At 61.5% G+C, this 57,671-nt stretch carries 44 protein-coding genes (1 of these 44 running past the window's edge); 32 read left to right on the top strand and 12 right to left on the bottom strand.

Features of this window, described 5'->3' with window-relative positions:
* The 8 genes from HK401_RS19520 to HK401_RS19485 form a co-directional block, all read left to right on the top strand.
* On the top strand, positions 1–322 hold the final stretch of the coding sequence (locus HK401_RS19520; RefSeq protein WP_181276326.1) for a glycosyltransferase family 4 protein. Its footprint begins 1,040 nt before the window's first position; only the last 322 of its 1,362 coding nucleotides appear in the window; the start codon falls outside the window, past its left edge; its stop codon occupies positions 320–322.
* Positions 319–2,055, top strand: coding sequence for a glycosyltransferase family 4 protein (locus tag HK401_RS19515; RefSeq protein ID WP_181276325.1), 1,737 nt, complete (start codon positions 319–321; stop codon positions 2,053–2,055). The genes HK401_RS19520 and HK401_RS19515 overlap by 4 nt, the downstream gene beginning before the upstream one ends.
* A complete protein-coding gene (locus HK401_RS19510) occupies positions 2,052–2,951 on the top strand; it encodes an ABC transporter permease (RefSeq protein WP_181276324.1) in 900 nt (299 codons plus the stop codon). The genes HK401_RS19515 and HK401_RS19510 overlap by 4 nt, the downstream gene beginning before the upstream one ends.
* The gene (locus HK401_RS19505) at positions 2,938–4,245 is read left to right on the top strand and encodes an ABC transporter ATP-binding protein (protein ID WP_181276323.1); all 1,308 of its coding nucleotides are present in this window, start codon (positions 2,938–2,940) and stop codon (positions 4,243–4,245) included. Before HK401_RS19510 ends, HK401_RS19505 begins: the two co-directional genes overlap by 14 nt.
* A complete protein-coding gene (locus HK401_RS19500) occupies positions 4,242–5,123 on the top strand; it encodes a DUF6270 domain-containing protein (RefSeq protein ID WP_258234352.1) in 882 nt (293 codons plus the stop codon). Before HK401_RS19505 ends, HK401_RS19500 begins: the two co-directional genes overlap by 4 nt.
* Complete coding sequence (locus HK401_RS19495) at positions 5,120–8,659, top strand: bifunctional glycosyltransferase/CDP-glycerol:glycerophosphate glycerophosphotransferase (RefSeq protein WP_181276321.1); 3,540 nt, start codon at positions 5,120–5,122, stop codon at positions 8,657–8,659. Before HK401_RS19500 ends, HK401_RS19495 begins: the two co-directional genes overlap by 4 nt.
* 190 nt (positions 8,660–8,849) lie before the next feature.
* Complete coding sequence (locus tag HK401_RS19490; protein ID WP_181276320.1) at positions 8,850–12,398, top strand: bifunctional glycosyltransferase/CDP-glycerol:glycerophosphate glycerophosphotransferase; 3,549 nt, start codon at positions 8,850–8,852, stop codon at positions 12,396–12,398.
* 851 nt (positions 12,399–13,249) lie between these two features.
* A complete protein-coding gene (locus HK401_RS19485) occupies positions 13,250–13,897 on the top strand; it encodes a LicD family protein (protein ID WP_181276319.1) in 648 nt (215 codons plus the stop codon).
* A gap of 133 nt (positions 13,898–14,030) precedes the next feature.
* On the opposite strand, the gene HK401_RS19480 is transcribed toward HK401_RS19485, so the two are convergent.
* The 7 genes from HK401_RS19480 to HK401_RS19450 form a co-directional block, all read right to left on the bottom strand.
* Entirely contained in the window at positions 14,031–14,801 is a 771-nt protein-coding gene (locus tag HK401_RS19480) for a polysaccharide pyruvyl transferase family protein (protein WP_181276318.1), read from the bottom strand.
* A 242-nt stretch (positions 14,802–15,043) separates the two neighbouring features.
* Positions 15,044–15,973: an LCP family protein gene (locus HK401_RS19475; protein ID WP_181276317.1), complete on the bottom strand. Its 930-nt coding sequence runs from the start codon at positions 15,971–15,973 to the stop codon at positions 15,044–15,046.
* 118 nt (positions 15,974–16,091) lie between these two features.
* Entirely contained in the window at positions 16,092–17,048 is a 957-nt protein-coding gene (locus tag HK401_RS21120) for a YceI family protein (RefSeq protein ID WP_181276316.1), read from the bottom strand.
* A 190-nt stretch (positions 17,049–17,238) separates the two neighbouring features.
* Positions 17,239–19,005, bottom strand: coding sequence for a sodium:solute symporter family protein (locus tag HK401_RS19465; protein ID WP_181276315.1), 1,767 nt, complete (start codon positions 19,003–19,005; stop codon positions 17,239–17,241).
* Positions 19,006–19,280: 275 nt separating this feature from the next.
* On the bottom strand, positions 19,281–19,931 hold the full coding sequence (locus tag HK401_RS19460; protein WP_181276314.1) for a TetR/AcrR family transcriptional regulator: 651 nt from the start codon (positions 19,929–19,931) through the stop codon (positions 19,281–19,283).
* Positions 19,931–21,919: an oxidoreductase gene (locus tag HK401_RS19455; protein WP_181276313.1), complete on the bottom strand. Its 1,989-nt coding sequence runs from the start codon at positions 21,917–21,919 to the stop codon at positions 19,931–19,933. The genes HK401_RS19460 and HK401_RS19455 overlap by 1 nt, the downstream gene beginning before the upstream one ends.
* A 102-nt stretch (positions 21,920–22,021) precedes the next feature.
* Positions 22,022–22,984 (bottom strand): YbfB/YjiJ family MFS transporter, encoded by a 963-nt coding sequence (locus HK401_RS19450; RefSeq protein ID WP_309136052.1) that lies wholly within the window; start codon positions 22,982–22,984, stop codon positions 22,022–22,024.
* A gap of 905 nt (positions 22,985–23,889) precedes the next feature.
* Here HK401_RS19450 and HK401_RS19445 point away from each other — a divergent pair.
* From HK401_RS19445 to HK401_RS19415, 7 genes are all read left to right on the top strand, one after another.
* A complete protein-coding gene (locus tag HK401_RS19445) occupies positions 23,890–26,499 on the top strand; it encodes a hypothetical protein (protein WP_181276312.1) in 2,610 nt (869 codons plus the stop codon).
* Positions 26,500–26,503: 4 nt separating this feature from the next.
* A complete protein-coding gene (locus HK401_RS19440) occupies positions 26,504–27,535 on the top strand; it encodes a dipeptidase (RefSeq protein WP_219922096.1) in 1,032 nt (343 codons plus the stop codon).
* Positions 27,536–27,547: 12 nt separating this feature from the next.
* Complete coding sequence (locus tag HK401_RS19435; RefSeq protein WP_309136051.1) at positions 27,548–28,360, top strand: amino acid ABC transporter ATP-binding protein; 813 nt, start codon at positions 27,548–27,550, stop codon at positions 28,358–28,360.
* Between the two features lies 1 nt (position 28,361).
* On the top strand, positions 28,362–29,006 hold the full coding sequence (locus tag HK401_RS19430; protein ID WP_181276311.1) for an amino acid ABC transporter permease: 645 nt from the start codon (positions 28,362–28,364) through the stop codon (positions 29,004–29,006).
* Complete coding sequence (locus HK401_RS19425; RefSeq protein ID WP_181276310.1) at positions 29,003–29,731, top strand: amino acid ABC transporter permease; 729 nt, start codon at positions 29,003–29,005, stop codon at positions 29,729–29,731. Before HK401_RS19430 ends, HK401_RS19425 begins: the two co-directional genes overlap by 4 nt.
* 48 nt (positions 29,732–29,779) lie before the next feature.
* Positions 29,780–30,634 (top strand): substrate-binding periplasmic protein, encoded by an 855-nt coding sequence (locus HK401_RS19420; RefSeq protein ID WP_181276309.1) that lies wholly within the window; start codon positions 29,780–29,782, stop codon positions 30,632–30,634.
* Positions 30,635–30,707: 73 nt separating this feature from the next.
* On the top strand, positions 30,708–31,409 hold the full coding sequence (locus HK401_RS19415; RefSeq protein WP_181276308.1) for an IclR family transcriptional regulator: 702 nt from the start codon (positions 30,708–30,710) through the stop codon (positions 31,407–31,409).
* Positions 31,410–31,632: 223 nt separating this feature from the next.
* Here the strand turns inward: HK401_RS19415 and HK401_RS19410 are convergent, their stop codons facing one another.
* The gene (locus HK401_RS19410) at positions 31,633–32,889 is read right to left on the bottom strand and encodes a DUF3500 domain-containing protein (RefSeq protein ID WP_181276307.1); all 1,257 of its coding nucleotides are present in this window, start codon (positions 32,887–32,889) and stop codon (positions 31,633–31,635) included.
* A 20-nt stretch (positions 32,890–32,909) separates the two neighbouring features.
* Positions 32,910–33,641 (bottom strand): FadR/GntR family transcriptional regulator, encoded by a 732-nt coding sequence (locus HK401_RS19405; RefSeq protein WP_181276306.1) that lies wholly within the window; start codon positions 33,639–33,641, stop codon positions 32,910–32,912.
* A gap of 62 nt (positions 33,642–33,703) precedes the next feature.
* Between HK401_RS19405 and HK401_RS19400 the strand changes: the two genes are divergently transcribed.
* From HK401_RS19400 to HK401_RS19375, 6 genes are all read left to right on the top strand, one after another.
* Positions 33,704–34,558 carry a fumarylacetoacetate hydrolase family protein gene (locus tag HK401_RS19400; RefSeq protein ID WP_181276305.1) on the top strand — a complete coding sequence of 285 codons (855 nt, stop codon included), beginning with the start codon at positions 33,704–33,706 and terminating at the stop codon, positions 34,556–34,558.
* 57 nt (positions 34,559–34,615) lie between these two features.
* Complete coding sequence (locus HK401_RS19395; RefSeq protein WP_181276304.1) at positions 34,616–35,863, top strand: MFS transporter; 1,248 nt, start codon at positions 34,616–34,618, stop codon at positions 35,861–35,863.
* On the top strand, positions 35,860–37,659 hold the full coding sequence (locus tag HK401_RS19390) for an FAD-dependent monooxygenase (RefSeq protein WP_181276303.1): 1,800 nt from the start codon (positions 35,860–35,862) through the stop codon (positions 37,657–37,659). Before HK401_RS19395 ends, HK401_RS19390 begins: the two co-directional genes overlap by 4 nt.
* Positions 37,656–38,648, top strand: a complete 993-nt coding sequence (locus tag HK401_RS19385; protein WP_181276302.1) for an alpha/beta hydrolase — start codon at positions 37,656–37,658, stop codon at positions 38,646–38,648. The genes HK401_RS19390 and HK401_RS19385 overlap by 4 nt, the downstream gene beginning before the upstream one ends.
* Before the next feature lie 48 nt (positions 38,649–38,696).
* The gene (locus HK401_RS19380; protein WP_181276301.1) at positions 38,697–39,794 is read left to right on the top strand and encodes a cupin domain-containing protein; all 1,098 of its coding nucleotides are present in this window, start codon (positions 38,697–38,699) and stop codon (positions 39,792–39,794) included.
* A gap of 83 nt (positions 39,795–39,877) precedes the next feature.
* Positions 39,878–41,452, top strand: coding sequence for a hypothetical protein (locus HK401_RS19375; RefSeq protein ID WP_219922095.1), 1,575 nt, complete (start codon positions 39,878–39,880; stop codon positions 41,450–41,452).
* A 27-nt stretch (positions 41,453–41,479) separates the two neighbouring features.
* Here HK401_RS19375 and HK401_RS19370 read toward each other — a convergent pair whose 3' ends face one another.
* Positions 41,480–42,511, bottom strand: a complete 1,032-nt coding sequence (locus tag HK401_RS19370) for an Lrp/AsnC family transcriptional regulator (RefSeq protein WP_181276300.1) — start codon at positions 42,509–42,511, stop codon at positions 41,480–41,482.
* A 109-nt stretch (positions 42,512–42,620) separates the two neighbouring features.
* Here HK401_RS19370 and HK401_RS19365 point away from each other — a divergent pair, with 109 nt between their 5' ends.
* The 8 genes from HK401_RS19365 to HK401_RS19330 all read left to right on the top strand — a co-directional run bounded on the left by HK401_RS19365 (position 42,621) and on the right by HK401_RS19330 (position 52,935).
* Positions 42,621–44,174 carry an AbgT family transporter gene (locus tag HK401_RS19365; protein ID WP_309136050.1) on the top strand — a complete coding sequence of 518 codons (1,554 nt, stop codon included), beginning with the start codon at positions 42,621–42,623 and terminating at the stop codon, positions 44,172–44,174.
* Positions 44,174–45,358, top strand: a complete 1,185-nt coding sequence (locus tag HK401_RS19360; RefSeq protein WP_181276299.1) for a M20/M25/M40 family metallo-hydrolase — start codon at positions 44,174–44,176, stop codon at positions 45,356–45,358. The genes HK401_RS19365 and HK401_RS19360 overlap by 1 nt, the downstream gene beginning before the upstream one ends.
* Positions 45,359–45,513: 155 nt before the next feature.
* The gene (locus HK401_RS19355) at positions 45,514–47,664 is read left to right on the top strand and encodes a CocE/NonD family hydrolase (protein WP_181276298.1); all 2,151 of its coding nucleotides are present in this window, start codon (positions 45,514–45,516) and stop codon (positions 47,662–47,664) included.
* Between the two features lie 6 nt (positions 47,665–47,670).
* Positions 47,671–48,639 (top strand): ABC transporter substrate-binding protein, encoded by a 969-nt coding sequence (locus tag HK401_RS19350; RefSeq protein ID WP_181276297.1) that lies wholly within the window; start codon positions 47,671–47,673, stop codon positions 48,637–48,639.
* Position 48,640: 1 nt separating this feature from the next.
* Entirely contained in the window at positions 48,641–49,675 is a 1,035-nt protein-coding gene (locus HK401_RS19345) for an ABC transporter ATP-binding protein (RefSeq protein WP_181276296.1), read from the top strand.
* Positions 49,672–50,391, top strand: coding sequence for an ABC transporter permease (locus HK401_RS19340; protein ID WP_181276295.1), 720 nt, complete (start codon positions 49,672–49,674; stop codon positions 50,389–50,391). The genes HK401_RS19345 and HK401_RS19340 overlap by 4 nt, the downstream gene beginning before the upstream one ends.
* On the top strand, positions 50,391–51,056 hold the full coding sequence (locus tag HK401_RS19335; RefSeq protein ID WP_181276294.1) for an ABC transporter permease: 666 nt from the start codon (positions 50,391–50,393) through the stop codon (positions 51,054–51,056). The genes HK401_RS19340 and HK401_RS19335 overlap by 1 nt, the downstream gene beginning before the upstream one ends.
* 73 nt (positions 51,057–51,129) lie before the next feature.
* Positions 51,130–52,935, top strand: coding sequence for an ABC transporter family substrate-binding protein (locus tag HK401_RS19330; RefSeq protein ID WP_181276293.1), 1,806 nt, complete (start codon positions 51,130–51,132; stop codon positions 52,933–52,935).
* Positions 52,936–52,956: 21 nt separating this feature from the next.
* Here HK401_RS19330 and HK401_RS19325 read toward each other — a convergent pair whose 3' ends face one another.
* Entirely contained in the window at positions 52,957–54,663 is a 1,707-nt protein-coding gene (locus HK401_RS19325; RefSeq protein WP_181276292.1) for a DUF885 domain-containing protein, read from the bottom strand.
* A gap of 173 nt (positions 54,664–54,836) precedes the next feature.
* On the opposite strand from HK401_RS19325, the gene HK401_RS19320 reads away from it, so the two are divergent.
* The gene (locus tag HK401_RS19320; RefSeq protein WP_258234351.1) at positions 54,837–55,628 is read left to right on the top strand and encodes a CPBP family intramembrane glutamic endopeptidase; all 792 of its coding nucleotides are present in this window, start codon (positions 54,837–54,839) and stop codon (positions 55,626–55,628) included.
* 280 nt (positions 55,629–55,908) lie between these two features.
* Here the strand turns inward: HK401_RS19320 and HK401_RS19315 are convergent, their stop codons facing one another.
* Entirely contained in the window at positions 55,909–56,532 is a 624-nt protein-coding gene (locus HK401_RS19315; protein WP_181276291.1) for an HdeD family acid-resistance protein, read from the bottom strand.
* Between the two features lie 217 nt (positions 56,533–56,749).
* On the opposite strand from HK401_RS19315, the gene HK401_RS19310 reads away from it, so the two are divergent.
* Positions 56,750–56,908, top strand: coding sequence for a hypothetical protein (locus HK401_RS19310; protein WP_181276290.1), 159 nt, complete (start codon positions 56,750–56,752; stop codon positions 56,906–56,908).
* A gap of 189 nt (positions 56,909–57,097) precedes the next feature.
* A complete protein-coding gene (locus tag HK401_RS19305) occupies positions 57,098–57,604 on the top strand; it encodes an MBL fold metallo-hydrolase (protein WP_309136049.1) in 507 nt (168 codons plus the stop codon).
* The last annotated feature ends 67 nt before the right edge of the window (positions 57,605–57,671 follow it).

Here is a 57,671-nt window from a genome sequence, read left to right as displayed (position 1 = left end):
CAGTCCGCTCGATTCCTACGAATACACGGTCCCGTCCAAGCTCTATTCGCTCATGGCCCGGCGGATACCCGTCCTCGGCGTCGTTGCAGGGGAAGCTGCCGACATCATCATCGGCACTGCGGCCGGCGAGGTCGCGAGCCCCGGCGATGTGGATGCCGTCGCATCCGCTATGACGGTGATGCGCGACCGCATCGAGTCCGGTGATTCCTTCGGCCAGGACGCACCCGACGGCATGGATCCTCGCGAATGGGTCATCCGTCATGCCTCTGCCGCGGCGATGGGCCATGGCTACGAACGCATCCTCAGGCAGGCGATCTCGTGAACCTCAGCTTTCTCGCCCGCCAGATCACCAACGTCGTCACGACGACGGCTGCGCACATCACCGACGACCGCGTCTTCTTCGGTATGCAGCTCGCCCGCCGCCTGCCTGGGCCGGCTTCGAGAGTCGTGGGACGAGTGATCGGCCGGTTTCCCGGAGATGCCGGCCAAGCCGCGTCTGCATGGCTGCTCGGTCAGGAGACGACCGCCAAAGAACTTGTCAACTGCTCGCGAACACCTTCCCGACTGCTCGGCGAGATCGCCCTCAACCTCGGTCTGCTCGACGAGGCCGAGACCATCGCCGAGACGGTTCCACGAACCGCAGCACTGTCCTCGCGCATTCGGTGGACCAAGGGAGACATCGACGGAGCAATCGCCGTGCTGCCTGCAGGCGCTCGCCGAACCCGGCTCATCGAAGAGAGACGGAGTCTGCAGCCCGGCTGGTGGCCAGAAGTGAACAGCCACATCACCGCACGCCCGTCGCGACCGACGAAGCCGAACCCGCTGCCCTCGGCACTGTACGTGCTGACGAACTCGCTGCCGCACACCCGTTCCGGTTACGCCTACCGTTCGCACGCCATCCTCACAACGCTCAAGGAGGCCGGACACGAGGTGGCTGCGGCGACCCGGCCCTCCTACCCGGTGACGATCGGAAGGGTGAGTTCGGGTCCGATCGAGACCGTCGACGGTGTCGACTATCTCCGGCAGATTCCCCTCCGCCCGCTGTCCACCCCGACCGCGCGCCTCGATGATCAGGCGAGCTGGCTCGCAACTCAGGCGCAGAACCGCGGAGCCGAGGTCCTCCACACGACCACGCACCATGTCAACGGACTGGCCACCGGTGCCGCAGCAAAGGTGACCGGACTGCCGTGGGTCTACGAGGTTCGCGGCGTCCTCGAAGAGACCTGGGCGGCCGCTGGAGGCACCCCTGCAGAGCGTAAGGCGCGTCGGGCCAGTCAGCGCTTCGAACTCATGCGGGCCAAAGAGATCGAGGTCGCCTCGGCTGCCGACGCCGTCATCACCCTCGGCGAGACGATGCGCGAGCACCTCATCACCGGGGGAGTGCCGGCGGAGTCGATCACCCTCATCCCGAACTCTGTCTCCGAAGCCGTCGTCGACGCCGACGTCGCACGGACCCCCTCCGAGGTGCGGACCGGCTTGGGCTTGCCCGAGGCAGGCATCTGGGTGGGCACCGCAGCCTCGATCGTCGGATACGAGGGACTCGACGACCTCGTCGACGCTGTCACCGTCGCGCGCAGCCAGGGGGTCGACCTCAGGCTGCTCATCGCCGGAGACGGTGTGGCTCTTCCCTCACTGCGCGAGCGTGCTCGTGCGTTGGGGGAGCACGCAGTGTTCACCGGACGCGTCTCCCAAGCGGAAGCGGTCGAGCACCAGCTCGCCCTCGACGCTATCGTTGTCCCTCGAAAGGACGAACCGGTGTGCCGACTTGTCACCCCGATCAAACCCATCGAAGCCATGGGGCTGGCTCGACCGGTCGTCATCTCGGACCTGCCGGCACTGCGGGAACTCATCCCGGACTCTGCAGGAGTGTGCGTGAGCCCGGAAAATCCGAGAGAATTGGCCGATGTGCTGTCGGAGCTGGCTTTCGACGAAGGTACAAGAAAGAGTTTCGGACAGAACGGACGTGAACATGTTCTCGCGACACGGAGATGGAAGGACATCGGTCGCCGCTATGGTCAGGTCTATTCCCAGCTCGCAGGAGTCGCCGCGCAGTGAGTGAGAAATCGCAAACGGTCGAGACGAAGAACCCTCTCGGCCTAAGCACGATCCCTTCGGTCTCGAGCGAAGGGCTCGTTCCTGTCGGCCGACGGACCAGCCTGCGAAGCTACCTGGCGGCCCTGTGGAATCGCCGGCACTTCATCCTCGCCGAATCACGGGCCAAGATGAGCGGGTCAACGAGGAAGAACCTCCTAGGCTACGGGTGGCTCTTCCTCAACCCGCTCCTGTCGGTTCTCGCGTTCTGGTTCATCTTCGGATTCATCCTCCAGTCCTCCCGCGGTATCGACAACTTCCTCGGCTACTTGGTCATCGGAGTGTTCTTCTTCCAGTTCACCGGAAAGTCGATGACGGGTGGAACCGGAGCGATCCGCTCCGGAGCATCGATGATCAAAGGATTTCAGTTCCCGCGTGCTGCGCTGCCGATCTCGGTTGTCGTCCGGAACTTTCTCGATTTCATTCCGACTCTCGCCGTGATGATCGTTCTCATCTTGGTACTTCCGGACCTAGAAGTCATCACGTGGAGAGTCGTCCTCGTCATTCCCGTCATCATCCTGCAGACTATCTTCAACGTCGGACTTGCCTGTTTGCTAGCTCGAATCGGCCACAAGATTCCTGACCTCACGAACTTCATGTCGATTGTCAGCCGATTCTGGCTCTACGGTTCTGGCGTCTTCTTCTCCATTGAAGACCGGCTGTCGGATCACCCGCTCCTTTTGGCTGCGATGCAGTTCAACCCGATGCACTCCTACCTCACGATCGTGCGCAATTCCCTGCTCTACGGCGTCGACACGGACCCATGGCTCTGGTTCGTGGGAATCTTCTGGGCGTTTGGACTGCTCATCGTCGGCTTCCTGTTCTTCTGGAGAGGGGAGGAGAGCTATGGCCGAATCTGAGCTCCAGGAACCCAATATCATCGCCGAGAACGTTCAAGTTCGCTACACCGTCAACACGAACGACCCGAGTCAAAGGGCCAAGGGCCTTCGCCGATTGACGAACGCCGTTGCAGGACGTGCTGGCCAGACCACGGTCCGCGCTCTGCGGGGAGTGAACTTCGTCGCGCGTGAGGGAGAAATGGTCGGTATCGTCGGTGCTAACGGCTCTGGAAAGTCGACATTCCTCCGAAACGTCGCCGGTGTCGAACAGCCTGATCGTGGTCGAATCCTCGTCCGCTATCAGCCGTTGCTACTCGGCGTCAGCGCTGCACTCCAACCTGCGCTGTCGGGCAGTGAGAACGTGCGTCTCGGCTGCCTGGCGATGGGGCTATCGCCCGACGAAGCAGCTGAGGCCTTTGACTATGTCGTTGAGCTTTCGGCGCTGGGATCGGCAATTCACCGGCCCATGGGCACGTACTCTTCGGGCATGGGAGCTCGTCTGAGGTTCGCCATCGCCTTGGCCGCGAGACCGAAGATCCTTCTCATCGACGAAGCGCTGTCCACAGGTGACGCGACCTTCGCCGAACGCAGCGAACGGGCGATGGACGAACTCCTCGCCGAAGCTGGCACGGTTCTGCTCGTTAACCACGCAGCCAAGGTGATCCAGGAACTCTGCACCCGCGCCGTGTGGATGCATCGCGGCGAGATCCTCATGAACGGCCCTGCGGAGGCGGTGGCGGAGAAATACCGTTGGTGGGCATGGAACGTCGCCAAGGGCAAAGAAGATATTGCCGACAAACTTCTCGCAGACGTGGTGAGCAACGCGGTCAAAGAGGAGATCAACATCCTCGAACCCGAGCTCATCAGCAACCCGATCCCGCGCCACGCAGCGCGTCAGACTAAGCAGAAGATGGTTGCTGCACGCCATGTGAAGAGGCAACATGAAGTCGACGAAGTCGAAGAGACTCCGACGCCGATGCTGGCAGCCGCCGAGGAGCAGGTCTGGCCGAGGTCCTTCGATGACGAAATGCCGAAGGCCAAGTTCCCATCGCTGCCTAAGCCTGCGTCTCAGGCAGTCAGCGCCCCGCGAATCTCCGATGCTCCGCCGTTGCGACTGAATCCTAGTAAGAAGCGTGTCGTTCTGCGGGCGGCGAATCCAAGTGATCGAGCGTCGTCCGTTGCTGCTGCCGACGACTTCACCGGCCGCAGGCTTGCCTCTCGCGCACGCCAGATCGCCGATGAACGCTACAAGGAGCGACAGCGCTTGCGTCAGGAAGACAATGCTCCTGCCGTCCACCAGGATTCTGGCCGATGAAGATCGCCATCTTCGGCTCCTGTGTGAGCCGTGATACTGCAGAATTCATGCCTGAGGCTGAGGTCGTGGCCTACGTGGCTAGGCAATCAGTGACGAGTCTGGAATCGCCGCATGGAACGACCGGTATTGATCTCAGCGATCTGAATTCGGCATTCCAGAAGCGCATGGTCACCAGTGACCTCAAGGGAACCGGCATCGCCAGGATCCTCAAGAACGCGAATGACCTCGACGTCGTTCTTCTCGACCTGGTCGACGAGAGGCGCGGATTCTGGAAGTTCCCCGACGACACCACCATGACGAACTCGCTTGAGATCGAGGCCTGCGGAGCCGCTCGGGTTGCACGTCGCGAGGGAGCTCGGTTGATCGAGTTCGGCACCGACGAGCACTTCTCTCGGTGGAAATCAGGCTTTACGATGCTGATCGAGGAGCTCAAAGCTGCGGGACTGTGGGAGAAGACCATTCTTCTCGACATCGAGTGGGCCGGCGCGGTCGACGGGGCGCCTCACCCACAGAACGACGGACTCGCGAGGCTCGGCCGGGGATGGCGGCGGCTCCAACGCGGAGCACGTGAGGCCGGTCGTGGTCTTTCAAACGGTCGCGGTGTCAGCGAGGCATGGCAGAGCCTGCGAACCGTGAAACCGACCGAAGCAGAGGAATATGCCGACCGTGCTCTGTCCGCGAATGCCCACTACATCCGGTATCGTAGAGAAGCACAGTCACTGACAATGTCGTCCGTGGTGAGAGCAAGCAGTGACGTTCGGATCGCAAGAGACCATAAGTGGGGACCGCAACCCTTCCACTACCGCAATGCCGACTACGAATCGATCGTCGAAAGCATTCGTGAAAAGGTGGCAATGAACGGCAGTGAGACCCCGTGAGCGGGCAGCGGTGGCGTAAGTCGCTGTGGCATCTGCGCAACGGTGGGGTCGAAGGTTTCAAGGACTTCCGAAGGAGATCGAAGTCCGGTATCGATTCATCTCCACATGTCGACACGACCACAGGTACCGAGGAAGACTCCGGCGCAATCACACTGAGTGTCGTCATTCCGGCTTTCAACGCCAGCGAGCACATCGAGTCCTGCTTGCGCAGCGTTCTCAACCAGAAAGGACTTGCTCTCGACGTCATCGTCGTCGACGACGGTTCGACCGACGACACCGTTGAAAAAGCTCGCACTATTGCCGAGCACGACACACGTGTCTCGATCCTCGAAGGGGAAAACGAAGGGCCCGCTCGTGCTCGCAACAGGGGTGTAGACGCTGCGCGGGGGAAGTACATCGCCTTCGCCGATGCGGACGACGAGGTTCTGCCGGGAGCCTACTCATCGCTGATCGATTCGCTCGACCGAACGGGATCAGACATCGCCACTGGCTCATACATTCGCATGGGAAAGACCGGCCGAACACGGCCAAAGCTCACCGCGCGGGTGCATTCGCGGCAACGCCTGGCGGTTCGCCTCGATGACATGCCGGAGCTGTTGGAAGAGCCGGTCCTTTGGAATAAGGTCTATCGTCGTGATTTCTGGAACCGACATGTCGGCGAGATGTGGGGATTCTCCAATTACGAAGACCAGGAGCCTGTCTATCGGGCGCTCGTCGGTGCGGCGGCCATCGACGTGCTCACCGAAGATGTCTATGGTTGGCGATTGGCGGAGGGCCGCGACACCCGTTCACAACGGAAGGCAAAGCTGACAGATCTCCAGGCCAAGCTCGAAGTCATCGAGGCCTTACGGTCTGCATTGGACCATGCCCCGGAGAACGTGCTCGAACGAGCTTACGCGATCTGGATGGGCACGGACTTGAACATGCATGCTCAGTTCCTCGACACTGCGAACAAGCGATTCAGGAAGACTCTGTGCGGAGCCGCGAACGAACTGAAGAAGGCAATGCCGAAAGGCGCATGGACGCTCATGCCGGCGCAAGAGCGCCTCTTCATGTGGATCGTCGCTGCTGGACGACTTGACGACATCGAAGAGATCCTCGGCACCCGAACGGAGGAGACGGCTGCGGTGCCTCTTGAGTACCTTGATGGGACGTGGTTCGTTGCCCCTACCTACATGGGGAGACTTGACACGAACGTCCCGAAGCGTCTGTTGAAAGCGCGAGGTGTCGATTTCGTTCCCCAGCTGAAGATCCGCAATGCGCGCTGGGTGGACCAGCGCGTCATCGAGCTTCAAGGCTGCGCGTACCTTCCCGGCATCTCTCCGAGTGATGTCGAGTTCCACCTCCAAGGCATCATGGACGGGTCAGTGATCTTCGACGTCGGCGTCGAGCACGTCAATGACAATCGTGTTGATCTGGAGGTCGGCGATCCTTGGCGGAGCTATGCCCCCGGCGGATTCCGCGTCAAGATCGATCTGTCGGAGGCGAAGGACCTGTCCCCTCGTGGAATTCTGCTCGCTGGGAGATTCGACATCGCCGGTGCGCAGTTCAACATAGCGGCGCAGTCGACCGCAATTGTGGGCATAATCGGCCCGAGCCCGGTCGTGGACAACCGACGCATGACGGTTGTCGCCGACGGTCATGACGAACTCTCAATCCAATCAGTCGGGATGCCTACTCGTCCGATTCTTGCTAAGCAGATCTCCTGCAGTGGACGTGATGTGACGATCACGCTGGACGGCTTCACCGACGTCAAAGGCCTCACTCTGCACGGGGCGGGAATGACAGCCCCGCTCAGAGCACAGGGACGTTCGATCTTTGCTGGAACATTGCCGGAGCTGCCGGAGAAGTTTGCCGCCGGTGGTGAACGGTTGTGGTCGGCATTGGCAAGGACGACGGACGATCGAACTGTCCCGGTTCATCATGCGGCCGTCGACTATCTGCTTCCGGACACCTCAAGCGTGCGCCTCGCGCCGAACCTGGCCGGAGCCGTGCAACTGAGCCAGCGTTTCAGGCGGGTCACTATCACAGGTGCGACGAACGACCGAGACCGCCTACTCCTCACAGGACGAATTGACCCGCCTGCCAAGCTTGCTGTCGTTCTTAAGTCGTCAGAACAGACTGTCGCTCCCGCCGAGTATTCTCGTCACGCTGATGGCAGCTTTACTGCTGTCTACGATCTGACGACCACCGGTGCTGAAGGTGGAATAGTCGCCGCAATGTCCGGTGGCTACCACGTCCGTTTCGGAGAGACCGCCGAGACCGCAGAGCGCTGGGCGCGTGCAGCCGGCAAACTCGCGATCCGTCCCGTCGACTGCTTTACAGAATGGAACACTCTCCGAGTGGAGTCGCAGCAGTCTGAAGCAGTTGCGATCACAGCTTCGCCCCCGTGGTCAGTAAAGGAGAGAACCAAATTCGGCCGGTTTGCTCTACGTCGGCAAGATTGGGGGCCTCTGCAGCCGGGTATCGTTTTCGAGTCTTACAACGGAAAGTCAGCGAACGACAACCCACGGGCACTGTTCGATGCTATTCTCTCGGAACGTTCGGACATTCCCCTCTATTGGTCGGTTCGTGATCGCCGGGTAGACGTCCCAGAAGGCGGAATCCCGGTCGTCGAAGGAACTGCTGCCTGGCACCGCGCACTGGCGACGAGCAGAGTTTGGATTAACAACAACAATTTTCCGTACTACGTTTCCAAGCGTTCCGGACAGTACTACTTGCAGACCTGGCATGGGACTCCCATCAAAAGATTGCTCTGGGACATCCCCGCTCGAAAAGTTCCTTTGAGCTATCGCAGGCTAATGCTCAGACAAGTAGCACAGTGGGATACGCTATTGGCGCAAACGGAAGAAGCGGCAAACCGTCTGCGCAGCGGACTCGGGTACAACGGTGAAATTCTCGTTGGCGAATACCCGAGAAACCAAAGACTCTTGAAAGGCCTTTGCGAACCAGTGGCCATACGCCGACGATTGGGCATTAGCCCTGATGTCCCATTGATCCTGTACGCTCCGACATGGCGCGAACGCCACAGAGTCGGCTCCGCAGTGAACTGGTCGGAGTACCTTGACCCTCGTAAGTTGGCAGAAGAGACAGGTGCGACGGTGCTCACTCGTTCACATCATATAGCTAAAAATCGTTCCTCGAAAATGGCAGGAACACTGGATGTTTCCGCCGAACCGCATGTTGAAGATTTACTAGCGGTATCCGATATTATGGTTACCGACTACTCATCGGTCGCCTATGATTTCAGCTTGACGGGCCGTCCGATAGTGCTTTTTGCCCCTGATGAAGACGCATATTCGCAGGAGCGTGGTGTTTATGAAAATATCGAAGACTATCCGCGCCACACTAATTGTACAAGTCCCGATGAGGTAAGCCGATTCTGTGTTGAGGAAATCGCCAAAATATCTCACGGAGGCGAGGGGGCGGATGAAGTTTTGCCCATTCTTGCAGGGAGTGAGCGCGCATCATTGACTGACACGTGCGCAGATAAAGTTTTCAAAATCCAGCAGCAACTGCAAATGACAGAGGAATGAAACAGTGAACCGCATCGAATTATTGGCAAAGTCGGCCTACCGGAAGTCACGTTCCGCAGCGGCTCGGGCCAGGCGATCAACTGCGTCAATAGTGCGTAGTCGCAAAAAATCGGCAAAATCTGTGATTTCGACAACGAATCATGCCGACGTTAGGCACCTCACTTATAAGCCCAGTGACCCTCAACTCGCAGTGATTGTGCCGGCATATAACGTTGACGGTTTACTCGAAGAGTGCGTTCAATCAATTATTGAGCAAACTTATAAGAATTGGGAAATGTTCATCATCGATGATGGGTCACCCGGGCGTACAGGTGAAATCGCAGATTATCTAGCCGAGCGGGACCCGAGGATCACCGTCGTCCACCAGGAAAACCAGGGGCTTGGCGCCGCGCGCAATACGGGTATTAGAGAGTCCACCGCCCCGTACATCACTTTCATTGATTCGGACGATGTCATACCTCCAGGGGCCTTCTTCCTCATGATGAGTTCATTGGAGGCGTCGGGCTCTGACGTCGTCATTGGTTCAATGGACCGATTCAACTCCGCTCGGAGATGGACGCCTTTTTGGGTTGACTTGGTTCACGATGAGAATCGCTTTGGCATTACTGCGGTTGAACACCCACCGGTCATGTGGGACGTGTTCGCGTGCAATAAGGTGTTCAAGCGATCGGTATGGAATGAACTTGTCGGAGAATTCCCGGTTGGGACGCTTTATGAAGACCAGGAGTGCACTGCGAAACTGTTCGTGGGTGGCGCAACACTGGATATTCTCACTGACGTCGTCTATCACTGGAGGCTACGCGACGACGGTCAGTCCATTACACAGAACAAGGCGGAGATTCGGGACCTGGAACAACGCCTTGCTGTCGCAGAGAAGGTTCGTCGAGTCGTGGAAGACGCCCCGCAATCATTCGTCGACTACTGGTATACGAAGTGTCTGGGCGAGGACTTCTTCTACTACTATCGAGAAGTTCCCCGAGCTGATGACCGATTCTTTGAAGTTTTGCAAGACGGCGTTCGGCGTTTCTATGAGTATTCTCCTGAAAAGGCTATTGAAGATATTGTTCCTGAAAGACGTTGGTTGGCGTACCTCGCGTCTTATGGAACAAGACAGCAGCTGACAGAACTCCTGGTGGCGTTTGACTCCTATAGAACCTATTACAGCGCATACTCCGATGGTGGGAGACTGTTGGGAGTCGTGCCAGGACTGGAATCATTGTTCGAAAAGATTCCTGATCGTCTAAAGGTAGTATATCCTTGGCAGCTGAGTGCGCAGGCAGTCATTTCATCGATAGACAGCGGCGAAGATGGTTCGCTCGTGATTGGCCTGTTTGCATATGTTCCTAATCTCGCCGAACGGATTGCATGCGCGGCGCGACTGGTGCTTTCCACAGGTGAGGTGCTCGCGGTATCAGAAGCTCGCAACATTCCAGGTGCGGTTGGTCATCTGACTGCTGACCCGTACAACGAACACCCGACTTCTCATTTCGAAGTAGTCTTCTCTAGCCAGGATGTAGACAATGCACTGCGGGACCTAGCGGCCACGGAGAGCGAGCAAGTCGACGTTGTTTTCAGTGTCAAGTATGGCGATCAAGTCTGGGAGATCAGAAATCCTAAGCGGTTGAGTGAAGGCTCATCGGCGTGGCCCTTGCCCGGTGAGATCACTGAAGGTGGGAACCGATTTGTCATCATGGGGGATCCGAGAACATCCACTTCGGTGAAGTTCCTTAAACCCCGCTTCCAGGTGCGTAAGGTGCGACTGGCTGATGGTCACCTTAGCATTGAAGCTCAATTGCAAGTTGGAAACGGGCTTCCGCGGCATGAACTGTTTGATCTGAACCGTGCTCAGTTTAGACTGAGAGCAGGATCGGAAGTCGTAAAAGCTGTAGGAGCCGAAAAGGATGGCAACGCAGTCATCGGTCACCTCCCAGTGGCGGGTTTGCGCGGACCTTCTCGAAAACTTCTCTCGGAGACATTGGCGTTGGAGCTCGTTTGTGATGAACGGTTCTCTGCGCCACTTGGTGTAGCAGGGAGCTTGCTTCAACAGTTTGAAGGGCTTGGTAGGCTAGTCCCGACTTCAAGTAGTTATGGATACCTCCAGCTTGATGTCCGGAGGATCGGTGCGGAAGTTCGATCCGTTCGTGTGGACCAAGAAGCTCAGCTGTTAGTGGTCACGGGGTACTTCTACTCAGATCCAAAACGATTGCGAACATTCTGTCCCTCCCTGACTCTTGTTGGTCGGAACTCATCCTTTCCAGCAGCACGAACGAGCTGGAGCGCTGAAAATCGGTTCTTCGAAGTCGCTTTTGATCTGGGCTCTGTCGGCGCAGAACCTCAAGTGTTGCCAGCTGCTAGTGACGAATTCATCCTACAGGCACTACTTCCTACCGGGCAGCCCACGCCTGCGACAATGTGGGTGCCAGTTGAAAAGGGTATGGCAGCGAATCTTCCTGCGGAAATGCAATCGTCCACGCATAGTCTGCGTTTGGTCTGCACTGGAAGGAGTAGAGCGCTGAAAGTCATCGTGACCGGCGCTGGAAACACGCGCTCATTCAACAGTGCTTTCTCCGTTCGACGTTGCACTATCGAGAAGTTTAGTGATCCTGACCGGGAAATTGTGCCAGGAACCATGTTCTTCGAAAGTTTTGGCGGCAACACTGTTTCTGGCTCTCCCAAGGAGATAGACCGGGTAGTCGCTTTGCTTGCACCCAAGGTCCAACGCGTCTGGTCAGTTCGAGACAACTCAGTATCTGTACCCGAAGGCGCGCGGAGGGTCGTGGTCGGGTCAGAAGAATGGCTGCGGCATCTCGCCACTAGCGAGGTGTTGGTGAACAACAACAACTTCCCACACTATTTCAAAAAGGCGAACAGGCAGAGGTACATCCAGACCTGGCACGGTACACCGTTAAAGCGGATTGGCAATGATGTTCCGGGGGCAAACCTTTCGCTTCGCTACCGCGCCCTAATGCAAAAAGAGGCCGAGCACGAGTGGGACCTGCTCCTAGCACAGAGCCCATGGGCGGCTGAACGGCTTGCGGAAGCGTTCGCATACGAAGGCCCGATATTTGCTCAAGGTTATCCTCGGAATGACGCGCTAAACGATCCTGCGAGGGTGGCAAGCGCGCGGCTCCAGCTCAATGCCCTGTATGGTATTTCTGACGCTCAAACAGTTGTCCTGTATGCGCCCACTTGGCGAGATAATTTGAAAGATGCTGACGGTCGATACAGCCGAGTTGACTACCTGGGGCTCGATTCTGTGAGATCAAAGCTTGGTGAAGACTATGTGATCTTCTATCGTGGTCACGCCAATTCGGTGTTCTCTGAAAATAAGCTCAACTCTGCCGGCGTCATTGATGTCTCACTGTACCCCGATGTCAACGACCTCATTTCTGCTTCCGACATGTTGTTGACTGATTACTCCTCGATAATGTTTGACTATGTCGTAACAGGTAAACCAATAGCTTTCATTGCGCCAGACCTGGAGCAGTATCGGGATGAAACCCGTGGGTTCTATTTCGATTTCGAGTCACAAGCTCCAGGTCCCGTCCTGCGAGATGGGCCTTCGGCAGTTCGTTGGATTAAGGGCGAGGATCGGGGCAGCCACGAATATTCCGAAAAGTATGCGAGCTTTGTCGAGAAGTTCGCGCCTATGGACGATGGTCGAGCAGTCGAACGTCTGATTAGGGAATACAGTAGCCTGTTAGGTCTGGATAGCATTCCAGAAACAAGGAACATCTAGTCATGGTCGTGGACTACATTCGATCACCCGACCGCAACTGAACTAAGGATTTTGATATGCCGCGTGCCGATGAAGTGAGGCCTGGAACGACACTCGCGCGGGCAATGTTCCCCTCATTGGGATTTTTCGGTGGAACTTGGGCAGATTGTCTTGCATTGCCTTTCGACGGGACGCTGACTCGACTGCGAGTCGAGCGTGCTAGCGAGACCCCCGGCTTTCTGAACCTTAGGGGTATTCTGCTTCGGAAGAATCGTCGTCCGGCAGCAACCGATGAGCACGACCTTATAATCAGCCAAAGCTCGGACAGACCAGAGAGCAATTTGGCACCTCAGGGAGTGACTCGGTTGACAGGGATACATTCTTTGAAGGAGGTTGGGGCCTGGTGGCAGGCAGAAAGCCGGGATGGGGTGGTGACTGATCAAGTTTTGATATTCAACCGTCCCGATGGCATGGGTATAAGATCTAGAGAACTCCGAGTCACAGCCTGGAATAGTCTGGGACAGAAGGCTACTCTGTACGACTCGACTTCACCTGAGCATCTATGTGAGACTCTCCGCCAAATTGAGCACTTCGTTGGTGGGCAGATTTCAGCCGCGACGATTGACACGGTAGCGCGTGCTCGGCAGTGGCGGTCGGACGTGGTTGGTCGAATAGCCGAGTTGGTCAGGCGAGGCGAAATTCGAGTGTCCGCACGTACGTGGCTTGCTCTGGCTGCTTTGCTTCCTACGAAGAGGGGTCGACATCCGGGGGATGACTTGGAAGGCAGTGATTGGCTAGTACTTGCATATGGACTGTGTTCCCAGCTTCAGCGAGATGCTCGATCGAGGTCGGGTGTGCAAGCCTATGCACGCGTGCTTGACTCGACCGCCAGGTTAGATCGTTTAGAAGTCGAGTTTGATCGAGCGACAGCCGCATTAGGCACATCCCCTATGCATCATGTGCGTCACGGGATAGAATTTCGCGGTCAGCTCAGAGATCGTGCACCGCAGATTGCTAAAGCAGTTGGAAAGCTTTCTGAGGATTTGGCCTCAGATGGTCTTGTTCCTTTGCTTGCCTATGGCAGTCTGCTTGGAGCAACTCGGGAAGGTCGCTTGCTCGATCACGATGACGATTTTGACTTATTCGTAACTCTAAGGGCTGGCACTGAAGGAGAATTTTATGAGCGTCGACGTGCATTGCATCGCGTGTTAGAGGCACGAGGATGGACTGTTGAGCCAAATGGCAAGTTCAAAAACGCTCATGTTTGGAATAGTGAAGAGGGGTCCAAGCTGGATCTATTTTCTGTTTGGGATGACGGCGTTTCGGCTTGGACTCACATGGAGAGGATGAAGTGGCGGTCGATGCCCAGGCACTGGTTTCTCGAACATAGCCCAATCGAAGTCGACGGAATCCGCTTGGAAGCGTCCGACTACGCGTCTGAGTTTCTGGCCGAGAGGTATGGTCCGAACTGGGGGACTCCAGACAAATACTACGACTGGAGATGGCCGCTTAACAACTGAACCTTACGGTTAATATGTTCGGATTGGGCTTGCTTGCGGGCGTTGAACTGGCGGATCAGACTATCTTCTATTTTGTCCCGTGTCGTCGCGTGAGTCTTGGCAATACTTTCGCGGTTCACTGGCTCTCAGACCGTTACGGTTTGAAAGGGCAAGCTTCGTACAGACTATCGAGGTCGATGTTGATGGGTCGTTCGTCGAAATCGATAGCATCAATGAGCTGGTTGGCGGTGAGCCCTGGCGCATGCAACTTATAAGATTGCGGGTGTCTGACCTTATCTACGCTGATAAGGTAGTCCCAGTATTTGAACTCCAGTCCTTTCGGAGTTTTCGAGTCCAGCCAGGCATTAGGGATTCCGTATGCGTCAGCAATTATTAGACCATGTAGAGATGTGGTGAGAATTTTCTCGCACTCTAGAAAGCTCCGAATTGTCCCCTCGATGTCGTCGCTGCCAAGATGTATCGGTTTAACGCCCGGGATGTTGTGCTGATTTCGTTTAGTTTCTGACCAGCGGAGAACTATCCCAAGTTTATGTTTTTTCTCCACATCGGGATGGTAGAATCGAGGTGTCAAGAGCGCAGGGTCACCGTAGATTCTCGGGCAATCAATCTTGTTCGTCGTCAACTTGTTCCGGGTTAATGGTCCTCTGACAGCCCGGTAGTCAGCGTCACGTGCCAACTGGTTCGTTGTCTCCGTTCCAAACGATCCAGTTCCCCAAACTGTACAGCCATCGCTGACGTGGCTGAGGATCGATCCAATTGTCACGTAGGCGGAAGAGCCGCGCTCGGCGAATTCAACCTCGCGACCTGAAATCTTCTCGGCTAACCAAGGCGCGAGTAAATCTCCGAAGTTGATTTCGTTAGTCCACCAGTGCAAGTTGATCTTGCCGTCCGGGGTGGTGTGCATAGGGATCCTTTGGTCGCTTGTGGACGATCGGTCAGTTGGTGAACTACGTTACTATCTTATTGCATTCGCCGTTGAACGGAATGAGGGCTGCGTAATGGCGTGGATGATCCGTCGTCATCCACCCATGGTATGTTCGGCTCGCCTGGGAACGGATCAAGAGACCGCCTACTGATACCTGGATACCTGATAGAAACCGGAAAGATCCGCACGGAATTCTGTCCATCTCCTCATCCGTCTGAAACTCAATAGCCCAGCGATGCCAGGTATCGGAAGAAGTCCGCGAGTTCGGTCCCTGCCAGTGCCTGTTTGAGTGCCGGCACTGCCTCCGGGTCGAAGTCGACCCTGACGGCGCCGTCGTCTTCGCGGCGCGAGTTTGCTGGCACGGTGACCACTGCGATGTCATTCGATTGCAGGGTGCGGAGGCTGTTACCGATTTTGCCGAGCTCGACCGTGGTCAGCTCAGCATTGTGCCGAATGCCCGCAGCGAAGTGTGCGAGGACGGCGGCACCCTTGTTCGGGTCCTTGACCAGTCCACCGGACTTGAGTGCCTGAATGAGCGTCCGGAGGACTGCACGCTGGTTGCGGGTGCGAGTCTGGCCAGCATCGTCAATCGGGTCGGTAGCGGTGAAGATCTGTGTTGCCGCTCCGTCGAGGTTGTTCGTGCCTTCGACGAACTCGGTTCCAGCCATGCTGAAGGCTGTGCGACTGTAGACCTGAAGACCGCCGAGCTCGTCGATGACCCGACCCTGGGCCTCTGATTCGACCTCGGCGATGTGGTCGATGCGGATGCCGAGGAACTCTTCGGCCATGGCGACGATGACCGGCCAACCGCCTTCATCGGCGATGGCACCGAAGGTCTGGCCTGACTCGATGAGTGTCGATGGGTTGAACACGAGAACCGCTGCGAAGTCGGCGGTGCTGGGCACATGAAGGACTGCGAAGGTGTCACCCTGGCTGTTCAGTCGGGACTGCGGGGCCGCCTCGGCGAGGGAATCATTGTTCTTCACCCGCAGCAGCAGAGTGCGAGCCTCGCTAACGGCTGGGCGGACGTCGTCGGGAGGGAAGACCGCCTCGGCGGGGATGGTCTTCGAGGGATCGTCGAACTCGGCCCGGGCGGAGTTGAGGTCCTTGAGGGACCCGATGGCAGAGACCACCTTCGTCAGCTTGGCCATGGCAGTCCCACTTCCTCTGTCTGGTTAGACGGTGATGATCACAATAATAGCCGCGGGTGGGATCGGTACGTACACCGATCCCACCCGCGGTGAGGACTGCTGTGGAGGCTTGTTCGGCTCAGCGGAGGCCGAAGAGCTTGCCCAGCGGCTTGCCGGACGACTGCTCCTTGGGCTGCGGCTCGACCGGCTTGTCAACTGGCTGCCCGACCTGCTTTTCGGCGGGTGCGACGGGCGGTGGGGGAGGGAGGATGTCGTCGGCCTTCGGGGTGGTCCGGGTCTCGAGGTCCGACTTGGGTGTGTCCGTTTCCGGCGCGGGAGGCGCCTCGGGGGACTGTGCTTCGGCCTTCGGATCGGGAGCCGCCTCGGGGGCGGGCGTCTCGGCGTCCGCGGACTCAGCGTTCTTGGATCCGTCTGCGGGCTCCGGGGTCGGTTCGTCAGTCGGGGCCTCGGCGGGGCTGGTCTCCTCCGAGGGTGTGGTCTCTTCCGAGGATTCGGCAGCATCGTCCGCAGAATCGGCGGTGGCCGCCTCGGCGGTCTCCTTGATCAGGGAGAGTTCGAACTCCAGGGTGATCTTGTCGCTGACGAGCACGCCACCGGAATCGAGCTTCGCATTCCACGTCACGCCCCAGTCCTTGCGGTCGATGCGGCGGCTGCCCTCGAGGCCGGCACGAAGATTGCCGAAGGGATCGGACTCGATGCCGATGAGCTCGAGCGGAACCGACACGGTCTTCGTCATGTCACGGATCGTCAGCTCACCGGTGACGATGAAGGAGCCTTCGTCCACCTCGTCGATGGCCGAGGAGGCGAAACGGATCTCCGGGTAGGTCTCCACGTCGAAGAAGTCCGCCGAACGCAGGTGCTCGTCGCGCCCCTCGCTGCGGGTGTCGACGCTGGCGGTCTGAATGATGACCGCGGCGGTCGAATCGGCGAGGTCCTCGGCGATGCCGGCGAAGCCGGAGACATCGTTGAACGCTCCGCGCACACGCGACACCATGGCGTGGCGAGTGGAGAAGCCCAGTCGAGAATGTGAGGGATCGATGTCCCAATGACCTGTGATCCCGGGTGCTGCTGACATGGGGTAGCTCCTTCGGTTCCTCCGCACTCCGTATGGGGAGGCTGTCGTTCTCGCATGATCGGTGAAACGGCAAACGCCTACGTAGTCTTACACGCGCGGGCGTCTGTGTGCCACCTCACCGAGGCGTGTTTCGGGGTGTGGGCGGACAGCGGTCGGGGTTCGCGGTGCATCCGTTCGAAGTCAGTTCTGATCAGTCGACAGTCATTGCATATGGAACTGCATAGAGCAACAGCATCGCGAGCCCGCAGAGCATCAGGATGATGACCGTTCCGATGACCCACGTGCGCGTTCGTCGATACTTGCGGGGATCACGGTCTTCCTCCGGGATCACCATGAGTCGTTCGCGGAACGCATTGCCCAGACGTGATGCCCGTGTTCCGATGTTGCCCAGCAGGGTACCGCCGATGGATGCCACGAATCCGAGAATCGTGGGATTAAGCAGGTCCGGAAGTTCAATCCCAGCAAACTCTGACAGCGACTCGAAGATCGCAACGACGACGAATCCCGCAATCATGCCCACCGCGGCACCACGTGCAGAGAGCTTTGTCGACCGCACGCTCCAGAAAGCGATCAGGCCCCAGGACGCGGCGAACAGAGTTGCCGCGAAGTAGCCGATCGTCAGGACCGCCGGAGGTGCGACCCAGGTGATCACGAGCACGATCAGGCCGGCAATCACCATCGTCCACCGAGCAACCTGAAGGCCGTGGATGTCATTGTCACCCGATGCAGCGGTTGAATCAGTGGGCGGTCCTCCCGCCACGGTCGCGATGTCTGTTGCCGGGCCGGACGTACCGGCGGAAGTACTTGCTGGCCCCGCTGAGGCGAACGCTGGGCCGGCTGACGCGGTCGAGGTCGTTGCGAGTTCGGGTTCTCTGACACGTTTGCCCGTCAGGTATGGCATGACGTCATTGGCCGCAGAGAATCCGATGAGAGACAAGAAGGACGCCGCCGATGACAATCCCGCTGCCACGATTCCGGTGACGGCGATGACGCCCAACAGCGACGGCAGGACATTCTGCCCGGCCCAGATGAAGGCGATCTCGCTGGGAGTGATGCCGTCGTTGAACAGGTTGATGGAGAACCCGCCGAAGGTGAGGAAGAGGTAGGTCACTGCCAACGCTGCGGTTGCGAAGAGTGCCGACCGGATGGCGACATGTTCGTTCTTCGCCATGAGGAATCGACTCGACTGCCACGGGCTCACTGCGACCACGGTGCACCATACGATGCCGAAGGTCACCGCGTAGATGACCGCCTGAGCCGGTGTGCCGAGATAGTTGTCCGCGCCGGTCAGCCCGTGCCACGAGATGCCATCGGGTTTGCTCGTCAGCTCCGCCATCTTCTGCATCGCGGTCACCGGTCCACCTGAAGCGCCGATGATCCACCCCATGCCCAAGATTGCCGCGACGGTGAAAACGACGAACATGATCGTGTCGTTGACGAGGACTCCTTGGGAGCCCGACATGAACGTGAAGATCGTGTACGAGGCCCACACGATCACGAGGAGCACCCACTGTGGAATGTCGATGAGCTGTCCGACGACGAGGACCAAGCCTTGTGTCACAGCGACGAGGTACAGGCCGATGCCGACGACGACCATGACTCCGGCCAAAGCTTGGAGGCCCGGCGAGTTGAAGCGCTTGCCGAAATACTCCGGCACTGTCAGAGCAGAGGAACGCCGCAGATAGCGGCCGAACAGCATGACTCCCAGAACATATCCGGAGATGTTGAACGCAGTCAGCAGCAGCATGACCACGGGATATCCGTCGTAGGAGAAGCCGAGCTCACCCATGAACGAGACAGTGGACAGGCACGACGCGACGAGTGTGCCGGCGACGAGGAAGGTCGGAGCCGCTCGGCCCGCTACGTAGTAGTCAGATTTGTCCTTCACCTTTCGACCAACGACGGCCCCGATGACGAGGTAGAGGACAAAGCTTCCGAAGATGGCAGCTGCGAACATTTCAGTTGCCTCCCTTGTCGTTTGAACGAGACAGCAGATCATTCGGCTGGTCATTCGTCGCAGTGTGCTCAGTGGGTTTGTAGTCTCGACGGATGAGACCGAACCCGATCAGTACACAACAGGTCGGTACGACGGCGTACACGACGGATACTGCTATAGATCCCCACATCAGATGTTCCTCCCTTGGATCAATCAGTCGATGTTTGAGGTGGCATATGGCGTGTGCGTTTGGGGGTGCGTTGGCGTCTGCCCGTGTGGCGCCGGTCAGGTTCCGGTCAGGCGTCGCCGAGGTGGTCGATCGGCTCTTGTGGAGCACCTAAGAGGACGCGTGCGGTCCGCTGCAGAACCGACTCGATTCGTTCGACGTTTGTGCCGGCGGCTCCAGTGGCGTGTGCGATTTCGAAGCCATCAAGCTGTGCCAGCAGGGCATCGATCGCGGTCTCCGCTTCCAGCTGGGGGACGAAGCTCCCGTCGGCGATCCCTGCTTCGACGATGCGTCGGATGACCTGTTTCCACGCGAGGAAGACCTCGTCGAGCAGGCCCCGCAGCTCGTCGTCTCTGGTGGCCGCTGCCACGAACTCGATCCACAGGCGCGTCCGGTTGGAGAAGTCGGCGACATGGAAGAAGTCGTGGAAGGTCTGAGCCAGGCTGGTCCACGGGTCTGTCCCTTCGCGGAACGATGCCCTGACCAAAGCGATGACGTTCTGCGAATGCTGCTGATAGGCGCTGAGAATGAGGTCTTCGCGCGAGTCGAAGTAGTACTGGATGGTCCCGACCGAAATACCCGCGGACCTTGCGACATCCTTGAGGCGGATCCCCGATGTGCCGCGCTCGCTGATCAGCTCCAGCGTCGCCGTGATCACTGTTCCCCTGCGGTCGGCGATCTCCTCCTGTGACAGGGAGGGGCGCCCAGTTCGGGCACTCATCAGGCGCTCGCCCGGGCTTGGTTGCCAGTGCCGAGGATGAAGTCATTGGCAGCTGTCAGGCCCTCGTAGACGGCCTCTTCGACGGTGCGCGGGGCTTTGCAGTCACCGATGCGCACAGAGGGAATCCCGCCGAGGTCGACCTGCGGGGTCTCTGCGCGTGGCGCGTGGTTGACGATCGTCGTGGCGATGTCCTCCACTTGGATGACCTCGTCACACAGCGTTGACTGCAGGTAGACCGTGTCCTCATCGACTCCCGCGAGGCGCACGTCATTGATGAAGGTGACCTTCGACCGAATGAGCTCGGGCATGAGCGCGGTCCTTGTGTACTGCTGGATACCGGCACCGGGGAAGTTCGCCGAGGTGGCCAGCGTGACCGGTCGCTTGCGCGCGAGCATGATCGCTACGCCCAACCCAGCCCAATCACCTCTCCAATCAGCGATGAGGACTCCGCCTTGAGGCAGTTCCGGTGCGTCGGCCAGATACTGCCTCGAGGTGAGGATCAGCGGAGAGTCGACGATCTCAAAGTCCGGGTCACGATCCGCAGAACCCGTCGCGAAGACCACGCGGTCAGGGCACAGCTCGTCGAGATGAGCCGACGAGAACTCGGTTCCGGTGCGGATGTCGACCCCGGCCCGCACTGCCTCTGCGGTCAGGTTCGTCGCGGCACCGCCGAACTCCGAGCGGTGCGGCAGCTTCTCCGCCAGGAGCACCTGCCCGCCGAGTGCCTTGTCGCGCTCGAGGAGCGTGACATCGGCGCCGGCCTCTGCCGCCACCGCTGCGGCCTTCAGGCCGGCAGGCCCGCCGCCGACGACGAGGAGGCGTGAAGCCTCTCTGATAGTCGGGCGGGGGAGGAAGGTGAGTTCTCTGCCCGATTCCGGGTATTGAATGCAGCTGATGCCCACGCCCTGTTGGAAATGGCCGATGCAGGCTTGATTGCAGCCGATGCAGGCACGGATCTCGTCGACGGCATCTCGCTGGGCTTTACTCGCGATCTCGGGGTCGCAGATCATGGCGCGGGTCATGATGCACAGGTCTGTCTGGCCTTCGGCGATCGCCTTCTCCGCTTCATGCGGCTGATTGATGCGGCCGGCGACCATCACCGGGCGATCCGTGAACTTCTTCACCTGCTCAGACAGTCGTCCGAGGTAGGCCGGTTCGTACTGCATCGAGGGGACGATGTGCTGGGCTCCCTGCAGTGTCGATGAGTCTCCGCCGGTGACCGAGATGTAGTCGACCATTCCCTGGTCTTCGACCGCCTTGATGATCTCGAGGACTTCGGTATCGTTCATGCCGTTGCTGGTGAGTTCGTCGCCCGAGATGCGCAGGCCGACGACCTTGCCGTCTCCGGCACCGCGGCGGGCACTGGCGATCGACTCGAGGAGGAACCGCATCCGGTTCTCCGGGGATCCTCCGTACTTGTCGGTTCGCGTATTCACCGACGGGTTGATGAATTGGATCGGCAGATAGCCGTGGCTGGCGACGACTTCCACTCCGTCGATGCCGGCGTCGCAGATGAGCTCGGCGGAATGACCGTAGCCGTCGACGATCTCTTCGATGACCTGTGTCGTCAGCGTCTGGGGGACCACGTGGAAGCGTTCTTGGGGCCGGTCGCTGGGGGCTACCGCCTGGGGTGCCATTCCTTGTTCCCCATCCATGACCTCGCGGCCGGGATGGAACAGCTGAGCGACGATTCCGCATCCGTGCCCGTGCACTGCGTCCGCCACGGCTCGGTACCCCTTCGCGGATTCCGGGTCTGTCGCCATAAGCACATGACTGGTGTAGCGAGCGGTTTCGTGCACTCCGGAGACCTGCAGGACGATCAGTCCCGCCCCGCCGGCGGCACGCCGTTCGTGATAGGCGACGAGTTCGGATCCGATGAAACCGTCATCGGCGAGCATCGTGTCGTGACCGGAGGACACGATGCGGTTGCGCAGGCGCAGCGGGCCCAGTTCGATTGGGCTGAAAAGGTTCGGGAACAGCGAGGACATCAACACCACTCCTCATCATTGAGACGGCTTAATATTACGACGATAATAATATTGTCCGAACGCGATTGCAATGGTTCCGGGGGAGCGCCACCTCGGCGTCGGTCAGCGGTCGATGTTTGCGGTGAGCACGCCGACGAGAGTGAGGGCCATGGCGACGGCCAAAGCGATCGCCGAGGCGATGAACAGCACGATCGGGGTGGAGCCGAAGACGGCGAGCAGGGCGCCCAAGACCTGGAGGCAGTAGCAAGTAGTGAGTGCCTTGACCGTGCCGATGCGGGCAGCGACCGCCGACCAGGTCAGGGGAGAGACCGCCGTGGCGATCCCGGCGATGAGCCACGTCGAGGCGGCCGCCGTGGCCCCGAAGACAGGACCGGCGAGGACGACGAGGTAGGTGCCGATGATGATGTAGCCGCCACCTTGGAAGAAATAGCCGGTCGACAAGATGGCCATGGCTCGGCGGCGGTTGGCGTCGAAGGGGGTGGCCACCTCGGCGGGGGAGCGGTCGGTGTCGGTCGGGTCGGCTGATTCGGTCGGGTGGGCCGCCTCGGCGGTGGCGTGTGGTGGGATCCGGGTCGGGATTGGCCATGTCCAGGCGATGACGGAGAAGATGGCGGACACGGCCGCGCAGATGAGCCACAGCTGACGCCAGTCGGCGACGTTGCCGGCGATGAGTACGATGGCTCCGGAGACGAGGATGCCGAAGCCGACTCCGCCGTAGGAGAGGCCGCCGTCGCGGGGTTTGGAGGAGTTCGCGGGGATCCGTTGGATCACGCACACGAAGATCAGCCCCGAGGTGATCCCGGCGATGGTGCGGATGCTGCCCTGCCAGACGAGGTTCGGCGTTAGTGCCACCGCGGCCAGGCCGAGGGTGGAGACGATGAGGCTGAGGCGGTAGACGAAGCGGTTGGGTTCGACCCAGCCCTGGGCGATGACGAGGGTGCCGATGAAGTAGCCGACGTAGTTCAGGGTCGCGATCCACGCCCCGGGTGCCGAGCCCCGGTGGAGGGCGGCGACCATGAGGGGCAGCGCCGGGGTGTAGAAGAACCGGCCCATGCCCATCGCCACCGACAGGCCCAGGGCCCCGCGGATGGGGTGAGCGGGGTGAGAGGGGAACTGGTGGTGCTGTCGGGCACGGTGTTGCCTCTCTGCGCGGTGGCGTCGTCTCCACCCTTACGATGTCATGGCTTGGGGGCGGGCGCCTCGGCGGGTGGGGAATCGGACAGTGGGCGTCGTCGCAACGGGGTGGACGGTGTATCGGTTTAGGGGGTATGTCAGTGCGCACGTAGAAGTTGTTGATTCTGCGGGGACAAGGAAGAGCTGTTGCCGTGGGCATCAGTTTTCAGGGCGGAGTTGTGGCGCTCGCCCTCGTGCTGCCGGGGTGTTCGTGGTCCGAAGCGGACAGTTCGTCGTCAGCGGGCCAGTCCCCGGAACCAAGCCCTAAGCCGAACGAAATCGAGCAGTCTGTCGCTCGAGATGTCTTCGACGATGATGCGGTTGTCACTGCGACTACAGGCCAGCTGGGCCTGGGCCTCACGTCAGGCGAAACGGCAGGCCCGATCTCCGGCGGGCAGATGTTGCCAACCGAACTCGAACCCGTGATCAAGCATCTCCGTGCTAGGTCGCCGAAGGACGCTGCTCGACTCATCCGCGTTCCACGGTGCTCGCGCGCAAGTCGCGGGCGGTCTGCTGAGCCTGTACTGGTCGATGTGATTCGACCTGCTATGGAGTATGACCCCTCAGCATGAGCGTCTCCGGCCGCGTGACGGTCGATTCGGCAACAAACCATGAGCGTGCAGGTGACTGCCGACTGCACCGGACGAGTGTGTGACCTCTTCCATTCAAGAGCAGTTCGAAAAAGTTGGCATCAGACTCTGGTCAGCGAGTGCCTTCCTTTGCTAATCTCAAGATACGTCAATAGAAAATATATATATGTCAAGTAATAATTGACATCGACAAAGGACAAGTGCAACGTGGCACAGACTGATTCGACAATCCCTTTCGACCCGCACACAGTGATGGACCCCCGAAATCTCGGCGCAATGCAGCCGACCCGGCTCTCCGCCTCGCGTAGCTTCATGGCGAAGATGATTCGCGAGAAGTGGACGATCGAGAGAGAGCTCTTCGAACTCGATGCACGGGGAAATGGGCAGATCCGTTATGCCGTGACGACGCCTGGAGGCCCGCTCACATTCATTGCCTTCCTGCAGGAACCACAAGGTAATAACCGAACCGGCCGCATCATCGGAACCAGTTGGGACATGATCGGAGCCCTCTTGGACGGAGTGGCGACGGCAGAGCAGGTGCGTGCGACTCGGGAAGAGATTCCTCGCCTATACGAGGGTCGTGCGACCCCGAACACCCTCGTGTGGTTCCGGTCGAATCAGAGCCTGCGGATATTCCGAGAAGTACGCAACGCGCTTTCGGAGGGGAGGCAGCCGGACGCCAAGGAACTCCATAAGGTCGGTTATCTCATGCGCAACACCGGCTTGGATGGTAACGGGACATTCGGGACGATCCCGTTCGTCGCAATCCCCGATGGGCATCCATTGGCAGCGTCGTATCATGCGCAGATGCTCTCTGCGTACCTGATGCGCGAACTCTCAGTCGATCTTGTGGAAGAGCTGGCAAGGATCGATTCACCGAGCACGGCAGTGAGGCTGGACAGGGACGTGAAGAGGATCCTGGGCGTCGGCAATGGCTCGGCGCTCGGTCTGGCCATGTTGTTCTACAATCGACCGATTCTCATCAATTCCTATATCTCCGCTTATAGCGACATCCTGGCGCATATCCTCGAAGACCCGGCCGCGAGCACGCCGGAGAAGCTCTCCCTGCTCGAAGACCACCTCAATAGGACAATCCGATACAGGGCGTTCCTCACCACTTCGTATCGGTTCTTCACCAGCAATATGGAGATCGTGGCTGATCTGCGACGCATTCGCGCAAAGGTTCGGGCTGGTGTACGCGGCGATATCAACGTCGCGGATGGAAAGACGGTGCTTGGTGCGATCCATTCGGAAACTGCGATACAAGTGAGCAGCGAGGCCCTGCATACATTCAATGCACTGCTCATGGAACTCGACCCCGACTACTGTGACGAGATCGCCCGTTCCCGCCTGACTTTCGACGAGCGCCTGGATTTGGACCCGCAGATGACACTCGAGGAGGCGCGAAGTGTCATCGAAGGGCCGTTTCGATGGGCGCTGGAGATACCACTCAATGACCAGGGCAACCGCGATCGTGTGTGGTACCAGTCTCGAGCCGCCGAAGAGCCGAGATCCGGACCGCGTGAGGAAGTGCCGGACGCGCATGAGCTCGTCCAGAGCTATCCCGACCAGGTGAGAGCGCTCAGAGATGCCATCGAGGAAGCCGACGATGCGTCGACTACGACGATCGGTGCTCTCGTCGCTGACCGGCCGGAGCTCGAGTACATCGCCCGGCTGGTCGTGGCGCTGGCCGACAAGCCCTATGCCACGGCCCACGCCGATCCTCACGACACGGACTTCGTACCGGTCTGGGTGATCCGCTTCATCAATTCCTTCATCCACGGTCTGGACCGCACCGAAGACCACATGGGCAGGGATGTGCGCGGGCTGATCTTCGAAGGTGCACCATATCGGGACGAAATCGCTGATGCGGATCCAGCCACTTGGTGGTGGTCGTACTCGAAGCCCGCTGCTGCTTCTGGCCGTTCCTCTGCTGCCCAGCCTCCATCGCCGAGTGCGATCAACACCTCGACCCCGGCGCATGGGGCTGATGCGTCTGCACAGACGGTACCTGGTGCGACCGTCGTCCTCACTCCGACACAGTCGCCCATCTCGCCGCCATGTGAGCATGCGACAGAGACGATCGGATTCAAATATCGCGAAATGCGACTGATGGTCGGACGTGCCTATCAGGCGCTCAACCTACCTTTGGGCGCATGGCACGGCGCCCGAGAGTTCTTCAACACGGCGCTGGTCGCCGATCTTCGCACAGCGACCGCTTTCGGAGAGCTCCTGATGCGGGACGTTGATTCGGACACGGGGCAGGCCGGACCATGGCGCGCTCCGAGCAGCGAGGACGGCGACGACAGCCTCATCATCGATAACCACGGTCAGAGCCTGCTGGTCACCGGCCACGTGCTCGTCAACCTCCTCGGAGCACACGCAGATCGCCGAGGTCGACGTTTCACCATCCGTAATGCACAGACCGACCATGCACTTCCGGGTCTGCGACTTGAGCTGCACCGCTATGGGATCGAACTCGATATCGAGGCAACCGCCGGCGAGGCGGCCGGCACTGTCCGTCTCGGTGACTCTCCGCAGATCGCTCGGCAGGAATATCACACTGCAATGGACGAGTACTTCGCGAACGGGCGGACGATCGAAGCGGAAGCTTTCTGGAAGATCTACTATCGGGGCAACGCCGGTCTCGATGTTGACACGCCGATTTCACGCCAGCACACCGGAGGGACCGTCCTCGACGTCATCCGTCCTGGAGAACGGATCACCAAGCAATTCACCAGCGAAGAGCTCCACCTGCTCACGGACCCAGATGAACTCGACAATCAGAACCTCGTCCACTTCATCGCTGTCAACTGACCGAATGGTTGCACCGCTGCAACCGAACGCCACGCACAAAGGACACGAAATGCTCTACGTCGACAGCCTGCTCTGCACCCCACTCGAGAAGGAGAAGCCTGACCATCGCCCCGCTTTGGAAGAGATCGCGGCCGGAGGAGTCGGCTGCGTCACAGTCACTGTGGGTTTCTGGGAGGACGCGACCGAATCGATGGATCAGATCGTCCGCTGGCAGCACATGGCCGAGGACAATTCCGATCTCGTCGAGATCGCCTACACAGCCGATGACATCGAGCGAATCGCGGAATCAGGACGCTGCGCAATTCTCCTCGGTTTCCAGAATGTGGCCTTCCTCCAGGGGCGCCTCGGCTATGTCGAACTCTTTGCCCGAATGGGGACCCGGGTTGGGCAGCTGACCTACAATATTCAGTCCGATATCGGCGGATCCTGCTATGAGCCCCACGACTCGGGGCTCTCCCGCTACGGACAGTACGTGGTTCGAGAGATGAACCGATGCGGAATGGTCGTGGATCTGTCCCATGTCGGCAACATAACGAGCATGGACGCTATTCGACACTCTGCGGAGCCAGTGGCTATCACACATTCGAATCCGGCTGAGTTGGCGCCGCACCCGCGGAACAAGCCCAACGACGTTCTCGATGCGCTCAAGGACAACGGTGGTGTCATCGGGCTCTCCGTGTATCGCAACATCGTCGGCGAGCATACGACGCCGGAGAAGTGGTCGGAGCTCGTGGCATGGACGGTCGACCGGATCGGCATCGACCACGTCGGCATCGGAACCGATTTCGACCAGACGGGCGGGATGGCTTATCTCGAATGGATGCGTCAGGGCCGGTGGGCAAGGGAGATCCAATACGGGGCGGGTTCGAAAGCCAACTCTGGTCCGCAGCCACGTCTGGGGTGGTTTGACGCCCCCTCCCAGTTCCCCAACGCGGAGAAGTGCCTGCGCGACCGCGGGTTCACTGACGCCGAGGTCGCGAAGATCATGGGCGGCAACTGGCTGGACTTCTACCGCCGCACATTCAAGTCACTCTGAGGGGACCGACGCATGACCGTCACACAGCCGTCAGCTCACATTACGAATACTCACGAAGGGTCGTCTGCCATGGCTGGACCATTCGTCTCAGCATTGGCACTGAGCAAGCAGTTCGGCGAACATCGAGCCGTCGACAACGTCTCTCTTGACGTTTCGAAAGGTGAAGTCATTTCGATCATCGGGCCCTCGGGCGCTGGAAAGTCAAGTCTGATCCGGTGTCTCAACCTCCTCGAGGTTCCTGACGCCGGAAGTTTGAGAATCGGTGATACGACCATCGATTTCGACAGCGGCAGACCAGGCAAGGCGCAGGTCGCCCGATTGCGGCGCTTCACCGGGATGGTCTTCCAATCGTTCAATCTCTTTCCTCACTTCACTGCTTTGAAGAACGTCGCGCTTCCACAGATGCGCGTGCATCGGCGGTCTCGAGCGGAAGCCGAGGAGCGGGCAATGGAAGAACTCCGCCGAGTCGGTCTCGCGGCCAAAGCGGACGCATATCCGGCTCAGTGCTCCGGTGGTCAGCAGCAGAGGATCGCCATCGCGCGAGCCCTTGCCATGGATCCGGAGCTGATGCTCTTTGACGAGCCGACATCGGGCCTGGATCCCGAGATCGGTGCAGAGATCCTTCAGGTGATGAGGAAACTCGCCGCCGACGATATGACGATGCTCATCGTCACTCACGAAATGGAATTCGCGCGGCAGGTCTCCAACCGGATCGCTGTGATGGTCGATGGCGCAATTATCGAACAGGGCAGCCCCGAGAAGATTATGTCCGACCCCGAACAGGAGCGAACGAACCGATTCCTGTCAGCCGTCCTGGGGCGCTGATATGGGGGAGATCATCGCGTATATCGCCATGGGCACCGGGTGGACGGCTGTCATGACCTTTGGGTCGGCGGCGATCGGAATCGTCCTCGGTCTGCCGATGCTTGCTCTGGCTCAGAGCAGGTTCAGCGTGCTCCGCGGAATCTACCACGCCATCGTCCATGTCGTTCGCGGAGTGCCGACCATCGTCTGGCTCTTCATCGCCTTCTTCGGGGTCGGCCAGCTTGGCCTCACCCTCTCGCCCGTGGCGGCTTCCCTTCTGGTGCTGTCGATCATTGCTGCGGCATACATGGCCGAGATCTATCGCGGAGGGATCCAAGCCATACCGGCGGGTCAATGGGAGGCCGCCAATGCGCTCAATCTCGATCGACTCTCAACTCTGCGCTTCATTATCGGGCCGCAGCTTTTCAGAGCAGTCAGTCCGTCCGTCGCTACTCAAATCATCGGGCTTCTCAAGGATTCGGCTCTAGTGTCGACGATCGGCGTCGCTGATCTCGTGTTCCGGGCCGGCATCATGACCCAGTACCACGCGCATGGTCTCTACATGTTCGGAATCGCGGGATTGATCTACCTGGCTTTGAGTCTTCCGATCGCAGCGTTCTCACGTTCCATCCACGCCCGCATCACGAGGAGGTATGCCCTCGCATGAGCGATTTCTCCTGGCTCTACGACTGGCCGCAGTTCATTCCGGATCTCCTACCGGGGCTCGGCGTCGCCATCATGCTCACATTGTCCTCGTGCCTCGGCGGTTACATTCTCGGGTTCTTCCTTGCGCTCGGAGTCGAGTCGCACCTGAAAATCGTGCACTATGCCGCTCTGGTCATCGTCGAACTCGGTCGAGGGGTTCCGATCCTGGTGCTGCTCTTCCTCGTCTATCAGGGGCTGCCCCAGCTGGGAATGATGCTCGATCCCAATCCGGCAGCATTGGCGGCATTGATGTTCTCAGCCGCTGGGTACTCCTCGGAGATGATTCGTGCCGGCCTCAACTCCGTGTCGGCCGGCCAGGCCGAGGCGGCGAATTCTCTATCAATGTCATCGGCGGACACTTATCGTTTCATCATCATCCCGCAAGCTGCTCGAATCTCGATTCCGCCGCTGGTCAATCTGACGATCATCATCTTCCAGGCCACGTCTTTGGCCACTGTCATCACGGTGCCTGAAATCATGCAGCGTGCCGGAGTGATCGGCGCGGCCACGTTCGAATACATGTCTGTGTACACCGCAGCAGCAGTGCTGTACCTGTGCATCACCATTCCCGGGGCGGTCCTCAGCGGCTATCTGGAGAAGACGATGGGACAGAAGAAGCGTTCGAAGCGGAAGGCTGTGAAAGCTCTGCTCTCAGGGAGTCCGACGCAATCTGCCACCGTCGCCTGACGCGTCCTAACCACTATCTCAACAATCACTATCGACAAAGGAGTCGCAATGAACAAGAATCTACTGGCAACTACGGCAACCGCCTTGCTGCTCGCCCTGAGCGGATGTGGCGGGACGCCTCCCGGTGCACCACAGTCCGTGGCTGAAGACTGCACCCCACGGGATGAGGGACTGAAGACGCTCAAAGAGGGCTTTCTGACAGTCGCCCAGTACGAGTATGTGCCGTTCTCGATGTCGGATTCACCCGGTAGTCTCAGCGGGCTCGAGGGGGACGTGCTCACAAAGTTCGCAGAACTCGAGTGCCTCACTCTCGAAATCAACAAGGGCGATTCTCCTGCGATGATCACCTCAGTAGCGACGGGGCGGGCAGACACGACGCTTGGTTCGTGGTATCGGACGCAGGAACGCGCAGAGAAGGTGCGACTTTCCGCCCCGGTAGTCACCTCGCCGTTTTCGTCGGTCACTGAAGAGGGGATCGACAACTTCGATGATCTCAAGAATCTGGAGATCGGCGTGGGGCAAGGCTTGATCGGAGTCGACGATATGAAGAAGGTCTTCGGTGGTCAACTCAAGATCTATCAGAATGACGACGCGGTATTCGATGACATCGTCGCGGGCCGAATCGACGGGTCTGTCCAGGGATACATAGCAGGCACACAGTATCTCAAGAAGCACGAAATCGAAGGCTTCACTGTCACGCCGCTGAAGCCGGACGAGCGAGTGCCAGCTACCAGCGAAGCGGGTCAGACCAACTTTCCAGTCAACAAAGACAATGAAGAACTTGGTAAGGCTCTCGACGGTGTGATCAAGGAGATGCGTGAGTCGGGTGAGCTCGATGAGATTGCGAAGAAGTATGATCTCGATCCTCAGGTGATGCATCCAGGCGAACCGAATCTGCTGTGATTACCAGCACGCTGTGCCCTGAAAACGTGCGTTCTAGAGCTTGCCTCTCGAACTAAAGGAATAATGAGGTGGTATGAGCCTGCAGTCCGTGAGCAAAACGATACTGGTATTGGAAACTTTTCTGACCTTCCCCGACGGCTTGGCCAGCGTGTCACAGCTCGCCAGAAAGCTCGACTGGTCGAGGGCAGCGACCCACCAGTATGTCTCCACTCTGGCTGAGGTCGGCTGGCTGGTTCAGAATGAGAAGCGAGACTACCAGCTGTCTCCCAGAGCTGCATTGTTCGGTCGGTTCGCCATTGAGTACTCGGGGGTTCCTCATCAGGTCAGTCAGGCGATGGCAGAACTGGTCGACACGCTCAATGAGCCGATCTCCTACGCGGTGCTCAATGGCAATGAAGCGATCATCATCGAACGGCATGAACCCAAACGACCCTTCTCAATGACCGCGGAGCCCCATCTGGAGCTGAGGACTTCGGCGTCCGGGATGGTGCTGTTGGCATTCGACGCGCACTTGGACAGGAATAGATTCGCTGAGATGACCGAAACGTTCGACACGGTTCGCGCACAGGGATACGCACAATCCCATTCAGAATGGCTCGGTGACGTCGTCGACGTCGTCGCCGTACCGATCATGTCGCGAGGGGAGTGCCTCGGCGCGCTGAGCGTGATCGCGCCTGACGGCCGTTTGGACATACCCAGAGCACGGAAGGAGCTACTCGCGGCTCGAATGAGAATCGAAGAGGCGGTCGATACCACTCAGACGTCACCCGTGTGACGCTGTCACTCAGCATGGAGGTGATGGATCTGCGGATCAGACCAGGTGTCATGGTGCTTCTTCATCGCCTACGCAGGCTCCTTGGACCGTGTGAAGTGAGTGGGACGCAGCAGTCCACGATCAGTTGAGTCGGATTTACGGTCTCTGGGTTCCGACTGCGATGGTGGGCGGCCCGGTGGTAGTGCTGTTCGGTCGAGCTGGCCTTCGTATGCCCGACCCAGTCTCAGATCCTTCGGCGCTGCCACTGACGGACCCAGGCGCGGCCGTAGTCGTTGCCGTTGGGTACCCGCATGAGCGTATGCACATGGAAACGTTGGGGGACGTCGTAGTCGAGGAACACTCCGCAGTGGTGGTCGAGTTCGACGATGAGCACCGGCGACTGGAATCGGTAGTAGAACACATCTCCCGGCTCGGTCCCGCCGATCCAACTGAAGTACGACTCGTCCAGGTGTTCCCTGACTTCGCGCACCTTCGCGCGCCGCGGCCCCTCGGGCAGGATGTTGAGGAAGGTCGCGACGAGGTCGATGACGGCCTCCTGCGCCCGCACATCCAGTGTGTCCACCCGTACCCCCTCATAGGGGATGACCCGGTTGTCCTGGAACGCTCCGGCAAGATGGCGCTCGTCACCCGGATGAATGCGGCCCTCGGGCATCGCCGGATCGACGATCTGCTCGTATATGACTGCCTCGGCGCGCTGACTATCACTCAACAGAGCCATGAGGTCGGTGCCGGCGTCGACACGATCGTCGAACGAACGCAGACCCGCGTGCGGTCCCGCGTCGATCTCGTTCGGCTCGGCCCCGTGGAAGACGGGTGAGACGGTCATTCGCCCCTCGACGACGAGGCAGTTGACCGCACAATGATGACCGTAGAGCTGCCATCCCCAGGGAGCCGTGAGATCCGGAGTGCCGTAGACGGCGAAGTTGTACGAGAACTCGCCGAGGATGGTCTCCAGTCCCACGACCTCACCGAGGAATCCGTTGATGAGCATCATCGCATGGGTGAGTTCGAACCCTTCGTCGCTCAGGCTGGCTCGAACGAGGTCGAGTGCGGCCTGCTGTACCTGTTCCGAAACGAACTCGAGCCGAAGGCCGGTGTCGAACTGCATGAACTCGGGATTGGCCCAGGTCTGCCATTCGACCGCGTCGACCGGATAGCGCAGCTTCTCCTCCTCATCGGCTGAGCAGGCCGCGAACAATGCTTCGGCCGCCTTGCGCATGTCCGCGACAGGCGCTTCCTCGCCCGGCTCTGCCGGAGCCAAGGGGTAGAGCCCATCGATGATCTGTCCGTCGGCCGTGACTCCGGTGAATTCGTTGAGGTAAAGCGGTTCCCAACCAGCGATCAGACCTCCGGTGAACGTGCCCGGGGTCTTCGCGACCTCACGGTAGTCGTAGGCATCGAGTCCTTTGAGGTCGTCGATGCGCGGGTGGCCCGGTGGGTACATGAACTGTCGGAACGCGGTGGGGTTCTCATCGGTCATCTGCGTCTCTCCTTCGACACTCAGCTGCGTGAGGAAGCGTGGTCGGCGACGGCTGCGCGCACTGCCTCGAGGTCACCGGCGGTGATGGCGGCGACGAGGTCCTCGTGCACCTGCAGTCGGGTGCCCCAATAGCTCGCGTCGACTTCGCCGTCCTGCTCGGCGTGAGCACTTGAGAGGAATCCCAGGGTGCTTTCGTAGACCGGGCGGGCCATCGAGTTCGGGCAGATCGCCGCGATGGCCGCGTGAAGTTTCCAGTTGCACTGCATGAAGTCATCCCAGGTCTGTGCTGCACGCATCTCGCTGAGGACAGCCTCGAGCTCCCGGCAATCGGCAGCTGACCGGTGAACGGCCGCCTTCACTGCGATGAGCTCCTCGAGCGACTCGCGCAGTTCGATCGCGTCCGCGGCCGAGGCCGGATCGCCCTCGACGCGCATGAGTGTATGTCGAAGGCGCACGATCGGGGTTGTCTTCGCCACGAAGAGACCTCCGCCTCGACCTGGTCTGACGACGAGGACTCCGCGATCGCGGAGGAGCTTGACCGCCTCGCTCACGGTGGTCCGTGCCAGCCCGGTCTCTTCGCGAATGGTCTCGAGTGTGCCGAAGAAGTCGCCGGCGCCCAGTTCCCGTTCACGGATGGCGTCGCGGATCGATTCGGCCAGGTGCTCCCCGCGCGACAGCGGACGGGAACGGGTGCCCGATCGGGGGAGGAGAGCCTCGGCGGAGTTCTGGACATCGTCGGTGATCTGTGCCATATTTCTATTTAACCATACAAAACATACATATGTTTAAGCTCTTTACCCTGCGAGGAGATGCAATGAAGCTCATCGGACTGGAAGCTCCCGACCACACCACCTACGTGGCCGACCGAGTGTCTGCGACCGAGGCGCGTGTGATCGGGGAACTCCGGGAGTTCTGGTCCGATGCCGATGCGCACATCGCGGCGACAGGTGAGGCCGAGCGCGGAGGAGCCGGTGAGGTCGTCGTCATCGCCGAGTACCGTGTCGTGCCCCCGGTGCTGCCCGAGGCCCGAGTCATCTGCATCGGGCTGAATTATCGCGCCCACCACGCCGAGGGCAGCTTCAAGGAAGAAGCTTTCCCGGAGCATCCGACGCTGTTCGCACGCTGGACCCGCAGCCTCAGCGTCGACGGTGCTGAAATCCCGGTGCCCGCCAATGAGCGCGGCCTCGACTGGGAAGGTGAGATCGTCGCGTACGTCGGCGCCACCCTCGCTGACGCCGATGAGGACGAAGCGCAGGCTGCGATCGTCGGCTACTCGACATTCAACGACCTCACCTCGCGGATCGCGCAGAAGCTCACCTCCCAGTGGATCCTCGGGAAGAACGGTGACAACTCGGGGCCACTCGGCCCGATTGTGCCTGCCTCCGAAGTCGGCAGCCTCGCCGATGGACTGCGCGTTCAAACCCGAGTCAACGGCGAGACCGTCCAAGACGGCAACACCTCCGATATCGTCTACTCTCCGGCTTCGACGCTGTCGCTCATCTCGCGCACCTTCACTCTTCGGCCCGGCGACCTCCTGGCCACGGGCACACCCGACGGCGTCGGTTACACACGAGAACCGGAATGGCTCCTCCACCCCGGCGACACCGTCGAAGTCGAGGTCGACAAGCTCGGCATCCTGCGCAACCGCATCATCGCGCGCTCGAACTGAGCCCGCGGCATTCTCCACCCATCCTGTCCGAGTCCACTACTTCAAAGGCGAAGATCAATGACACAGCTGCGAACCCCCACCTGGGCGATACTCCTCATCTGTTGGATCGCTCTCCTCTGCGATGGATACGACCTCTACGTCTACGGCGCCACCCTGCCCGGTTTCCTCGGCAATCCCGACTGGGGCGTGACCAAGAGTCTCGCCGGCACCGTCGGGAGCATCGCCCTCATCGGTATGCTGCTCGGCTCCCTTGCTGCCGGAACACTGACCGACAGGCTCGGCCGGCGACGGCTGCTGATGACCTCGCTCGGCATCTTCAGCGCCGGCATGATCCTGTGCGCCCTCGCCCCGAACTTCACGGTCTTCGCAATCTTCCGGTTCATCACGTGCATCGGGGTCGGCGGAGTCCTGCCCACCGCCGTGGCAATCGCAAACGAGTCCGCGCCCAAGGGTAAGGTCTCCCTCGCCGTCGGAGCAGTGCTCACCGGGCCGCCGGTAGGCTCGCTCGTGGGAGCGCTGACGGCCACCGCCCTCGTCGTCGACCATGGCGTGCGTCCGGTCTACGCTCTCGGCGGGCTCTCACTTATCCTGCTGCTCGCCGTGTGGCGGTGGCTACCCGAATCCGAGGTCTTCCTCGCGGCCAAGGCCGCTCCCGTCACAGCAGGTCGTGTCCGCGCTTCGGGGGTCTCGCGACTGTTCACCGCACGTCAGCTCGTCCCGACGCTGCTGTTCTGGATCGTGTGCGCAATCAGTATGCTCACAATGTTCGGGATCACGACCTGGCTGCCCGTCATCATGCAGGGTGCCGGATTCGCCGCACAGTCCTCCATCGCGTTCCTGTCGATCTACTCGCTGGGCTGCATCATCGGTACCGTGGTCATCGCATGGATCGCACAGCAGTCGGCACCGAAGTACATGGTCATCCTCGGTTTCTCGATCGCGGCACTATCGCTGTTGGCAGTGTCGATGACCCAGAGCCATCTCCTGCTCTTCGCCGCGATCTTCTTCGCCGGTGTCGGAGGAATGGGGACTCAGAACATGATCAACGATCACATCGCCCAGTACTATCCGCCCGAGGTCCGCGCCACAGGGCTCGGCTGGGCGCTTGCCGCCGGCCGTCTCGGCGCCATCGCCGGGCCCACCTACGGTGCAGTCGCCGCCACCGTCGGCGGTTCACCGGGAGCCGCGGCCCTGTGGTTCGCAATCCCCGCCGTGCTCGGCGTGGTCGCGGCCATCGCCATGCCGCTGCGTGACAGAACCGCACTCGCCACCACGTCCACGCCTGCTGAAGGAGTCTCTGCGTGACCATCGTCCACGGACTCGACCGGGTTCCTACCCGCACGACCGTCGCCATCGCCGGCGGCGGCCCGAGCGGAACCTATCTGGCCCTGCGCCTGGCAGCCGCCGGCATCGACTCGGTCGTCCTCGAACCGCGAGTCGAGATCGACCGGCTCCGACCGCGTGCCAAGACCACGAATGCGCGAACCATGTCGCTGCTGGCCGGCATCGGACTGGCTGAACGAGTCCGTGAGACGGCCGCTCTGCCTGTCTCCTACTCCCAAGACGTCATCTTCTGCACGAGCCTGAGGGGCCACGAGCTCAGACGCTTCCACCAGGCGTTCCAACTCATCGACGGAGACTACGATCTCTCCCCGGAATGCGGTCAGCAGATTCCCCAACCTCAGGTCGAGCAGGTGCTGCGGGAGGCGGCCGCACGCAGCGACCACATCACTTACATCACCGGAGTGCGAGCGTCGGGTGCGAACCCGTCGGCTATGACCCCGTCGACCGCGACCCTCAGCGTTGCCCCGGCCGACGATGCGGACAACGGCACAGTCGAACTGGAGGCGAAGTGGATCATCGGGGCCGACGGTGGGACATCGCGAGTGCGCAAATCCCTCGGCATCGCCTTTCAGGGAACGAGCGCCCCGCGCCCGAACTTCAACGTCGTCTTCACCTCGGCGAGGCTGCGCGACCACGTGAGCATCGACCCGGCCGTGCAGTGGTGGATCATCAACGAGTCCACCTCGGGGATGATCGGCGAACTTGACCGCGACGGCACATGGTGGGCCATCCTCCAGGGCTGTGAACCGATCGACGACCCCGCCGAGGTGGCCGCAACGATCCGGACGATGGCAGGCGTCGGCCCCGACGTCGACATCGAGGTTCTCGCGACCGATTCGTGGACCGCGCGGATGCTGCTCGCCGATTCCTACGGAGGCCGAGAGAGCAACGGTCGCGTCTTCCTCGTCGGAGATGCGGCGCATCTCAATCCGCCATGGGGCGGACACGGATTCAATACCTGCATCTCCGATGCGGAGAACCTCGCATGGAAGCTCATCGCCGTCCACGACGGGTGGGCGGAGGAGGGTCTCCTCGACAGCTATGAGGAAGAAAGGCGTCCCGTGGCGGCCCGGATGATCGCCGACGCTGCGGCGAACGGCAAAGCCCTTGCCTATGACTTCGTCGACCCGATGCTCGACGAGGTCGGTGCCGAGGGCGATGAGGTGCGAACGAGGGTCCGTGAAGCTTTGGCGGTTAAAGCCAGTGAATTCCACTCCGAAGGGCTCGTGCTCGGATACGAGTACGCCGGGACCTCCCGCGTCGCTCCTGGTCCGGTCCCCTTCGTCGATGCCGTCGAATACCGGCCCCAGGCTCTGCCCGGCTGTCTGCTTCCGCATTTTCGCCTCTCCAGCGGAACGAGCGTGTACCCCGATGCGCGCGGCTTCACCGTGTTCGTCACCGACGACGCTTCCACATACCTCGCTACCGAAGCACTTGAGCGCACGGCCAGAGAGCACTCGATCCCACTTCGAGTCATCCGATTGTCGGGAACCGATGCCGAGGCAGCGCGTGAGCACTGGGGTGCCGAACTCGTGCTCGTGCGGCCGGACCTCCACATCGCGGCCACTGCGTCGGCAGCTGCCGAGAGCTACGACGTGGCTGCCGACGGTGCTGGCACCGACGACGCTTCACCGGACGCAGTCCTTGCAGCGGCGCTGCTGACGGCGGTCGGGGCTGCGCCGGCAGGAGACCGATCGAGCGAACGCTCGGACGACTCGGCCCCGCGAGACGCGAACCATCAGAGGGAGGCCACATGACCCACACCATCGCATTCGACCCGAGCCATCCCGAGCTGCTCCTCGACCTCGACGTTCCCACCGGCCTGCCACCGGAGTTCGGATGGCCGGTCATCGTCTGGGTCCACGGAGGCGGGTGGCGACTGCAGGACCGCACCGCCCGTCCCGACTTCTCCCGACACTTCTGTGCGGCCGGTTTCGCGATGGTCTCCATCGACTATCGGCTCGCCCCCGAACACCCACATCCGGCTCAAGTCCTCGACCTGCGGCAGGCGCTCCGCTGGCTGCGCAGGCATGCCGGCGAATTCGGCCTCGACTGTGAAGCGATCGGCCTGTGGGGCTCTTCGGCAGGGTCGCACATCGCGGCGTTCACGGCCCTGAGCGCGCACACACCGAGGTTGCCCGGCGAGACGATTCCCGCCGACGATGAGGAACTGAGCACCGAGGTGGCCTGCGTCGTCGACGGCTACGGTCCTGCAGATATCGCGGCGTTGCTGCCCGGGTTTCCCACTCCCGCACCACGACAGGAGGAACCAGGACAGGAGCCAGAGCCGACACCGGGCGAACGACGCGCGACCACGCCAGAGGAGGACCTCCTCGGCGGACTTCCTCCCACTGCTTCCGCATACGAGGGTCTGCGTGAGCGTGCTCGCGAGGCGAGCCCTGTGCACCTCGACGTCAGCGACCCGCCGCCCTTCTTCATCCTCCACGGGACCGCGGACACCGCGGTTCCCGCTGATCAGTCGCGGATCCTTCACGACTATCTGAGTGCACGTGGCGGAGAGTCCCTGCTCTACCTCATCGAAGGTTTCGGTCATGGGTTCTTCAACCCGGGAGAAGTGCTCGAGCTCGGTCCCGGCATCCGACTCGACAACGGCCGCCTCGAAGCCGAACCCGAGACTCCCTTCGCCGCCGACAACCGCGGCAGCTTCGACCCGGAAGGACGTCACCCGTCCTTCGCGCTCGTCCGTGACTTCTTCACCCACCACCTCGGCGGGCTCGAGCGCTGATCGGGCACCACGCCGAACCCACGTTCCACCACTGATGAAAGGCCGACAATGACCACTGCATTCGACTGGGAGAGCATCCAGAAGACCGCTCTGCTGCGTGACGAACTTCCCGGGGAACTCGCCCCGTTCGCACTGTCCTCGGGCGAAGGCCTGCGCCACCACCTCGGCGACTGGCACGTGACGACGATGGCGAGGAACGCGGACACCGGTGGGGAGTTCTCGCTGTACCGGATCGCCCTTCCCGGCGGGTCGGCCACTCCGGCTCTGTCGGTTCCGGGGCACTCGTTCGTCCACGTCATCGAAGGCGAGGTGACTCTGACCTTCGACGGTCGAGTCCACCGACTCATCGGAGGGGATTCGGCATCGATCCCTGCCGGGACCGGGTTCTCAATCTCCGGTGGGGCGACGCTCAACTCGTTCTTCCTCTATTCCACCGAGGAGTGGCTGCACCGTTTGGCCAGCGAGGCCGGGGAAGCGACGGGATCGCACATCTTCTCCAGGCGTCCCGCCTCGGCGGTCTCCGAACTGCTGCGCAGCGAGCTCAGTGATGGGTTCGGGGTCACGATCCACGACGGAAACGGACCCTCGAACGGCGAATCTCTTGTCGGGGGCGAATCCTCGGTCGGGGGCGCCGAAGCGAAGCGGCCTGGCAATCATCTGCCCGAGGGTGAGGTGCCCTTCGTCAACGCGGCCGGGCACGGCGACAGGTTCGAGACCTTCGAACAGATGAACGCCTACCCGGTGCGCGCCCGCAACACCGGAGGCAGGTTCTTCGCCATGGACACGCGGGGCGCCAAGACGCCCTACATTCCGCTGCACTTCCACCGGGAGCATTCGGAGAACTTCCTCTGCCTCGGCGGTCGGGTCAAGCTCCATGCCAACGGCGAAGAGGTGGTCCTCGCTCCCGGAGATTTCCTCCATGCGCCGGCCGGAACGATCCACAGCTTCTCTCTGGCCGCGAACAACACGCACATGCTCGGCCTGCTCACACCCCCGGTGTTCGAGCCGTTCTTCGAGTACATGAACGAGCCCACCGACGAGTACGTCCACGTCGAGGGCGGAGAGCCGCACTTCCCGGCCGCAGGATTCGCGAAGGCCCAGGCGGAGCTCGACCTCGTGGTGGTGGGACCGCCGCCGGAGTCCTGACTTCTCTGGTCGACAATGCAGTGCGACGCTGGTCGGAACTGCGGGAGTTGGCGATTCGGGAGGAACACGGCAGAGTTATTGGCATGAAGATCAGGAGGAGGGTTCTGGGTGGCGCGGTGGCGCTCGCCTTCGTGCTGTCGGGCTGCTCGCTGTTCGACCCCGACGGGTCAACGTCGTCGAGCCAGTCACCGGAACCGAGTCCGACCCCGACCGAATTCGAGCAGTCTCTTGATGGTTCCGTCTCCGGCGAGGCGGCCACGGTCACTGTCGGTACCAAGCGGACCGGCGCTGCTTTTGCCGCGGACAACATCGGGGTCTCGTTCGAGGCCACGGACCTCGCCGATCCACGACTCGATCCCGCGAAGTCCAACCTCGACGAGCAGCTGAAGTCGCTCGGGTCACCGGCGCTGCGGTTCGGCGGCAATGCCCTCGACCGTCGGACGTTCTGGACGTCGAAGGGGGAGAAACCCACGCACGACGAAGAGACCACCGTCACCCCCGATGATCTCAAGCGGCTGAAGAAGCTCGTCGATGCCACCGGGTCGACGGTCACCATCGGCATCCCGCTGGGCACCTACGATCCTGGTCGCGGAGCGGACATGGCCGCGCACGCGGTCGACATCCTCGGCGATTCTCTGGTGGGGCTGGCGATCGGCAACGAACCGAACGGGTACACCGTTGATGATGTGCCGAGCGGCGCTGTGCGCGGCAAGGGCTGGAACAAGAGCAAGTATGTCGAGCAGCTCGAAGCGTACACCAAGGCCATTCATGACAAACGGGCCGAAGCGCCGATCATCGGCCCCGACGTCTATGACGGGGCGTGGATGACGGCGTTTGCGGATTCGTCGGTGAAGAAGAAGGCCGCGATCTCGCAGCACTGGTATCAGCTCTACGAATGTGACTCGACTCAGGTTCCGGGTCGCGGACCGCAGGCGGCGAACCTCATCGACCCCGTGGCGAAGCAGGCGGCGAAGAAGAACCTCGGCATCGGCAAGGACAAGGCTGACACGGCGGATCTGCCGCTGTGGCTCGAGGAGACCGGGCCGACGAGCTGCCCGGGCACGAACGACACCTCACTGACGAATGCCTCGGCGCTGTGGGCGGCTGATTACACACTGTATGCGGCGACCCTCGGCGTCGAACGCATGGCGATGCACTCGATGCTCGGGGCCTGCAACGGGGGAGCCCCGATGTCGCTCATCTGCGATCCCGCAGACCACGGGCAGAAGTCAGACAGTTTCGCTGCGCGCCCCAACATGCTCGGGTTGCGTGCTCTGGTCCCGAGCCTCGGCGGCGTCTTCACGAAGACGTCGATTGCAGGCGGAGGGAACATCAGCGCCTACACGGTGTCGAAGGACGATGGGAAGACCGTGGTCACCACGCTCATCAATGCGAATGACGCCGCGGAGGTCGGCGGCAATCCGGTGACCCTGTCGATGCCCAAAGGGTTTTCCGTCGACGAGGCCACCCAGGTCTACGGAGCTTCGAATGATGCACAGAGCGCGACGACGGTGATTCCTGCGAACCCGCTGCCCGAGGAGATTCCCTACAGCGGGAAGCAGGCGAGCGCCAGCTCGGAGGCGACTGCGGCAAGCTCGGAACTCAACATCGACATCGCCGGAAGTTCGGTGACGGTGCTCATCATGCGCAAGAGGTAGCGATGCGCATGCCCAAGATCTCTTCGGTCATGCCTCGCCGCTCAAGGATGGCAGACCCGCGACGGGGGACAGGCGGGAGCCGTCGACGATGTTCCAGTTGTGTTTGACGGTGGCGAGGTTGGTCGACAGGCTGACATCGGTGATCCCGGTGGCGTTACCGAGTCCTTCGGTGACGAAAGTGTACAGGTCGGAGTCCCCCTTCATGTTCGCCTGAACGACCAGGGAGGCGACCCCGGCAGTCATCGCGGCGAAACGGACATTCGGGTGAGCTCCGAGCTCGGTGACGAGGTTCATCGTCAACGACGGGGTGCTGCGGATCTGTGCGAACACTTCCACGGGGAAGCCCATGAGTTCGGGCTCGACATCGACTCGGGGTCTGACCAGACCGCTGGCCAGTACGGTCTCGAGCGCGCGGGCGGCAGTGGCGCGAGTAATGTCGAGTGCCTCGGCCGCCTGCATGACCGTGATGCGTCCGCTGTCTGCCAGCAGATCGGCGACTCGGAGTTCTGTTCTCCGCAGGGGCCGGCTCCGATCCTCGGCGTGTCCGGCCTCCAATGAAGCAGTCGCAGCAATCGCCTCACCCTCGAGAAATGCAACCTGATCGGCGCTGAGCACTCCAGGAGCCTTCCAGTCCCCGCTTCGCGCTGAGGTCGCGAGGATCCGGTGGCTGGCGATGCGTTCCACCCCTGGGATATGCGGGATGACGTCGAGGGCGAGTTCGCCGATGTCTCCGCCTGCGGTCGGATGAAGCAGACAATGGATGTCTGTATCCCCGGAGACGATGTAGACGGACTGGGCCTGCGGCAGCTCTGCTATTCGGGACGCGACCTCTCGGGTCGAGGCGGGGGAGGTCTGGACCCACAGGATGGTGGGATGACCGGTCTGACGCAGCGACCAGCTGATCGACGCGGTGATCCGCAGCAGCCTGTCATCGAAGAGCCGGGTGAGTCGACGGCTGACTGTGCTGGCAGAAGTCTCGAGCACCTCGGACAATGTGTTGATGGGTGCACGTGGAGCTTGCTGCAGTGCGGCGACGAGAGCGACATCGAGGGGGTCCACCTGCACACTATAACCGCGAAGTCGGTTTTGCGATTACCGATACCCACGACTTGACGTTTCGTGCATAATAGATCTGAAAAGTGAACTAAATCACCATAAGGGGATTAAAGTGTCTACTGAAACGTCAATCCGCGAGAGCAGGGGCTCAGGACTCTCCTCGGGAGTGCTGAAAGTGCTCGAAACGGTCGACCGTGTCGGCAACAAGCTTCCGCACCCGTTCTGGATCTTCGTCTGGCTCGCTGCCATTGTCGCCGTACTCAGTGCCGTGCTCTCGGCATTAGACGTCTCTTCGACGAACCCAGCCGACGGCAAGACCGTCGAAGTGCAGAACCTACTGTCCTTCGACGGTGTGCAGATGGTCTTCGGTGATGCGATCACCAACTTCGTCACCTTCCCGCCGCTGGGCCTCATCATCGTCGTCGCCCTCGGTGTCTCCATCGCCGACGCCTCCGGGCTCCTGCCTGCGCTCATGCGGGGAATGCTGGCCCGAGTCTCGCCGCGCTACGTGACCTTCACGATCGCGCTCACCGCCATGGTCGCCCAGATCGCCTCCGATGCCGCGTTCGCCGTGATGATCCCTCTGGCGATGATCGCCTACCGAGCAGTCGGGCGCAGCCCCATCATCGGAGCCGTGGTCGCATACGTCTCGGTCGGCGGTGCCAGCAGCATCGGCCTCCTACCGTCGGGCAGCGATGCGGTGTTCGCCGGCATCTCGACTGCAGCGGCCCACACCATCGATCCGAGCTACTCGGTCAGTCCACTGTCGAACTACTACTTCTCAGCCACCTCGTCGCTGGTCCTGGCCGTGAGCATCACCGTCGTCGTCGAACTCATCGTTGCCAAGCGAGTCGCGGCCCTCGAAGCCGAGGAACCCTCCGTCGATGGGGAACCGCTGCCGAGCATGGGTCTCGAGAAAGAGGAACGCCGGGGCCTCATCGCCGCGGGCGTCGGCGCACTGGTCTTCTTCGCCGCGGTCGTCCTGGCGGTACTGCCTGCAGGCTCTCCTCTGCGCGGCGAAGCCGGGTCGATTCTCGATTCGCCGCTCATGGACAACATGGCGGTGTTCATGATGCTCTTCTTCGCCGTCGTCGGCATCTGCTACGGCGTGGTCAAAGGCAGCATCACCTCCGCTGGCGACATTCCCGGCCTCATGGCCACCGGAGTGCGCGAGCTGGTGCCGGTGATGGTGCTCTTCTTCGCGGCCTCGCAGTTCCTCGCCTACTTCAAATGGACGAACATCGGGCAGGTGCTCTCCATCGAAGGCGCTGGTCTGCTCGATTCGATGGGCGCCTCGCCCGTACTCATCTTCATCGCAGCCGTGCTCCTCATCAGCTGCATGAACCTGCTGCTCACCAGCGGTTCGGCCATGTATGCCTTCGTCGCTCCGGTGCTCATTCCGATGCTTATGCTGCTCGACATCGCCCCGGAGACCACCCAGGCGATGTTCCGCGTCGCTGACGCCCCGACGAACAGTCTGACGCCGATGAGCCCCTACTTCGTCATGGCACTGGGATTCATGCGTCGATACCGGCCCAGCGCCGGCATCGGCACACTGATGTCGCTGGTGCTGCCCATTGCGCTGGTCAACCTCGTGGTCTGGCTCACCCTTTTCATCGTCTGGTACCTCCTGGGTCTGCCGCTGGGACCGGGGGTGAACGCCTGATGAGCGACTTCACCTCTCTGCTTCCGGTCATGCGCGCCGAGGTCACCGCAGAACACGTACGGACCCTCGAGCACCTGCGCCGCCTCGTCGAGATCGAGACCCCGAGCTCCGATCGTGAGGCACTCTCCGCCTTCGCCGCTCAGCTGCTGAGCTGGGTCTCGGCAGAGCTCGGACCACTGAGCCGGGCGGAAACGACCGAACATGCCGAACACGGCCCCACCCTGATCGCCGAGGTGCCGGGAACTCTGCCGGGGCGCGTGGTCATCGTCGGCCACTATGACACCGTGTGGCCCCTGGGCACTCTGGAGTCGATACCGTTCTCCGTCGATGACGGCATCATCCGTGGCCCGGGTGTCCTCGACATGAAGGCGGGCCTGGTCACCGGCGTGCACGCAGTGCGCCTGGCGATCAGGCACGAACTGGCATTGCCGACCATCACCTTCGTGTTCAACGGAGATGAGGAACTCGGGTCCCCATCGTCGCGACCGATCATCGAGGCCGAGGCTGCCGGCGCCAGGGCCGGGCTCGTCATCGAACCCGGGGTCGACTGGGACCTCAAAGCCGAACGCAAAGGTGTCGGCGTCTTCGGCATTCATGTCGACGGCATCGAATCCCATTCCGGCAACGACCCCGCCGGGGGCGCCAGCGCCATCGTGGCACTGGCCGAACTCATCGACCAGCTTGCTGCCGGCACGGACCTGGACGCAGGCACCAGCCTCAACGTCGGTGTCATCAGAGGGGGATCCGCACGCAACGTCATCGCCGGCTCTGCCGAAGCAGATATCGACGTCCGCGTCACCAGTAGTGCCGAGGCCGACCGCATAGATCGACTGTTCGCCTCTCTGCATGTCTCGGACGACCGGGTCGCCTTCCGTGTCAGCGGTGACTGGAACCGTCCGCCGATGACTCTCTCCGAAGGCAGTCGTGCTCTCATCGCCCGTGTCCAGGAGGTTGCAGTCGACGTGAGGGGCGAGCTGGGTCTGCGCTCCGTGGGCGGGGGCAGCGATGCGAATTTCATGGCCGCCCTCGGCCTTCCCGTCCTCGATGGTCTGGGTGCCAGCGGCAATGGCCCCCACGCTCGTTCGGAGCACATCATCGAAGCCGATATGGATGACCGGATACTGCTGCTGACCGGTATCCTCTCCGAAGCCTTCACCGACCATGCGCCGTCGGCAGATCGCTGAGTACAGCGATGGGAACCGCCGGTCGGCGCTCGATGCTCGAGCACTCCACTGGGCGATCGAACGCCACTGGCGGTCTTCGGGGGTTTCGTTCAGTGAAATCTCAGTCTTTGATTCAACTGAACGGCGGTGCAGCAGAGTCTCTAGGCTTGCATGCCATGTCATCGAATACTGAGAACGCTGCACTTACCGACGACACCCACACGTCTTCCCCGGCCGACCGCTACCGCCAGGATCCTCGACCGGTTCGCATCATCGAGCACACACGCATCCCCCTGAAAGACGGGGTCGAACTCGCCGCCCGGGTCTGGCTGCCCGCCGATCTCGGAGACACGGAGGTCCCCGCAGTCCTCGAATACATTCCCTACCGCAAGAACGATATGACCGCCGGTCGCGATGACACGATCCATCCCGAGTTCGCCCGCGCCGGTTACGCCAGCGTCCGCGTCGACATCCGCGGCTGCGGCGACTCGACCGGAGTCATGACCGACGAATACTCGGAGACCGAACTCGACGACGGTCTGCAGGTGCTGGCCTGGATCGCCGCACAGGACTGGTGCAGCGGCAAGGTCGGCATCATCGGCAAGTCGTGGGGCGGCTTCAACGGCCTGCAGCTCGCCGCACTCAAGCCACCGGAGCTCGCCGCCGTCATCACCATCTGCTCCACCGACGACCGCTACGCCGACGACGTCCACTACAACGGCGGAACCATCGTCGGCGACCAGATGCTCTCCTGGGCCTCGACGATGTGGGCCTACAACGCCCGCCCGCAGGACCCCGCCGTCATGGTCGAAGGCTGGAAGGACGACTGGAAACGACGCATCGATGAAGCGCCGGTCAACATCGAGGACTGGCTCGGCCACCAGCGTCGTGATGACTACTGGAAGCACGCGTCGGTGTGTGAGACCCCGGATGCCATCGAGGTGCCCGTCCTGGCCGTCGGCGGACTGCTCGACGAATACCGGACCACCCTCTTCCGCCTCATGGACAACGCGAACCGACGTCGGGCCATCGACCCGGAAACACCTGCCGTCCACGCCCTGCTGGGCCCCTGGGCCCACAACTACCCGCACCAGGCGGCCCCCGGGCCCGGCATCGACTTCATCTCCGAAGCCGTGCGCTGGTGGGACAAATGGATGAGCGGGATCGACAACGGTGTCGAACAGCAGCCGCAGCTGCGCGCCTACGTTCCCGACAGCGCCCCCATCTACTCCGACCGTGAGACCCGACCGGGTCGCTGGATCGCCGAGGCGACCTGGCCGAGCCCGCAGATCGCGGACACTGTCATGCCGGCCGATGAGGCACAGATCGCCGACCGGACCCCGCTCGATTCCACGGCGCTGCTGGGCTACCAGGGAGGAAGCTGGCTGCAGTTCGGCGAAGCGGCCGGCATCGCCGGCGACCAGGCCGCCGATGACGCCCGCACATTCACCTGCGACTGGGACGTCGAGACCGGTCTTGAGATCGTCGGCACACCCACGGTGCGCGCAACACTGACCTCCGACCAGGACCGCGGAGTCATCGCCGCCCGCCTGTGCGACGTCGCCCCCGACGGCAGCTCACGGCTGATCACGATCGGACTGTTCAATCTCACCCACCACACGAGCCACGAACACCCCGAACCGCTCACACCGGGCACTGCCGTGACCGTCGACTTCCCGCTGCTGGCCACAGCACACCGGTTCGCTCCCGGTCACCGGCTGCGCCTGAGCATCTCCGCAAGCTTCTGGCCCAACCTCTGGCCCTCACCGAAGACCACCCTCATCACCGTCGACTCGACCCCCGAACTGACACTGCCCATCCGCACCGTCGCCTCCGCTGACGAGGACGCCCGCACTTCCGCCGAGGTGACCGCACAGTTGGGCACAGCACCCACCCAGCCGATGTCGACCATCGACGCATCCGGTGCGCCGATGACCCGTAAACTCGACTGGGACCTCGTCGCCCGAACCACGACGGTGACGACGGTGACCGAGGACTGGCAGACCGACCTCAGCGACGGCCTGTACTACTACACCAACGAACGCGACTCCTACTCACGCAGTGAAACGGATCCGCTGTCTCCCGTGGCGACGTGTGAGAGAACGATCATCTACCGGCGCCCGGCGCTGGAAGTCGGCGCGCATCACGCCCAGGCGGCTGCAACCGCAGCAACCGATGCGGGATGGGACGTCGAACTGCGCACCCGATCGACGATGCGCGGGGACGAGGAGAACTTCCTCGTGACCAACGAACTCGTCGCCTACCTCGACGGGCGGCCCTTCCACACTCGAACCACCTCGGCGAGCATCCCTCGCCACCTGAACTGAGGCGGAATGGCCATACTCGGACAAGGACATCTCAACAGACGCCAAGCGCTGACCGGACTCGGCAGAGGCCTGCTGGGCCTGGGAGCGCTCGGCGCAGCCGGAGCGTCGCTCAGCGGCTGCACGAGCAGCCAGCAGAGCGACCTGACAGGCCCGAAGAAGAAGGGCAGGAGACCGATCACCGTCGGCTCCAAAGGCTTCGCCGAAAGCTGGATCACCGGTGAACTCTACGCCCAAGGGCTGCGGAACCTCGGCTACACCGTGGACCTGAAGACGAACGTCGGCTCCAGCGACATCATCAACACGGCCCTGCTGTCGGGCCAGATCGACCTCTACCCGGAATATACCGGCGTCATGCTGGTGACCTTCATGGGCGAGGACAAACTCATGGACTCCGCACAGCAGACCTTCGACCTCGCCCAGACCTGGGCCGAGGACAACCAGGTCACGATGCTGCGAGCCACGCCGTTCGAGAACAAGAACGCCGTTGCCGTGCGCAAGGACTTCGCCGACAAGCACGATCTGCAGACCATGTCGGATCTCAAGGGAATAGGGGCCTTCACCTATTCGACCTACCCCGACAACGTCACCGGCGCACAAGGGTACGAAGGAATCGTCGACACCTACGATCTGAAGAACATGAAGCTCAAAACCCTGAGCATCGGATTGAACTACCAAGCCATCGAACGCGGTGAGATCGACGCCGCCGATGTCTTCACCACCGACCCGCAGCTGCTGCGCAGCGATCTCGTCGTCCTCGATGACGACAAGAAGCTCTTCGGCTTCCAGAACGTCGTCCCCCTCATCCGGGACGACGCCTTCGCCGAACTCGACGACGACGCGTCGGAGTTCCTCGACACACTGCAGTCACTGCTCACCCTGGACGCGATCCAGGCGATGAACGAGGCCTCCGCCATCAACCGGCTCGACCCGGCGAATGTGGCGGAGATGTTCCTCGACGAGAACGGATTGATGTGAAATGACCCAGCACTCCACCGGCACGTCGATCACCTTCGACCGAGCCACGAAAACCTACCCCGGTGCGGCCGTGCCCGCCCTCGACGCCCTCGACCTCGAGGTCGAAGCCGGCGAACTCGTCTGCCTCGTCGGGCCCTCCGGCGGCGGCAAGACCACCGCCCTGCAGCTGGTCAACCGCCTCGTCGACCTCACCAGCGGCGACATCCGCATCGGTGATCGCTCGATCACCGACCAGTCGGCCATCGCACTGCGCCGAACCATCGGCTACGCGATCCAACAGTCCGGCCTGTTCCCGCACTACACGGTCGCCGACAACATCGCCACCGTCCCCGTCGTCCTCGGCTGGGACAAGGCACGAATCCGCACCCGCACGGCAGAACTGCTCGAACTGGTCGGACTCAGCCCGGTCGAGACCTGGCTGCCGCGGTATCCTGCTCAGCTCTCCGGCGGGCAGCAGCAGCGTGTGGGCATTGCTCGGGCGCTCGCCGCCGACCCGCCAGTCATGCTCATGGACGAACCCTTCGGCGCACTCGACCCGATCACCCGGGTTGCCGTCCAAGACGAATTCCTCGCCATCCACCGTGCGGTGGGCAAGACGACGCTGTTCGTCACCCACGACATCGACGAGGCGATCAAGATGGCCGACCGGATCGCCATCCTCAAACCCGGCGGCAAACTCGCCCAGTTCGACACCCCCGCGAACGTGCTGTCCGACCCGGCCGATGACTTCGTCGCCGAATTCCTCGGAGCCGAGCGCGGCCTCAAACGCCTCGCGCTGACGACCGTCGGCGAAATCGTCACTGCGGGCACGACCGGCGCGAAGGCCGCAACGACGGACGGCGCCCGTCCGAGCACGACCGGCTGGCCCGACGTCGAGGCCACGATGACTCTGCGCGAAGCGCTGTCCGTCGTCTCCGCCGCTCGAGCGGACGGAGCCATCGTCCATTCCGACGGCAGCCGCCTCGGCGAGGTGAGCCTGCACGATCTCATCGCACCGCCGGCTGCCGGAGAGGACCGGGAAGGCGTGAGAGCATGAGCGATTTCGCCCCCGCCGGCGATCCCGTCATCCCCGACTATGGGCAGGCCTCGGACTGTGTGATCAACAACGGAGCCTTCTGCACCGACTGGTTCCTCAGCCAATGGTCGACGGTCTTCTGGCCCCCGCTGGTCAGCCATATCGTCATGGTCGCCATCGCCGTGTCGATCGGCTTCGTCATCGCCTTCGGTGCCGGGCTGCTCGCCTACCGGAAGAAGTGGCTGGCGGGACCGATCGGCATGGCCGCCACCTTCCTCTACACGCTGCCGCCGCTGGCCCTGTTCCAGCTGCTGGTGCCCTTCACCGGGCTGAGCCTGCTGACCGTCGAGATCGCACTCGTGTGCTTCACCCTCATCATCATCTTCCAAGCCGTCCTCGTCGGACTCTCCGGAGTCCCCGACGATGTGCGCCGGGCCGCGACCGGCATGGGCCTGGACCGGAACCAGCTGCTGTTCAAGGTCGAACTGCCCCTGGCGCTGCCGTCGATCATCTCCGGGCTGCGCATCGCCACGGTGCTCACGGTGAGCATCGCCACGATCGCCGCCTTCGTCGTCGACGACGGTCTGGGATCACCGATCATCAAAGCGGTGTCCTCACCGTTCAACACGCAGTTCGTCGGAGCAGGAGCCCTGGCCGTGCTGCTGGCGTTCGCGCTCGACGGACTGCTCGTGCTGCTGGGCAGAGTGCTCACACCCTGGACGAAAGCGAGGAGCTGATGGACGTCGTCTTCGGGTCCTTTCCCTTCATGATCGACCACCTCGGGCTGCTGCTGTCGTCGACCGGTGACCACCTGGTCATCAGCCTCATCCCGCTGCTGGCGGCCATCGTCACCGGTGTGCCCATCGGCGTATGGCTCGGCCATGCCCATCGTGGGGAGTTCCTCGCCGTGAGTGTGACGAACATCGGGCGTGCGCTGCCGAGCCTCGCGCTCATCGCGATCCTCATCGGGTTCGTGGGCATCGGGACGCTCAATGCGGTCATCGCCCTGTTCCTGCTCGCCTTCCCACCGATTCTCAGCTACTCCTTCCAGGCCGTCGACTCGATCGACCGCGATCTCACACGGGCAGCCAGAGGAATGGGCATGTCACCGCTGCAGGTGCTGCTCAAGGTCGAACTGCCTCTGGGGCTGCCGATGATCATCGCCGGCATCCGCACCTCCGCGGTGCTGACCGTGAGTTCGGCGACCATCGCCACGATCGCCGGCAGCGGCGGTCTGGGCGATGTCATCCTCAACCAGGTCGCCTATGGGATGGAGGGCGTCATCGCCGGTGCCATCTGGGTGGCCGTGCTCGCCATCCTCATCGACCAGGCATTCGCGCTCCTTCTGCGCATCAGCGCTCCGGCCGGAGTGAAACGGCTGCAGAGCGCGAACGCCGCGTGAGGACGGCCGCACCGACTGCGGCACTCCAGTTCTGCTCCACCCACAGAAGAACACAATCGAATAAGAGGACAACGTGAAGAAGCAACTCATTGCAGGAAGTCTCGCCGCCACCACGGCGATCGTCTTGACCGGGTGTACGCCGCCAGGCGGCGAGGACGGCTCGTCGACCGGTGCGGGGTCAGTGCTCAACATCGGATGGAACGAAGCCTTCCGTTCGATGAACGACATGACCACAGACGGCAACGCCGTAGCCAACACGATCGTCGCCTATATGAGCAACGACAGTTTCAAGTACTACGACGATGACCTCGAACTGCACGACGGCGCGCTGGGCGAAGTGGAGAAGGTCTCCGAGGATCCGCTCAAGGTCAGGTACACGTTCGACGAGGATGCGAACTGGTCGGATGGGACACCGGTCGATGCCGCAGACCTCGCTCTGACGTGGGCCGCGCGATCCCAGCACTTCAACACCGTCGACGACAACCGAGACGACGACGGCACCCTGCAGGACAACCCCGACGGAACGGTCTACTTCGACTCCTCGGCAGTAGGTGCTCCACTGATCGAAGATTTCCCCGACATCAGCGAGGACGGCCGATCCGTGACGTTTACGTACTCGAAGCCCTTCGCCGACTGGGAGACCGAATTCGGGCTCGGAGCCTACGGGTCGGGAGTGCCTGCGCACATCGTGGCCAAGAATGCTCTGGGCACCACGGATCCGCAGGAAGGCAAGGAAGCGATCCTCACAGCGATCAAGTCCGAAGACACGGCCGCCCTGACGAAGATCTCGAACTTCTGGAACACCGGCTTCGACTTCACCTCGATGCCGAAGAACGAGGACCTGCTCGTCCACAGCGGACCCTTCGCGATCACCGACTTCGAAGAGGGCCAGTACCTGACGCTGTCGCGCGACGAGAACTACACGGGGCCGGTCGAACCCAAGGTCGACACCGTGACCATCCGCTACAACGGCGACCCGATGGCCATGGTCCAGGCGATCGAGAACGGCGAGGTCGACCTGACCCAGCCGCAGTCGACGGCCGATGTCCTCTCCGCGGCAGAGAAGCTCGAGGATGTGTCGATCCTGCCCGGCGAGGACGCCACCTTCGAACACGTCGACCTCACGTTCGACAACAACGGGCCCTTCGACCCAGCCAGCTACGACGGGGACGAAGGGAAAGCGCTCAAGGTCCGGCAGGCGTTCCTCAAGACACTGCCGCGTCAGGAGATCGTCGATCGGCTCATCAGACCTCTCAACAAGGAGGCCGAGGTTCGCGATTCGTTCAATCAGGCCCCTGACTCCCCGCTCTACGACGACATCGTCGCCGAATCCGGAATCTCTGACTACGACGATGTCGATATCGATGGAGCGAAGAAGCTGTTGGACGAAGCCGGTGCCGAGGCACCGACCGTGCGCTTCCTCTACGACAATACGAACTCGAGGCGATCCCAGCTGTTCGCGCTGATCAAGGAATCAGCGGAGAAGGCCGGATTCGCGGTCAAAGACGCCGGCGATGTCAACTGGGGCAGCCGCCTCGGCGACGGAACCTACGATGCCTCGCTGTTCGGGTGGGCGCTGTCCACGACGGCGGTCACGGAGTCGGACTCCTACTACCGCAAGGGCGCGCTGAACAATTACAGCGGGTACTTCAACAAGGATCTGACGAAGACGCTCGATGAGATGCTCGTGACCATCGACCCGGACAAGCAGGCTTCTCTGGCCGAAGAGGTTGAGGAGCAGCTCGTCGACGACGCCTTCGGGCTCCCGCTGTTCCAGCATCCGTCCCTGACGATCTACGGGGACAAGGTCTCGAACGTGTCGACGACGACCCTCGACCCGTCGATGTTCTGGAACTACTGGGAGTGGGAGACCAACTAGACCCCTATCGGGCCGCCCGGCTCAGCGCAGCAGCGCCCTGCGCAGCGGGTCGAGTCCGATCGACCCGAGGTTCAGTGCACGAGAGTGGAATTCCTTGAGATCGAATCCCGCGCCCGCAGCGGCGCGGGATTCGTCTCTGATGTCCTCCCACAGGCGCTGGCCGATCTTGTAGCTCGGGGCCTGTCCGGGCCACCCGAGGTACCGGTCGAGTTCGAACGCGAGGAAGGTGCGATCCATCGCGACGTTGCGGGTGAGGAAATCCCATGCCTTCGCACGGTCCCAGGTTCCCCCGCCGAGGTGGTCCGGAGCCCTCAGTCCGAGGTGGAAGCCGATGTCGACGATCACCCGTGAGGTGCGCAGGCGCTGGGAGTCGAGCATGCCCAGGTAGTCGGCCGGATCGTCGAGGAATCCGAGTTCGGCCATCAGGCGTTCGGCGTAGAGGGCCCAGCCCTCTCCGTGCCCGGACACCCAGCAGACGTGGCGACGCCATCTGTTCAGCGAGTCCGCCAGATAGGAGGCCTGACCCATCTGCAGGTGGTGGCCCGGGACGCCTTCGTGATAGACGGTCGTCTTCTCCTGCCACGTCGCGAACTCGGTCACACCCTCGGGCACTGACCACCACATCCGGCCCGGACGGCTGAAGTCCTCGCTGGGCTGGGAGTAGTAGACGGCTCCGGTGGCCGACGGGGCGATCATGCACTCGATGGTCCGCAGCGGTTCCGGGATGTCGAAATGAGTCTTTCCCAGCTCAGTGATCGCCTCATCGGCGACGCCCTGCATCCACTCCTGCAGGGCCTTCGTGCCGTGGAGGGCACGCCGTGGGTCCTGATCGAGTCCGGCCATGACGTCGAAGAGCTCAGCTCCGGGCTCGATGCGGTCGGCGACCCGTCGCTGCTCCGCATCGATCGAACCGAGTTGGTCAAGAGCCCAGTGGTAGGTCTCCTCGAGGTCGACCTCCGCGCCGAGGAACTCCCGGGAGAAGAGGGAATAGTCCTCCCGGCCGCAGGCCTCGTTGTCCGGAGCGTGGTCGGTCAGTTCGCCGCGGAGGAAGTCGGCGAGGCCGCCGAAGGCCTCTGCCGCGGCCTCGGCGTGAGAAGTCAATTCGCGGGCGAAGGTGTCGGAGACCGCTTGGGTAGCGTCAGAGGCGAGGGCGGCGAACCGGCTATCGGTATCGCCGAGCGCTTCGGACTGGGCGGCGACTCGCCCAAGCTGCAGTCTCGCGGGTACCCGGTCGAGGTGGTCCCGGGCATATCGAAGCGATTGCCGGTAGCCCTCGATCGAGCGAGGCAGTGCCGCCATGGTCGCAGCGACGGTCTCCCACCCGCCTGCGCTATCGGTGGGAATCAGATCGAAGATGTCGCGCATCTGCTGCACCGGGGATTCGATGACATTGAGCACCGTGTGCTGCAGACCCGCCTCGAACAGGTCGGTCGCGGTGCCCAAACGCTCACGCATCGCGTCTATGGTGACGAGGTCGGTCGCATCGAGGCTGTTCGCCGTAAGACCGTCGGCCTCTGCGGCATCGATCTCGGCCAAAGTGCGAGTGCGCAGGTCGTCGGCGGCCTTCAGGCCATCGGGGGAGTAGTCGTCGAAACCGTGTGGGTTCTCATTGCCGAGGAACAGCGAGATCGACGGCGAGAGGACGCACAGTTCCTCGAAGTAGGCATCGGCGATGGCATCAATGGCCGATGGTTCTCGGCGGGCAGACGATTCGGCATGGGAAGTCATGGAGCGACTCTATTCGAGGCTGCTGGAATCGGCCGATCGGTACCACACCTCGATACCGTCAGTCCGCAGGTCAGAGGCCCGCGCGGTGATGGGCTTTCCTTCGGCCGCGATCGTCCGCAATAATTCGAATGCGTCGACGATCGGTGCCGTCGCATGATCGAAGGGCAGTAGGCATGTCTGAAGAGGTTCAAGGGCGGCTGCGTGCGGCACCGCACGTGTGGATCGGCGTCGCGATCTGGTTGGTCTATGTCATCGTCATCTACGTCGTGCAGCTGTCCACCGACATCCCCTATGACGCATTGGGTGACAGTGCCTCCAACCTGTTTCTCGGCGCGGGCCTCTCACTGATCGCCGGCGCGGTGCTTCTGGCTATGACGGCGACTCTGTTGGGGTGGTGGCGGCCCGCACTCTTTGAGCGAGCACATAGCCCACGCTGGCCGATCGTCGTTCCAGCGCTCATGGCGTTCGCCATGCTGCTGAATCTGGCATTGACCGACTGGGCTTCCTACGACGGGGCGTTCTTCGCCGCCTCGTTGGTATTGCTCCTCGTCGGGTTCACCGAAGAGATGGCGACGCGAGGTCTGCTTATCGTCGGTCTGCGCAGCAGGTTCAATGAGCTTTCGGTGTGGTTCATCAGCACCACTCTGTTCGCGCTGATGCACCTGATCAACGCCCTCTCGGGTCAGGCGCTGGGCCCAACACTGCAGCAAGTCGGCATGGCTTTCCTCGGCGGTACCGTCCTTTACATTCTGCGTCGCACGACGGGAACGCTGCTGTGGCCGATGCTCCTGCACGGGCTGTGGGACTTCTCCACGTTTGCGGTACAACACGGCACTCCTGGCCGGTTGGCACCTCTTGGCGGCATCGTCAATCTCATTGCCGGCATCGTGGGCCTCGCTGTCGTTGCTTTCGTGATCCGCGGTGCCCACGAGCGCATCTCCGCCCCGCAGCCGGCGACGCGGTAGACGATACGCATCTGGTGCCGTCCGCGGCTTTGACCGCGGTGCGGCACTCGGCTGGGTCGAGCGGTGCAGCGTGGGTGGGACACGGCCTGTCAGCGTGCGGTCACACCTCAGGCCGGCGTAGTAATCGCAGCTGTGCCAGATCAGTTGGATCGGCACCCCGTTAAGGGCCGGTGGTGCAAGGCTCGGCGGAGACCAATGCTCTGCGTCTTGTTGCGACGTGAAAGAAGTCGACGTGGTTCGCCGAGTGCTTAAGGTCGGATGGGCCTTCAGCGATGTGTGCTCAGACTTCTTCGGAAGGTGCTTCGGTCACCTGCTGGCTGGTCTTCTTATGGGCGGTTCTGGCCGCGACTGCCATGGTGATGAGGGTGGCACCGAAGACGATCGTGTAGATTCCGATGATCCACAGCAGGGCGGCGACGGCGGCGGCCGGCGAGGTCACGAGGACGATGACCAAGATGACCGCGAAGATGATGTCGAGAACACCGAGAGCTTTGGACCAGCCCCGGAGCGTCTTCGAGAAGATGCTGAAGAGTCCGCGAACGATCATTCCGCCTGCCAGCAACCACAGAATGAATGATCCGGTAAGGAGAGCGAACATGACAGGGGTCAGCAGGATGACGACGCCCGCGATGATGTACGCGATGCCTGCAGCGAGTTCTAGCCCCCACGGGCGTTTGGACCGGCGCGATGCGTTGGCGTTGAAGATGGTGAGAATGCCGTCGACGATCAGCCAAGCACCGACATACACGCCTAGGGCAACAGTCACCGCAGCGGGTGCGACGAGAATCAGGATGCCGAAAGCCACGGCAAGAACACCGCGGAACACGACCAGCCAGAATGCACCTTTGCCCAAGTCTGCGAGAAAGGACCGCTTGGTGCTCATCGGATCCGGTGTTGCTGACATGCGAACTCCTCTGAATGGAATTGTCGAAATCACGAGTACTATGGCCGCCTGCTGTTCTCCGTTGCCGCAGTCAGCATGGCGGCGTGGCCGGCACGGGGTGCTGTTATCGACCGATCATGCTCTGGCCCCAGATCTGTCGAGGACCTGACGGAACACCTCTCAGCATATTCAAAGTGTATGGTAATCCCCCACCGACTACATCATGTAGTCCATCCCTTTGAGTGTCGCGCAGGAAATCGTGAATATCGATTGTGTTCCTGAGAAACAAAAGGATCGCAGTGCTGCAGACTTTCCGATCATCAGAAAAGAGGGCCAGGAGGCTATTTCGGCTGGTGGCTTCGACGACGAAGTCACCGTCGGCCCCAATCCGAACTGATGCTTCGATGATTGTGCGCAAACAGGGCAGACGAAGCGCAAGTGGGGCAGTTACAACAAAGTGACCGCTGAGACCGTGCAGCGGCAGACCTCTCAGGGGCCTGCCGACGTCACTCATCACGTGTATGACCTGCATCACAGGACCTGAACGCACAATGTGAACTTATGTGATCGGGTACATCCTGGAGGGGTGAGTGTCACCATGGCGTTGAATGATCTGAGTAACGATGATTTCGCTGATGCCGCACGAGGGTTCATCGGTACGATCGACCCGTGCGTGATCCGTGATGCTGAGGGCTCCGTAGTCTGGGACGGCGAGAGTTTCGCGTTTCTCGACGGCGAGGCCCCCGAATCAGTCCATCCGAGTCTGTGGAGGCAAGGCAAGCTCATCGCACGCCACGGCCTCTTCGAAGTCGTTGAAGGAATATACCAGGTCCGCGGATTCGACTTGTCGAATATCACCTTCGTCGAAGGCGACAGCGGAATCATCATCATTGACCCGCTGATATCAACCGAGACAGCTTCGGCTGCCTTGGAGCTGTATCGTCGGCACCGTGGCAATCGTCGGGTGTCGGCGGTGATCTACACCCATTCTCATGTTGATCATTTCGGTGGCGTGCTCGGAGTCACCTCGCATGAGGCGGTGGGGCTCCCCGCAAGTCGTGGACACGTGAACCACGTCACGCAGCCTGCGTAGACGCTTCCTCCTGAACCCGGCCGGCACTGTGCTCGACCAGAAGAGCCTCTTCGAACTCCACCGGCGG

The sequence above is a fragment of the Brevibacterium oceani genome (assembly GCF_013623835.1).
Taxonomy (GTDB): Bacteria; Actinomycetota; Actinomycetes; order Actinomycetales; family Brevibacteriaceae; genus Brevibacterium; species Brevibacterium oceani.
The sequence above is the reverse complement of the archived record's forward strand: the minus strand, read 5'-3'. Positions and strand labels throughout refer to the sequence as shown.

Bases quoted from the DNA above. Each gene is read 5' to 3' on its own strand.
- HK401_RS19380 (WP_181276301.1), top strand. From the start codon at position 38,697: ATGACCACTGCATTCGACTGGGAGAGCATCCAGAAGACCGCTCTGCTG.
- HK401_RS21120 (WP_181276316.1), bottom strand. From the start codon at position 17,048: ATGTCAGCAGCACCCGGGATCACAGGTCATTGGGACATCGATCCCTCA.
- HK401_RS19475 (WP_181276317.1), bottom strand. From the start codon at position 15,973: ATGGCCAAGCTGACGAAGGTGGTCTCTGCCATCGGGTCCCTCAAGGAC.
- HK401_RS19430 (WP_181276311.1), top strand. From the start codon at position 28,362: ATGGGGGAGATCATCGCGTATATCGCCATGGGCACCGGGTGGACGGCT.
- HK401_RS19420 (WP_181276309.1), top strand. From the start codon at position 29,780: ATGAACAAGAATCTACTGGCAACTACGGCAACCGCCTTGCTGCTCGCC.
- HK401_RS19435 (WP_309136051.1), top strand. From the start codon at position 27,548: ATGACCGTCACACAGCCGTCAGCTCACATTACGAATACTCACGAAGGG.
- HK401_RS19440 (WP_219922096.1), top strand. From the start codon at position 26,504: ATGGTTGCACCGCTGCAACCGAACGCCACGCACAAAGGACACGAAATG.
- HK401_RS19360 (WP_181276299.1), top strand. From the start codon at position 44,174: ATGAGCGACTTCACCTCTCTGCTTCCGGTCATGCGCGCCGAGGTCACC.
- HK401_RS19455 (WP_181276313.1), bottom strand. From the start codon at position 21,919: ATGTCCTCGCTGTTCCCGAACCTTTTCAGCCCAATCGAACTGGGCCCG.
- HK401_RS19480 (WP_181276318.1), bottom strand. From the start codon at position 14,801: ATGCACACCACCCCGGACGGCAAGATCAACTTGCACTGGTGGACTAAC.
- HK401_RS19505 (WP_181276323.1), top strand. From the start codon at position 2,938: ATGGCCGAATCTGAGCTCCAGGAACCCAATATCATCGCCGAGAACGTT.
- HK401_RS19465 (WP_181276315.1), bottom strand. From the start codon at position 19,005: ATGTTCGCAGCTGCCATCTTCGGAAGCTTTGTCCTCTACCTCGTCATC.
- HK401_RS19460 (WP_181276314.1), bottom strand. From the start codon at position 19,931: ATGAGTGCCCGAACTGGGCGCCCCTCCCTGTCACAGGAGGAGATCGCC.
- HK401_RS19325 (WP_181276292.1), bottom strand. From the start codon at position 54,663: ATGACTTCCCATGCCGAATCGTCTGCCCGCCGAGAACCATCGGCCATT.
- HK401_RS19335 (WP_181276294.1), top strand. From the start codon at position 50,391: ATGGACGTCGTCTTCGGGTCCTTTCCCTTCATGATCGACCACCTCGGG.
- HK401_RS19340 (WP_181276295.1), top strand. From the start codon at position 49,672: ATGAGCGATTTCGCCCCCGCCGGCGATCCCGTCATCCCCGACTATGGG.
- HK401_RS19410 (WP_181276307.1), bottom strand. From the start codon at position 32,889: ATGACCGATGAGAACCCCACCGCGTTCCGACAGTTCATGTACCCACCG.
- HK401_RS19350 (WP_181276297.1), top strand. From the start codon at position 47,671: ATGGCCATACTCGGACAAGGACATCTCAACAGACGCCAAGCGCTGACC.
- HK401_RS19375 (WP_219922095.1), top strand. From the start codon at position 39,878: ATGAAGATCAGGAGGAGGGTTCTGGGTGGCGCGGTGGCGCTCGCCTTC.
- HK401_RS19395 (WP_181276304.1), top strand. From the start codon at position 34,616: ATGACACAGCTGCGAACCCCCACCTGGGCGATACTCCTCATCTGTTGG.
- HK401_RS19415 (WP_181276308.1), top strand. From the start codon at position 30,708: ATGAGCCTGCAGTCCGTGAGCAAAACGATACTGGTATTGGAAACTTTT.
- HK401_RS19405 (WP_181276306.1), bottom strand. From the start codon at position 33,641: ATGGCACAGATCACCGACGATGTCCAGAACTCCGCCGAGGCTCTCCTC.
- HK401_RS19425 (WP_181276310.1), top strand. From the start codon at position 29,003: ATGAGCGATTTCTCCTGGCTCTACGACTGGCCGCAGTTCATTCCGGAT.
- HK401_RS19500 (WP_258234352.1), top strand. From the start codon at position 4,242: ATGAAGATCGCCATCTTCGGCTCCTGTGTGAGCCGTGATACTGCAGAA.
- HK401_RS19315 (WP_181276291.1), bottom strand. From the start codon at position 56,532: ATGTCAGCAACACCGGATCCGATGAGCACCAAGCGGTCCTTTCTCGCA.
- HK401_RS19320 (WP_258234351.1), top strand. From the start codon at position 54,837: ATGTCTGAAGAGGTTCAAGGGCGGCTGCGTGCGGCACCGCACGTGTGG.
- HK401_RS19400 (WP_181276305.1), top strand. From the start codon at position 33,704: ATGAAGCTCATCGGACTGGAAGCTCCCGACCACACCACCTACGTGGCC.
- HK401_RS19385 (WP_181276302.1), top strand. From the start codon at position 37,656: ATGACCCACACCATCGCATTCGACCCGAGCCATCCCGAGCTGCTCCTC.
- HK401_RS19355 (WP_181276298.1), top strand. From the start codon at position 45,514: ATGTCATCGAATACTGAGAACGCTGCACTTACCGACGACACCCACACG.
- HK401_RS19345 (WP_181276296.1), top strand. From the start codon at position 48,641: ATGACCCAGCACTCCACCGGCACGTCGATCACCTTCGACCGAGCCACG.